This is a genomic window from Streptomyces sp. IBSBF 3136, from assembly GCF_036815105.1.
In the GTDB taxonomy this organism is placed as follows: domain Bacteria; phylum Actinomycetota; class Actinomycetes; order Streptomycetales; family Streptomycetaceae; genus Streptomyces.
Genome location: NZ_JAJSZC010000014.1, coordinates 1 through 54643, shown reverse-complemented (window position 1 = coordinate 54643; position 54643 = coordinate 1). Strand labels below are relative to the sequence as shown.

Annotated in this window: 59 protein-coding genes and 1 rRNA gene (1 of these 60 cut by a window edge); 30 read left to right on the top strand and 30 right to left on the bottom strand. The window is 71.6% G+C overall.

Annotation, left to right across the window (positions count from 1 at the left end):
• On the bottom strand, positions 1–547 hold the 5' portion of the coding sequence (locus V7E45_RS05285) for a GntR family transcriptional regulator (RefSeq protein ID WP_333772891.1). Its footprint begins 332 nt before the window's first position; the window shows 547 of its 879 coding nt (coding positions 1–547); it begins with the start codon at positions 545–547; its stop codon lies off the left edge, out of view.
• Between the two features lie 130 nt (positions 548–677).
• Here V7E45_RS05285 and V7E45_RS05280 point away from each other — a divergent pair, with 130 nt between their 5' ends.
• On the top strand, positions 678–866 hold the full coding sequence (locus V7E45_RS05280; protein WP_333772890.1) for a hypothetical protein: 189 nt from the start codon (positions 678–680) through the stop codon (positions 864–866).
• 5 nt (positions 867–871) lie between these two features.
• Here the strand turns inward: V7E45_RS05280 and V7E45_RS05275 are convergent, their stop codons facing one another.
• From V7E45_RS05275 to V7E45_RS05265, 3 genes are all read right to left on the bottom strand, one after another.
• Positions 872–1780 (bottom strand): winged helix-turn-helix domain-containing protein, encoded by a 909-nt coding sequence (locus V7E45_RS05275; protein ID WP_333772889.1) that lies wholly within the window; start codon positions 1778–1780, stop codon positions 872–874.
• A gap of 324 nt (positions 1781–2104) precedes the next feature.
• On the bottom strand, positions 2105–3346 hold the full coding sequence (locus V7E45_RS05270; RefSeq protein WP_333772888.1) for a GNAT family N-acetyltransferase: 1242 nt from the start codon (positions 3344–3346) through the stop codon (positions 2105–2107).
• Between the two features lie 83 nt (positions 3347–3429).
• Positions 3430–4023 (bottom strand): RsiG family protein, encoded by a 594-nt coding sequence (locus V7E45_RS05265; RefSeq protein ID WP_333772887.1) that lies wholly within the window; start codon positions 4021–4023, stop codon positions 3430–3432.
• Between the two features lie 159 nt (positions 4024–4182).
• Here V7E45_RS05265 and dtd point away from each other — a divergent pair, with 159 nt between their 5' ends.
• Positions 4183–4608, top strand: coding sequence for a D-aminoacyl-tRNA deacylase (gene dtd / locus V7E45_RS05260; RefSeq protein ID WP_333772886.1), 426 nt, complete (start codon positions 4183–4185; stop codon positions 4606–4608).
• A 46-nt stretch (positions 4609–4654) separates the two neighbouring features.
• On the opposite strand, the gene ygfZ is transcribed toward dtd, so the two are convergent.
• The 6 genes from ygfZ to V7E45_RS05230 form a co-directional block, all read right to left on the bottom strand.
• Entirely contained in the window at positions 4655–5620 is a 966-nt protein-coding gene (gene ygfZ, locus V7E45_RS05255; RefSeq protein WP_333772885.1) for a CAF17-like 4Fe-4S cluster assembly/insertion protein YgfZ, read from the bottom strand.
• 10 nt (positions 5621–5630) lie between these two features.
• Positions 5631–6068, bottom strand: a complete 438-nt coding sequence (locus V7E45_RS05250) for a Fur family transcriptional regulator (protein ID WP_333772884.1) — start codon at positions 6066–6068, stop codon at positions 5631–5633.
• A gap of 32 nt (positions 6069–6100) precedes the next feature.
• Positions 6101–6676 carry an FABP family protein gene (locus tag V7E45_RS05245; RefSeq protein WP_333772883.1) on the bottom strand — a complete coding sequence of 192 codons (576 nt, stop codon included), beginning with the start codon at positions 6674–6676 and terminating at the stop codon, positions 6101–6103.
• A gap of 239 nt (positions 6677–6915) precedes the next feature.
• Positions 6916–7755, bottom strand: coding sequence for a hypothetical protein (locus V7E45_RS05240; RefSeq protein WP_333772882.1), 840 nt, complete (start codon positions 7753–7755; stop codon positions 6916–6918).
• On the bottom strand, positions 7752–8621 hold the full coding sequence (locus tag V7E45_RS05235) for a hypothetical protein (RefSeq protein WP_333772881.1): 870 nt from the start codon (positions 8619–8621) through the stop codon (positions 7752–7754). Before V7E45_RS05235 ends, V7E45_RS05240 begins: the two co-directional genes overlap by 4 nt.
• Complete coding sequence (locus V7E45_RS05230) at positions 8618–9421, bottom strand: hypothetical protein (protein WP_333772880.1); 804 nt, start codon at positions 9419–9421, stop codon at positions 8618–8620. Before V7E45_RS05230 ends, V7E45_RS05235 begins: the two co-directional genes overlap by 4 nt.
• Before the next feature lie 104 nt (positions 9422–9525).
• On the opposite strand from V7E45_RS05230, the gene V7E45_RS05225 reads away from it, so the two are divergent.
• Positions 9526–9888, top strand: a complete 363-nt coding sequence (locus V7E45_RS05225) for a DsrE family protein (RefSeq protein ID WP_333772879.1) — start codon at positions 9526–9528, stop codon at positions 9886–9888.
• A gap of 25 nt (positions 9889–9913) precedes the next feature.
• On the opposite strand, the gene V7E45_RS05220 is transcribed toward V7E45_RS05225, so the two are convergent.
• The 8 genes from V7E45_RS05220 to V7E45_RS05190 all read right to left on the bottom strand — a co-directional run bounded on the left by V7E45_RS05220 (position 9914) and on the right by V7E45_RS05190 (position 15373).
• Positions 9914–10177, bottom strand: a complete 264-nt coding sequence (locus tag V7E45_RS05220) for a DUF3099 domain-containing protein (protein ID WP_333772878.1) — start codon at positions 10175–10177, stop codon at positions 9914–9916.
• Positions 10178–10296: 119 nt separating this feature from the next.
• On the bottom strand, positions 10297–10584 hold the full coding sequence (locus tag V7E45_RS05215) for a DUF1416 domain-containing protein (protein WP_020940877.1): 288 nt from the start codon (positions 10582–10584) through the stop codon (positions 10297–10299).
• 43 nt (positions 10585–10627) lie between these two features.
• Entirely contained in the window at positions 10628–11473 is an 846-nt protein-coding gene (locus tag V7E45_RS05210; protein WP_333772877.1) for a sulfurtransferase, read from the bottom strand.
• A 138-nt stretch (positions 11474–11611) separates the two neighbouring features.
• A complete protein-coding gene (locus tag V7E45_RS40540; RefSeq protein ID WP_350751515.1) occupies positions 11612–11692 on the bottom strand; it encodes an Ms5788A family Cys-rich leader peptide in 81 nt (26 codons plus the stop codon).
• A 243-nt stretch (positions 11693–11935) separates the two neighbouring features.
• Positions 11936–12673 (bottom strand): LmeA family phospholipid-binding protein, encoded by a 738-nt coding sequence (locus V7E45_RS05205; RefSeq protein ID WP_333772876.1) that lies wholly within the window; start codon positions 12671–12673, stop codon positions 11936–11938.
• A gap of 225 nt (positions 12674–12898) precedes the next feature.
• A complete protein-coding gene (locus V7E45_RS05200) occupies positions 12899–14161 on the bottom strand; it encodes a hypothetical protein (protein WP_333772875.1) in 1263 nt (420 codons plus the stop codon).
• A 4-nt stretch (positions 14162–14165) separates the two neighbouring features.
• Positions 14166–14420, bottom strand: coding sequence for a MoaD/ThiS family protein (locus V7E45_RS05195; RefSeq protein ID WP_020940881.1), 255 nt, complete (start codon positions 14418–14420; stop codon positions 14166–14168).
• A 74-nt stretch (positions 14421–14494) separates the two neighbouring features.
• Complete coding sequence (locus tag V7E45_RS05190) at positions 14495–15373, bottom strand: alpha/beta hydrolase (RefSeq protein WP_333772874.1); 879 nt, start codon at positions 15371–15373, stop codon at positions 14495–14497.
• A gap of 173 nt (positions 15374–15546) precedes the next feature.
• Between V7E45_RS05190 and V7E45_RS05185 the strand changes: the two genes are divergently transcribed.
• The 7 genes from V7E45_RS05185 to V7E45_RS05155 all read left to right on the top strand — a co-directional run bounded on the left by V7E45_RS05185 (position 15547) and on the right by V7E45_RS05155 (position 21953).
• Positions 15547–16326, top strand: a complete 780-nt coding sequence (locus V7E45_RS05185; protein WP_333772873.1) for a winged helix-turn-helix transcriptional regulator — start codon at positions 15547–15549, stop codon at positions 16324–16326.
• 85 nt (positions 16327–16411) lie between these two features.
• Positions 16412–17437 (top strand): LacI family DNA-binding transcriptional regulator, encoded by a 1026-nt coding sequence (locus V7E45_RS05180; protein ID WP_333772872.1) that lies wholly within the window; start codon positions 16412–16414, stop codon positions 17435–17437.
• A 97-nt stretch (positions 17438–17534) separates the two neighbouring features.
• Positions 17535–18602, top strand: a complete 1068-nt coding sequence (locus V7E45_RS05175; RefSeq protein ID WP_333772871.1) for a S1C family serine protease — start codon at positions 17535–17537, stop codon at positions 18600–18602.
• A gap of 29 nt (positions 18603–18631) precedes the next feature.
• Entirely contained in the window at positions 18632–18862 is a 231-nt protein-coding gene (locus V7E45_RS05170; RefSeq protein WP_333772870.1) for a hypothetical protein, read from the top strand.
• Positions 18863–18951: 89 nt separating this feature from the next.
• Positions 18952–19686 carry a response regulator transcription factor gene (locus V7E45_RS05165; RefSeq protein ID WP_333772869.1) on the top strand — a complete coding sequence of 245 codons (735 nt, stop codon included), beginning with the start codon at positions 18952–18954 and terminating at the stop codon, positions 19684–19686.
• Between the two features lie 50 nt (positions 19687–19736).
• On the top strand, positions 19737–21146 hold the full coding sequence (locus tag V7E45_RS05160) for a HAMP domain-containing sensor histidine kinase (RefSeq protein ID WP_333772902.1): 1410 nt from the start codon (positions 19737–19739) through the stop codon (positions 21144–21146).
• 93 nt (positions 21147–21239) lie between these two features.
• A complete protein-coding gene (locus V7E45_RS05155; protein ID WP_333772868.1) occupies positions 21240–21953 on the top strand; it encodes a PH domain-containing protein in 714 nt (237 codons plus the stop codon).
• A gap of 93 nt (positions 21954–22046) precedes the next feature.
• Here V7E45_RS05155 and V7E45_RS05150 read toward each other — a convergent pair whose 3' ends face one another.
• Positions 22047–23840: a bifunctional metallophosphatase/5'-nucleotidase gene (locus V7E45_RS05150; protein WP_333772867.1), complete on the bottom strand. Its 1794-nt coding sequence runs from the start codon at positions 23838–23840 to the stop codon at positions 22047–22049.
• A gap of 182 nt (positions 23841–24022) precedes the next feature.
• On the opposite strand from V7E45_RS05150, the gene mshD reads away from it, so the two are divergent.
• From mshD to V7E45_RS05110, 8 genes are all read left to right on the top strand, one after another.
• The gene (gene mshD, locus V7E45_RS05145) at positions 24023–24949 is read left to right on the top strand and encodes a mycothiol synthase (protein WP_333772866.1); all 927 of its coding nucleotides are present in this window, start codon (positions 24023–24025) and stop codon (positions 24947–24949) included.
• Between the two features lie 169 nt (positions 24950–25118).
• The gene (locus V7E45_RS05140; protein ID WP_333772865.1) at positions 25119–25505 is read left to right on the top strand and encodes a GntR family transcriptional regulator; all 387 of its coding nucleotides are present in this window, start codon (positions 25119–25121) and stop codon (positions 25503–25505) included.
• Entirely contained in the window at positions 25502–26398 is an 897-nt protein-coding gene (locus V7E45_RS05135) for an ABC transporter ATP-binding protein (protein WP_333772864.1), read from the top strand. Before V7E45_RS05140 ends, V7E45_RS05135 begins: the two co-directional genes overlap by 4 nt.
• On the top strand, positions 26395–27396 hold the full coding sequence (locus V7E45_RS05130; protein WP_333772863.1) for an ABC transporter permease: 1002 nt from the start codon (positions 26395–26397) through the stop codon (positions 27394–27396). Before V7E45_RS05135 ends, V7E45_RS05130 begins: the two co-directional genes overlap by 4 nt.
• Positions 27393–28142 carry a hypothetical protein gene (locus V7E45_RS05125; protein ID WP_333772862.1) on the top strand — a complete coding sequence of 250 codons (750 nt, stop codon included), beginning with the start codon at positions 27393–27395 and terminating at the stop codon, positions 28140–28142. The genes V7E45_RS05130 and V7E45_RS05125 overlap by 4 nt, the downstream gene beginning before the upstream one ends.
• A 123-nt stretch (positions 28143–28265) precedes the next feature.
• Positions 28266–30629 (top strand): RNA degradosome polyphosphate kinase, encoded by a 2364-nt coding sequence (locus tag V7E45_RS05120; protein WP_443055941.1) that lies wholly within the window; start codon positions 28266–28268, stop codon positions 30627–30629.
• Positions 30610–31797, top strand: coding sequence for a CHAD domain-containing protein (locus tag V7E45_RS05115; protein WP_333772860.1), 1188 nt, complete (start codon positions 30610–30612; stop codon positions 31795–31797). The genes V7E45_RS05120 and V7E45_RS05115 overlap by 20 nt, the downstream gene beginning before the upstream one ends.
• 22 nt (positions 31798–31819) lie before the next feature.
• Positions 31820–32233 carry an NUDIX hydrolase gene (locus V7E45_RS05110; RefSeq protein WP_333772859.1) on the top strand — a complete coding sequence of 138 codons (414 nt, stop codon included), beginning with the start codon at positions 31820–31822 and terminating at the stop codon, positions 32231–32233.
• A 27-nt stretch (positions 32234–32260) separates the two neighbouring features.
• Here V7E45_RS05110 and V7E45_RS05105 read toward each other — a convergent pair whose 3' ends face one another.
• Positions 32261–32434 carry a hypothetical protein gene (locus tag V7E45_RS05105; protein WP_333772858.1) on the bottom strand — a complete coding sequence of 58 codons (174 nt, stop codon included), beginning with the start codon at positions 32432–32434 and terminating at the stop codon, positions 32261–32263.
• A gap of 144 nt (positions 32435–32578) precedes the next feature.
• On the opposite strand from V7E45_RS05105, the gene V7E45_RS05100 reads away from it, so the two are divergent.
• On the top strand, positions 32579–33457 hold the full coding sequence (locus tag V7E45_RS05100) for a hypothetical protein (RefSeq protein ID WP_333772857.1): 879 nt from the start codon (positions 32579–32581) through the stop codon (positions 33455–33457).
• Between the two features lie 101 nt (positions 33458–33558).
• Positions 33559–33726: a hypothetical protein gene (locus V7E45_RS05095; protein ID WP_333772903.1), complete on the top strand. Its 168-nt coding sequence runs from the start codon at positions 33559–33561 to the stop codon at positions 33724–33726.
• A 19-nt stretch (positions 33727–33745) separates the two neighbouring features.
• Here V7E45_RS05095 and V7E45_RS05090 read toward each other — a convergent pair whose 3' ends face one another.
• Positions 33746–34051 carry a metal-sensitive transcriptional regulator gene (locus V7E45_RS05090; protein ID WP_317444165.1) on the bottom strand — a complete coding sequence of 102 codons (306 nt, stop codon included), beginning with the start codon at positions 34049–34051 and terminating at the stop codon, positions 33746–33748.
• A 206-nt stretch (positions 34052–34257) separates the two neighbouring features.
• Between V7E45_RS05090 and V7E45_RS05085 the strand changes: the two genes are divergently transcribed.
• Together V7E45_RS05085 and V7E45_RS05080 are read left to right on the top strand one after the other, a co-directional pair.
• Entirely contained in the window at positions 34258–34878 is a 621-nt protein-coding gene (locus tag V7E45_RS05085; RefSeq protein ID WP_015493282.1) for a DUF47 domain-containing protein, read from the top strand.
• Positions 34879–34885: 7 nt separating this feature from the next.
• Positions 34886–35884: an inorganic phosphate transporter gene (locus tag V7E45_RS05080; RefSeq protein WP_333772856.1), complete on the top strand. Its 999-nt coding sequence runs from the start codon at positions 34886–34888 to the stop codon at positions 35882–35884.
• Positions 35885–36014: 130 nt separating this feature from the next.
• Here V7E45_RS05080 and pstB read toward each other — a convergent pair whose 3' ends face one another.
• The 4 genes from pstB to pstS form a co-directional block, all read right to left on the bottom strand.
• A complete protein-coding gene (gene pstB / locus V7E45_RS05075) occupies positions 36015–36791 on the bottom strand; it encodes a phosphate ABC transporter ATP-binding protein PstB (protein WP_333772855.1) in 777 nt (258 codons plus the stop codon).
• 74 nt (positions 36792–36865) lie between these two features.
• Complete coding sequence (pstA, locus tag V7E45_RS05070) at positions 36866–37927, bottom strand: phosphate ABC transporter permease PstA (protein ID WP_333772854.1); 1062 nt, start codon at positions 37925–37927, stop codon at positions 36866–36868.
• Positions 37924–38931, bottom strand: coding sequence for a phosphate ABC transporter permease subunit PstC (gene pstC, locus V7E45_RS05065; protein ID WP_333772853.1), 1008 nt, complete (start codon positions 38929–38931; stop codon positions 37924–37926). The genes pstA and pstC overlap by 4 nt, the downstream gene beginning before the upstream one ends.
• A 125-nt stretch (positions 38932–39056) precedes the next feature.
• Complete coding sequence (pstS, locus tag V7E45_RS05060; protein WP_333772852.1) at positions 39057–40187, bottom strand: phosphate ABC transporter substrate-binding protein PstS; 1131 nt, start codon at positions 40185–40187, stop codon at positions 39057–39059.
• Between the two features lie 321 nt (positions 40188–40508).
• On the opposite strand from pstS, the gene V7E45_RS05055 reads away from it, so the two are divergent.
• Positions 40509–42077, top strand: a complete 1569-nt coding sequence (locus tag V7E45_RS05055; RefSeq protein ID WP_333772851.1) for an FAD-binding oxidoreductase — start codon at positions 40509–40511, stop codon at positions 42075–42077.
• 283 nt (positions 42078–42360) lie between these two features.
• Here V7E45_RS05055 and V7E45_RS05050 read toward each other — a convergent pair whose 3' ends face one another.
• The 3 genes from V7E45_RS05050 to V7E45_RS05040 all read right to left on the bottom strand — a co-directional run bounded on the left by V7E45_RS05050 (position 42361) and on the right by V7E45_RS05040 (position 45246).
• On the bottom strand, positions 42361–43062 hold the full coding sequence (locus V7E45_RS05050; RefSeq protein WP_333772850.1) for a phosphatase PAP2 family protein: 702 nt from the start codon (positions 43060–43062) through the stop codon (positions 42361–42363).
• 231 nt (positions 43063–43293) lie between these two features.
• Entirely contained in the window at positions 43294–44301 is a 1008-nt protein-coding gene (locus tag V7E45_RS05045) for a C40 family peptidase (protein ID WP_443055940.1), read from the bottom strand.
• A gap of 174 nt (positions 44302–44475) precedes the next feature.
• Entirely contained in the window at positions 44476–45246 is a 771-nt protein-coding gene (locus tag V7E45_RS05040; RefSeq protein WP_333772848.1) for a trypsin-like serine peptidase, read from the bottom strand.
• A gap of 490 nt (positions 45247–45736) precedes the next feature.
• Here V7E45_RS05040 and V7E45_RS05035 point away from each other — a divergent pair, with 490 nt between their 5' ends.
• From V7E45_RS05035 to V7E45_RS05010, 6 genes are all read left to right on the top strand, one after another.
• Positions 45737–46045: a hypothetical protein gene (locus tag V7E45_RS05035; protein WP_014673544.1), complete on the top strand. Its 309-nt coding sequence runs from the start codon at positions 45737–45739 to the stop codon at positions 46043–46045.
• Between the two features lie 168 nt (positions 46046–46213).
• On the top strand, positions 46214–47032 hold the full coding sequence (locus V7E45_RS05030; RefSeq protein ID WP_333772847.1) for a hypothetical protein: 819 nt from the start codon (positions 46214–46216) through the stop codon (positions 47030–47032).
• Positions 47022–48350, top strand: a complete 1329-nt coding sequence (locus V7E45_RS05025; protein ID WP_333772846.1) for a hypothetical protein — start codon at positions 47022–47024, stop codon at positions 48348–48350. The genes V7E45_RS05030 and V7E45_RS05025 overlap by 11 nt, the downstream gene beginning before the upstream one ends.
• The gene (locus V7E45_RS05020) at positions 48347–49906 is read left to right on the top strand and encodes an SCO6880 family protein (protein WP_333772845.1); all 1560 of its coding nucleotides are present in this window, start codon (positions 48347–48349) and stop codon (positions 49904–49906) included. The genes V7E45_RS05025 and V7E45_RS05020 overlap by 4 nt, the downstream gene beginning before the upstream one ends.
• Before the next feature lie 14 nt (positions 49907–49920).
• Positions 49921–51333, top strand: coding sequence for an ATP-binding protein (locus V7E45_RS05015; RefSeq protein WP_333772844.1), 1413 nt, complete (start codon positions 49921–49923; stop codon positions 51331–51333).
• Positions 51334–51346: 13 nt separating this feature from the next.
• The gene (locus V7E45_RS05010) at positions 51347–52957 is read left to right on the top strand and encodes a type IV secretory system conjugative DNA transfer family protein (protein ID WP_333772843.1); all 1611 of its coding nucleotides are present in this window, start codon (positions 51347–51349) and stop codon (positions 52955–52957) included.
• A gap of 85 nt (positions 52958–53042) precedes the next feature.
• Here the strand turns inward: V7E45_RS05010 and V7E45_RS05005 are convergent, their stop codons facing one another.
• Positions 53043–53609: a GNAT family N-acetyltransferase gene (locus tag V7E45_RS05005; protein WP_333772842.1), complete on the bottom strand. Its 567-nt coding sequence runs from the start codon at positions 53607–53609 to the stop codon at positions 53043–53045.
• Positions 53610–53699: 90 nt separating this feature from the next.
• Here V7E45_RS05005 and V7E45_RS05000 point away from each other — a divergent pair, with 90 nt between their 5' ends.
• Entirely contained in the window at positions 53700–54248 is a 549-nt protein-coding gene (locus V7E45_RS05000; protein ID WP_333772841.1) for a cysteine hydrolase family protein, read from the top strand.
• Between the two features lie 108 nt (positions 54249–54356).
• On the opposite strand, the gene rrf is transcribed toward V7E45_RS05000, so the two are convergent.
• Positions 54357–54473 (bottom strand): 5S ribosomal RNA (gene rrf, locus V7E45_RS04995).
• Positions 54474–54643 lie beyond the last annotated feature (170 nt).

Genomic DNA, 54643 nt, shown 5'->3' with positions numbered 1-54643 from the left:
GGGCGTTGCGCATAGCCAGCCAGCGCTGGTGCACGGTGTCGTCGTCGCCGTGGGCGTCCACGGAGACCGGGAAGGCGAGGTTGATGTCCCGGGAGGGCAGCAGGATGCGCACGTCGACGCGGTCCGGGCGGATGCGGCCCTCGTGGATCAGGCGCAGCGGCTCGCCGAGGGCGGGGATCAAGGACTGAGCGGTCAGGCAGGCCGCGTCGATCCGCACGTGCGGCGCGGAGAACGCCTCGGTCAGCCGGGGCGCGAGGCCCACCATCGTCGGCTGGGGTTCGTCACGGGCGGGGGCGGGACCGGCGACCCGCGGCGGGCTGCCCTTGCTGACGTCGCTGAGCAGGCCGTCGTCCGCGAGTGCCCGCAGGGCCTGGCGCACGGCGCCGCGCTCCACCCCGAACTCCTCGGCGAGCTCGGCCTGGGTGGGCAGGCGCTCGCCCGCCTTCAGCTCCCCGGTGCGGATGCGTGCGCGCAGGGTGTCGGCGATCTCCTGGGGCGTGAGCCTTCTGCTGCCGTTCACTGCCACGTTCTCCTGGGTCACGACCAAACGCTACAACCCTGATCCATCTCATGGGAGTTGTTGCAAAGTTGTTTGTGAGTATGGGCCAAGTGGGGACAACTTAAACAGAGTTGGTTGCCAACTTGGTCGAGTTGGCATACCGAAAGGGGGAACCACCATGCCAGCCCTCGCACTCCTGTGCGCCCTCTTCGTCGTCGACTTCGAACGGCTCGTCGAATGGAGGTACGGCGCCGCCGGCATCGTCGGCCTGCTCCTGCTGTCCGTGGGCATCAAGGCCAAGAGCCCGGCGATCAGCTCCGCCGGGGCCGTCCTGCTCGCGGTACTCCTCGCGGGTCCGGCCCTCTGACCGGCCTACGAGGTCAGCACCAGCTCCGAACTGATCGTCTCCCACAGCGCGTCGAACCACAGGTGGGATTGCTCCACGAACACCGTGTCGCGCAGGTCCGCGCCCTGCCCGAAGGCGAACAGCATCGACCGCGTGCCCTCGGCGTCGTAGAGCTGCAGGTGCTCGTGGTCGATCTGCCGCTCACGACGGGTGAGCGTGTAGTAAGCGAACAGTGCCTCCACGCCGTTGAGCAGGTACAGCTTGACCGGCGGGGTGAAGGGCAGCGCGCGGAACGAGACGCGCACGTCGATGCCGTGCGTGGTGCGCAGCGCCAGCAGGTTGTGCCGCAGCACCTGGCCCTGGGCGTTGCGCTGGGCCAGCCAGCGCCGGTGCAGCAGACCGCCGTCGGAGGCGTCCACCGGCGCCGGAAAGGCGAGGTCGATGTCCCGGCTGGGCAGCAGCAGCCGCACCTCGATCTTGGCCGGTTTCAGTCGTCCGGCATGGATCTGCCGCAGCGGCTCGCCGATCGCCAGCGTGAGCGAGACCGCGGTCAGGCAGAGAGCGTCTATCTCCACGTGCGGGGCGGCGAACGCCTCGGCGATACGCGGGGCGAGCCCCACCATGGTGGGCTGCGGCGGCGCCCCGGAGCCGGCGGCCGGACGGGCGTGGTCCAAGGGCGCGGCCACCGTGGCGGGGCTGCCCTTGGACACGTTGGTGAGCAGGTGCTCGGACTGCAGGATCCGCAGGGCCTCCCGCACCGCGCCGCGCTCGACGCCGAACTCGTCGGCCAGCTTCGCCTGGGTGGGCATGCGCTGCCCCGGCCGCAGCACCCCGGACCTGATCCGGGCGCGCAGTTCGTCGGCCACCTCGCGATGTGATGTGCGTGACCGCTGTGGCCTCTTCCGCCCACTGGCGGAGGCGAGTTCCGGGTCCACGAAGAAACACTACAACTTCCCGCCATCTTGCGGCAGTTCACGGAAAGGTGGTTATGAGACGCGTCCAAGCGGAGATAAGTAAAGTGAAGTTGGTAGCCAACTTGAACAACATGGTCGAGCTTCCCAGTGGTTGGCCGACCGGGCTCCCTTCCGGAGGGGAGCCGGGAGCCCGGTGAGGGGACGGCCACCGGAAACGCACAGTCACAACTGAACATGAGGCACAGCCACAACTGAACACGGTCAGCGCGCAGCCACAACTGAACACGTGGGACAACCGAACAAGCAGCTACGGATGAACGGTCAGCGCGGTCGGGAGGAAGGAGGCTAGAAGACGTCCGGGCACCAGGGCCGCACGGACGCACGGAACAGGGCGTCGGCCTTACGGGCGGCGCCCTCGCTCTCTTCCCGGACCCGCCCCAGCGCCAGGAGCCGCACCGGCGACTCGTCCCCGAGCCAGATCCGGCTCAGCTCCTCCACCGGCAGCGTGAGGTCCGCGCCCGCGCCGCCGGCGGGCACACACGACGCGCCGTCGGGTGAGGCGTCCAGCCGGAACCTGCCCCCGGCGAGCCCGTCCCGGTCCACGACCTCCAGCACCAGCGAGCCCGTGCCCTCGTACGTACGCGCCTCGAGGGCCCGTACGACGTCCAGCATCCGCACCCACAGCCAGTCCGCCTGCGCGGTCACCCGGACCGCGCGCGGGTTGGGCAGATAGAACGGCAGCAGGTCGTCCGGGCCGCGCCGGCCGGTCCTGATCTCCGTGACCCAGTCGATCGAGCACAGATGGCGCCACAGCGCGGCCTCGGCCGCCGGCGTCGTCGCGATCAGCGCCTTGACGTCGGCCGTCAGCCGCGGCTGCTTGTCCACCCAGGTGCCGTCGGACACGTACGCCGCCAGGCCCTCGACCTCGCCGGAGGCCGAGCGGTAGACGGCGTAGAACGGCTCGGTCCAACTCCGGTCGAACGGCAGCAGCCCGGTGCTCACCTGCCACCACAGCTCGCTGCGGCTCACCGCGCCGGGCTGGACACGGCAGAGCCGCTGGTGCAGCTCGGGACCGAGTTTGCGGACGTCCTCGCCGTCCACCAGATCGATCCGGCCGCCGTCCTCGGGACCAGCCCAGCGCGGGTCGAGCCCGGCCCGGGTGACGTCCACGCTCCACTCGGTCATCCAGGTCGCGGGGCCGAAGCCGTAGCGGCCGTAGATCGGGTACTCGGCGGCGATCAGGGTGGCGACGACGTCGCCGCGCTCCCGCGCCGCCGCCAGGTCGCGGCTCATCATGCGGGTCAGCAGGCCGCGGCGGCGGTGCGTGGAGGTGACGCTGACGTTGGTGATGGCGTCCGCGGGCACGGCGGCACCGCCCACCGCGGTGACCTCCTGGGCGAAGGAACGGAAGGTCGCCACACAGCGGTCCCCGTCGAAGGCGCCCAGCAGCCGGCCCGGCACGAACTGCCTGCGGCGGGTCTCCAACTGCTCGGGCGTCAGCACCGGCTCCCGCAGGAAGCCGGTGTTCAGCGCGCGCTGCCAGTCCTCGAACTCGGCCTCGGTGACGGTGCGGACTTCGGTGCTCATGGCATCAAGGTAGGGGGGCCGTCCCGGCCGTGTCGCCCGAATTCCCCCGCGGCCGGCCGCCCGTCGGTCAGCAGGTCGTCGCGTCAGGTCAGCAGGTCGTCGACCTGCGCCTCGCCGACCCGGTAGCGGCGGGCGATCTCCCCGCTGCAGTCGTCGGTGATGCGCTGCAGACGCTGGCGGCGCCGGGAGACCTCCTGCTCGTAGCGGATCAGCCGGCCCATGGCGGTGGTGAGTTCCAGGTCGGTCCGGGCCTGGAGGTCCGACAGTTCGACCTCGCCGAGCATGTCCGCGGCCAGCCGCCGGTACTCCTCGTTGTGCGGGGGGCCGAGCGTGACGTGGCGGGCCGAGGAGCGCTGGCGGGCCGGGGCGTCGGTGAGGATCTCCGGGAGCCGCTCCACCACGGAGGCGTCCGCGGGCGCGGGCACCGCGGCCCGGCCGCGCCGGGCGAGTTCCGCGCGCAGGATGTCGATGCGGCCCTGCAGCAGCCGCCGTACATAGCTGAGGTCCGCCTCGTCGCGCTGGGCGTCACGGCGCAGCGTGCGCAGCTCGGGCAGGCTCAGCCCGGACAGGTCGGGCTCCGGCGGGTCCGCGGGCAGCGAAGGGCCGGACGGTTCGTCGTCGCGCTGCGCGGGCGGCCGGTGCGTGTCCAGCCGCTCGCTGGTACCCCGTGTGCTCATGTGCGTGTGACCGTCCCCTCGACCGGCGTGTGACAGCATCGTGCCACCCCAAGTGGCCACTATGTGACCGAGTGCCCCCGAACGGCCCACATGCGGGGTTTAAGGCTCCATAATGAGCCGCCGCCGGCCCGCGCCGGGCCACCGGGCATGATGGTCCGCATGCGTGCGGTGGTGCAGAGGGTGGACGGCGCCAGTGTCGTCGTCGACGGCGAGACGGTGGGCGCGATCGAGGGCGAGGGCCTGTGCGTCCTGGTGGGGGTGACCCACGAGGACACCAAGGAGAAGGCGGCCCAACTGGCCCGCAAACTCTGGTCGATCCGGATGCTGCACGACGAGCGGTCGTGCAGCGACGTCGACGCGCCGTTGCTGGTCATCAGCCAGTTCACCCTCTACGGGGACGCCCGCAAGGGCCGCCGCCCCACCTGGAACGCGGCCGCGCCCGGCGAGGTCGCCGAGCCACTGGTCGACGAGGTGGTCGCGCAGCTGCGCGCGCTGGGCGCGACGGTGGCGACGGGCCGCTTCGGGGCGGCGATGCGGGTGTCCCTGACGAACGACGGCCCGTTCACCGTGCTGCTGGAGATGTAGCCCTGGAGCCCTGGGAGGCGCCCAGGGCCTGCGAGGGCGGGCGGCCCTACGGCTCGACGACGGTCTCCTGGGCGGCGGCCGTGTCCCCGGCCATCAGATGGGCGTCGGTCGGCACGTTGCGCTTGACCAGGGCGAGAGCCACCGGGCCCAGCTCGTGGTGGCGCGCCGACGTGGTGACGAAGCCGATCTTGCGCCCGTCGGGGCCCTCGTCCGCGAGGCGGATCTCGGTGCCGTGGACCGGCAGGTGGACATCGCTGCCGTCCAGGTGCAGGAAGACCAGGCGGCGGGGCGGCTTGCCCAGGTTCTGCACCCGGGCCACCGTCTCCTGGCCGCGGTAGCAGCCCTTCTGGAGGTGGACCGCGGTGCCGATCCAGCCCACCTCGTGCGGGATCGTGCGGTGGTCGGTCTCGAAGCCGAGCCGGGGGCGGTGCTGCTCGACCCGCAGCGCCTCGTGGGCGAGCAGGCCGGCGGCGGGCCCCGCACCGGCGGCGAAGGACTCCAGGTCGGCGCGGGGCAGGAAGAGATCACGGCCGTACGCCGTCTCGCGTACGACCGCGCCCTCGGGGACCTCGGTGATCGAGCCGGCCGGCAGGTGGACGACCGCGATGTCGGCGGTGCGGTCGGCGACCTCGACCCGGTAGAAGAACTTCATCGACTCCAGGTAGGCGATCAGCGCCTCCTCGGTGCCCGGCTCGACGTGCGCCCAGGTCGTCGCGCCGTCGTCGACCAGGTACAGGGCGTGCTCGATGTGGCCGTGCGCGGACAGGATCAGCGCCTCGGTGGCCTGGCCCGCGGGCAGGTCGCTGACGTGCTGGGTGAGCAGCAGGTGCAGCCAGCCGAGGCGGTCCTCGCCGGAGACGGTGACCACGCCGCGGTGCGAGAGGTCGACGAAACCGTCGCCCTCGGCGAGGGCGCGCTGCTCGCGGAACAGGTCGCCGTAGTGGGCGGCGACGCCTTCGTCCACGCCCTCGGCGGGGACGGCGCCGGGCAGGGTCAGCAGGGGGCTCTTCATACGGGCAAGCCTACGACGTGGTAGTTGAACTCTTCAGAGAGCAGTCCTCGCAGCGGCCGAAGATCGCGAAGTGCTTCATGTCGGTGTCGAAACCGAACCGCTCGCGCAGCTTGGCCGTGAAGTCGGCGGCCACCTCCACGTCCGCCTCGATGACGTTCTCGCAGTCACGGCAGACCAGGTGCAGATGGTGGTGGCGGTCGGCGAGGTGGTAGGTGGGGGCCCCGTGGCCGAGGTGGGCGTGGCTGACCAGGCCCAGCTCCTCCAGCAGCTCCAGCGTGCGGTAGACGGTGGAGATGTTGACCCCCGACGCGGTCTTGCGCACCTCGCCGAGGATGGCGTCGGGGGTCGCGTGCTCCAGGGTGTCCACTGCTTCGAGCACGAGTTGCCGCTGCGGCGTCAGCCGGTAGCCGCGCTGCCTGAGGTCGCTCTTCCAGTCGGTGCTCACCACACCGGAAAGTCTAGGGCCACCCGGCGCGGGGCCTACTTGAAGAACGCGATGCCGTCGTCCGGCAGGTCGTCGGGCAGGGCCTTCGCCCAGCGCTCGACGTCCTCGGGGGTGACGACCTTCTTCAGGTGGGCCGACATGTAGGGGCGCAGCTCGACCTCGGGGGTCTGCTTCTCGCCGACCCACATCAGGTCGCTCTTGACGTAGCCGTACAGCCGCTTGCCGCCGGTGTAGGGCTGCGACGCCGCCGTGCGCGCCACCGCGTCCGTGACCAGGTCGATCTGCGGCTTCTTGGCGGCCATCTCGCCGTACCAGATCTCGATGACGCCGTCGTCGCGGGTCATCGTCACCTCGACCTTGCGGTCGGCGTCGATCCGCCAGAAGCCGGACTCCGACTCCAGGGGCCGGACCTTGTTGCCCTCGTTGTCCAGGACCCAGGTGTGGGAGCGGTACTCGAGGAAGTCCCGGCCGTCGTGGGTGAAGGTGACTTCCTGCCCGAAGTTGCACTTCTCGGAGCCGGGGAAGTCATGGACGCCCGCACCGGCCCAGTCGCCGAGCAGGAAGGCCAGCGGGACGAGGTCCTTGTGCAGGTCGGACGGGATCTCGATCATGAGGAAAAGTTCCTGGTCGGTTCTTCGGGGATGCTCAGCGCTGGCCCTGGTACAGCTTCTTCACGGTCAGTCCGGCGAAGGCGAGAACGCCGACGCAGACCAGGACCAGCAGGGTTTCGAAGAAGATCTCCACGGGTGCTCCTTGAGCGAGGGTGGGCGTACGACAGAGCCGGGGCCCAGCTTACGCGGCCCGGGCCCCGGGCTCCTTCCGAGGTAGGCCCTCGGAGGTCCGCCGCCGGTCAGCCGAGCAGCTGGCTCTGCAGGGTGACCGTCTGCTGGAAGGGGATCGCGGGCGCGGTGCCCCGGCGGGACTGCACGATCACCGCGAAGACGTCCCCGGCGGCGACGTAGGCCTGGCGGACCTGTTCGGCGCCGTACGGCTTCGTCTCGACGTAGGCGGTGCGCTCGGTCCGGGAGACCGTGGCGGCGTCGGGGAAGTGCTCGTCGAAGACGGAGGCGCCGGCGCCGCGCACCTGGTAGCCGGGGCTGCTGTACGCGACGTTGTCGCTCGCGAACTCGTTCTCCACGACGTTCGCCGTGCCGAACTGGAGCAGGTAGACCCGGGTCCGGGTGCCGTCCGGCATGGTCCAGCCGCGGGCCGCGATGTGCCGCAGACCGGTGTCGACGAGCTTCTGCCGCAGCTTGTCCCGGTCCTCCTTGAGCGCGTACTCGGCCAGGTACTCGCCGGTGGCCAGCCAGCCGTCCCGGCCCCGCAGCGCCGGGTCCGCCTTCGCGCCCTTCGGCGCGGGCAGCACCAGGGCGCGCAGGTCGGCGTAGTGGGCGCCGGCCGCGTTGGAGTCGGCGAAGGGGCCGGGGCTGCCGGAGGGCAGCGGGGGCCTGGTCAGCTCCGGGTAGTCCCAGCGGCCGTCCGGGGCGGTGGCGAGTCCGGGTACGTCCGTCCGCTCCACGCGGGTGATCCCGTACGCCGTTCCCGCGCCGACCGCCGCGAACGCCACGACGGCGGCGGTCCAGCGCAGCACGGCCCGCAGGAGGCGGCGCTCCACGGCGGGGGCGGGGGCGGGCCTCGGCGGCGCCGTGGGCCGCGGCACGGTCGGCTCTGTCGTCGGCTGCTCGCTCATACGGCCGCTCCCGGCTCGGCGATCCGGTCGAGCTGGGTGCGCAGGAGCCGGGCGACTCCGGCGCCGTCGAACGACCCGGGGCCGGACGCGGTGGCGGTGACCAGGACGTCGCCCGCGTACGCCGAGCAGAACACCTCGCTGACGTCGTTGACGTCCTCGTCGGTGGCCTTGGGCGAGCGGAAGCACTTGGCGTCCTCGTACCCCTTCACCTTCGGTCCCGCGCGTAGGGCGCCGAGGTCCTGGAGCAGTCCGCTCGTCGACGTGCTGATCCTGCGGGCCGCGCCCGCGTCCCCCATCCGGGACAGTGTGATCTCCACCGAGAAGACCTCCTCGTTCCACAGGTAGGCCTCGGTCTTGTCGCTGAAGTAACTGCGCATCGCCATGCCTGTGATGTGCTGCCGGTCGATCTGCTGTTCAAGCCGCTTGCGCAGGGAGCGGGGCAGACCGCTGACCGACGCCTTGCGCAGCGCGGTGGCCTGGGCGCCGTCGAGCTGCGCGTCCGAGCCGAACTCCTTGATGTCGGGGCCGCGGACCCAGGTGCCCGTCCCGTACGGCACCAGCATCCCGGCGAGCCCGTGCCGCGGCGCCGCCTCGTCCTTGTCGGCCGCCGCACGGGGGAACTTCCAGTAGGGCGCCCCCGCGTCGCGGTCGGCACCCTGCACGGTCACGACCGTGTATCCCACGCCGGCGACGAGGGCCCCGGCGAGCAGCACGGAGCCGGCGACGGCGGCGACGCGATTCCGGCGACGGACCGGCTCGGTCGGCACGGCGGGCACGGCCGGCTCGATCGCCTCGGCCGGCACGGCCGGCTCCGTCGGCTCGATCGCCTCGGCCGGCACGGCCGGCTCGGTCGGGGTTTCGTTCACAGCCGCTCCATCTGCCGCTCGGCCAGGTCCCTGATCGTCTTCTCGGCGATCGGCCGGCTGCTGTAGATCCATATCTCCATCGCTATGTCACCGCGCCAGGCGTACGCCTCCGCCCCGTACAGCGACTTCGCCCCGAAGTCGGCGACCGGCCGCCGGTGGACGTACGCCATGCCGTCCCCGGTCCCGGAGACGCTCGAGCTGCGGGCAGCGGGGTCGGACTCCGCGTCGTTCTCCAGGTTGTGGGTGGCGTCGGCCGCCGCCATGGAGTCCTCCTGCCGGTACTGGACCAGCCGGATGTCGACGGTGGAGACGGCGCCCGACTTCCAGCCGGTGACGGCCGCGCGGCGGAACCGGTCCGTCGCGAGCGAGCTGAACTTCTCCCCGGGGTTCTTGAAGTAGCCGGCATAGGCGCCCAGTTGCAGCCAGCCGTCGCCGGGCAGCCAGGTCGCCTCACGGGTGCCGCGCGGCCTGTCGAGCAGGAGCTTGCGCAGGTCGCCGTCGGTCTTCACCTCGCGGTCCTGCGCGGCGGAGAGCGGCTCGGCCGTGCCCTTGGCCTGCTTGATCACCGGCTGCGAGAGCGGGGGCGGTTTCGTGGGCTCCCGGTCGGCCTGGACCAGGTACCCGGCGCAGGTGCCGGCGACCAGGCCCAACAGGGCACCGGCACCGACCAGCCGGACCGTACGGCCACGCGGGCGGCCCCAGGACGTGACGGGCGCTGCGGGCGCGGCCGGCGCTACGGGCGCGACGGGCGCCTCGGGCACCTCCGCCGCACCGGGTCTTTCTTCGGACTCTTCTTCCAAGACGTCCCCCCAACAGAACGTGAGGCGTGGATTCCGCATCCACGTCCCACAGGTGACTCATGGCCGGGGGCCCGAGTTGTGACGGCGTTGATTACGATTCGAGCATGGCGAAGAAGCTCGTGATCAAGGTGACGGCGGGGGCCGACGCCCCCGAGCGCTGCTCGCAGGCGTTCACGGTGGCGGCGGTGGCCGTCGCCAGCGGGGTCGAGGTCTCCCTGTGGCTGACCGGGGAGTCCTCGTGGTTCGCGCTGCCGGGGCGGGCCGCCGAGTTCGAGCTGCCGCACGCGGCGCCGCTGCCGGACCTGCTCGACTCGATCCTCGCGGCCGGCCGCGTCACGCTGTGCACGCAGTGCGCGGCCCGGCGGGAGATCACGGAGAAGGACGTCCTGGACGGCGTGCGGATCGCGGGCGCACAGGTGTTCGTGCAGGAGGCCCTGGGCGACGAGACGCAGGCGCTGGTCTACTGAGCCGCGGCCGCCGGGCCGGCGGCCGCTACGAGCGGGGGCCTTTCTTGCCGTCCAGCTCGTCCCACCACTCGTCGGACTCCGGGTCGCCCGAGGGGTCGTCCCACCAGCGGTCCTCGGGGCCGCGCCGGTTGGCCACCATCGCGGCCACGGGCGGGATGAGCATGGCGGCCACGCACATGCCGACGGCCGCCGGCACCGACCAGATGCGCACGACCGCCCAGGCCAGGACGAAGAGGCCGATGCAGATCCCCATCATGGCGAAGTAGAGGTGCCGCCGCCGGGCGTACATGAGTCCAGGGTAGGTCGGCCCGGGCGGAAGGGCCTCACCACGGACGGGGACAGGCCGAAGGGCCGTACCACGAGGTGTCCAACCCGGTGGGTACGGCCCTTCGGACGCGCTGAGCCTGCTCAGACCGCGATCGCGACCTCCGCGAGGCCACCCTGCTGGGCGACGACCGTGCGGTCGGCGGTGGCGCCGGGGACGAGGGCGCGCAGCGTCCAGGTGCCCTCGGCCGCGTAGAAGCGGAACTGTCCCGTGGCGGAGGTGGGGACCTCCGCGGTGAACTCGCCCGTCGAGTCGAGCAGCCGGACGTAGCCCGTCACCGGCTCGCCGTCGCGGGTCACCTGGCCCTGGATGGTCGTCTCACCGGGCTTGATCGTCGAGGCGTCCGGGCCGCCGGCCTTCGCTCCGCACATATGTCTCTCCTGAGGGGTCTGACCGGAAGGTCGGTCGGGTGGGTTACTTGCCGGCGCCGAGCTCGATCGGCACGCCGACGAGGGAGCCGTACTCGGTCCAGGAGCCGTCGTAGTTCTTGACGTTCTCCACGCCGAGCAGCTCGTGCAGGACGAACCAGGTCAGGGCCGAGCGCTCACCGATGCGGCAGTAGGCGATCGTGTCCTTGGCGAGGTCCACGTCCTCAGCGGCGTAGAGGGCCTTGAGCTCCTCGTCCGACTTGAAGGTGCCGTCGTCGTTGGCGTTCTTCGACCACGGGATGTTGCGGGCCGTGGGCACGTGGCCCGGGCGCTGCGACTGCTCCTGCGGCAGGTGGGCCGGGGCGAGCAGCTTGCCGGAGAACTCGTCGGGCGAGCGGACGTCGACGAGGTTCTGCGCGCCGATCGCGGCGACGACCTCGTCGCGGAAGGCACGGATCGAGGTGTCCTGCGCCTTGGCCTTGTAGTCGGTCGTGGCGCGCTCGGGGACCTCGCTGCCGTCGACCAGCTCGCGGGCGTCCAGCTCCCACTTCTTGCGGCCGCCGTCGAGGAGCTTGACGTTGTCGTGGCCGTACAGCTTGAAGTACCAGTAGGCGTAGGACGCGAACCAGTTGTTGTTGCCGCCGTAGAGGACCACCAGCGTGTCGTTGGCGATGCCCTTCTTCGACAGGAGCTTCTCGAAGCCGTCCTGGTCGACGAAGTCACGGCGGACCGGGTCCTGGAGGTCCTTGGTCCAGTCGATGCGGATCGCGTTCTTGATGTGGTTCTTCTCGTAGGCGGACGTGTCCTCGTCCACCTCGACGATGGCGACGCTCGGGTCGTCCAGGTGCTCCTGGACCCAGTCGGCGTCGACGAGGACGTCGCTGCGGCTCATGTTCTTTCTCCTCCGGGGCAGTTACGGCGGGGCGTGCAGATAGCGAGGGTGCGCGCTCGGAAGACGAGCGGTCGCACGGGTGCCCTTGGTGCAGGGCGGCTGGGAGAGACGCGGAGGCGCGTCGGCGTCCGCGAGGAGTCAGAAGGGGCGACAGAGCATGGCGGCAACGCGGCAGAGGTCTACTGCCCGCCGCTTCGTGAGGTCCGCCTGTCGCTTCATGGCCCCGATCGTAGGGACGTCCGGGCGGGCGTGTCACCGGCATGTCGCATCGTGAGATGGGATCGTCCGGATATTGGGATACGAAAGCGCCCGGGGCGTCGTTCGACGGCCACCGGGCGCCTGTCTCGGCCAGGGCTTCTGCGGTGCGGACGCGAGCGTCTCGCCTGTCGGACGGCCGCCGTTCACGGCGGTCGTTTCCGTCCTCCGGCCGGTCCGCGCCGGCCCCGTGGCTGCCCCGCCCGACTACCCCGCGAGCTTGACGTCCGAACCCTTCACGCTGATCTCCACGCCGTCCGGGGCGGCCTGCACCTTGTCCAGCTTGATGCCGCCGGGGAGCTGGTCGATGGCCTGCTGGAAGTCGGTGATCTGACGGACGCGACCCTCGGCGATGGGGGCGCCCCCCAGCTTGGGCAGGGCGTCGGCCTGCACCTTGACCTTGTCGTTCTCCACGGTGACCGAGCTGAGGACGTAGACCGGCTTGGGCAGCTTGGTGCCGAGCACGGTGGCGTCGACGGCGACCTTGATCTTGCCGTTGCCGCCGTCGGAGAGGCCGACGACCTGGGCCGTGACGCCCGGCGCCACCTGGGTCGGCTGGGACTTGGCGGTCTTCAGCAGTTCGTCGTAGGCGATCGTCGCGGTGCCGGTGGCGGTGGAGGCGGTCGCGGAACTGTAGTCGCCGGAGAAGTCGACGCCCTTCATGTCGGCGGTGAGGTCGTCGATCCGGATGGTCTTGCCGCCGGTTCCGGTGGCGGCCTCGTAGTCCTTGATGCCGACCTGGACGTCGTCCAGGGAGCCGCTCGCGACCTGGGTGAGGAAGGGGAAGCCCTTGATGTCGACGTCCGGGGTGGACGCGAGGTTCTCCGTGTTCCGCAGCTTGTCCGCGGCCTCGTTCTCGGCGAAGTGCACGGCCACACGGTCCGCGATCACGAAGAGGCCGCCCAGGATCACGACGAGGATCAGGAGTATTCGCAGGGCGCGCATGAGGTGTTCCCCCGGGTCGACGGTGGTGTACGGCTACGCCACGGTAACCCTGCGGGGACCGGCCGGGAGGTTTTGTGGATCACTTGTGACAGGGCGGCCGCGGCAGGCCGGGAGCGGGCCGGCCCGGGAAGGCCGGCCCCAGGGCCGGTTGCGAAAGTGGTCCTCTGCCGTGCGACGCCCGGCTGGCCGCCCTCCGGGCGACGAGGCCACTTTGGCAACAGGCCCTTAGCCCAGGGCGCGCCCCAGGACCCACACCACCGGCGCCGCCGCCGACAGCGGCAGCGCCACGCCCGCCGTGAAGTGGACGAAGCGGGAGGGGTAGTCGTAGGCGGCCACCCGGTGGCCGACCAGCGCACAGATCGCCGCCGCCGCGCCCAGGGCGGCGCCCTTGGTGCCGAAGCCGGTCATGCCGCCCACCGCGATGCCCGCCCCGGCGGCGGCGACCACCGAGACCACCAGCGAGGCCGGGGTGGGCAGCGGGAGGGCACGGGCCAGGACCGCCACGGCGACCGCGGCCGCGCCGACCGACACCGCGTGCGGGGCGGCCGCCAGGTAGCCCGTCGCGAGGACCGCGAGGGACGAGGAGGCGACGGTCGCCATGAGGCCGTACATGCGCTCGTCGGGCGAGGCGTGCGAACGCAGCTGGAGGACCAGCGACAGCAGGACCCAGATGCCGAGCGGGCCGAGGATCGCGACCGGCGCGTGCCCGCGGCCCGCGGCCAGCACCGCCACGTCGGCGGTGAGCGCGCCGAGGAAGGCCAGCGCGATGCCCTGGCGGGCGGGCCACATGCCGTTCAGCCGGAACCAGCCCGCGGCGGTCACGGCCTGGAGCAGCACCAGCGGCACGACGAGTGCGTACGAGCCGAGGGGTGCCGTCACGGCGAGCAGCAGGCCGAGCCCGGCGGTGAGCAGCGCGGGCTGCATGCCGGGGTCGATGATCGGGGAGCGGCCCTCCAGGCGGGCCCGCTGGGCGTCGGTGATCCGGGAGTTCCCGGCGAGGGTGGCGGGCCCGTACCCGGGTCCGGCCTCGGCCTCGGGTCCGGCCTCGGGCGCGTGGTGCGGCTGGGCTTCTGGGCCGGCCTCCGGCGCGTGGTGCGGCTGGGGCTCGGGGGCCGCCGCGGGCGGGGTGTACGGCTCCTGCGGCGGCAGGTACGCCGTCTCGGCGGCCCGTACCTGCGCCTGCGCCTGCGTCTCCCAGGTCCGGCCCTGCCACTGCTGGGTCTGCTGCGGGTCGTAGCCGGCCTGCGGGTACGGCTCGGCGTACGGCTGCGGCTGCCCGTACTGGTCGTACCCGTACTGGTCGTACCCCGCCTGTGCCTCACCGGGCCACGGCTGCGCGGCCTGCTGCCGGTGGGGCTGAGCCTCGGACCCGCGCTGGTGCTGCTGGTGCTGCTGAGCCTGGTGGTCCCGGTAGGGGTCGTACGGCTGGTGGCCCTGGTGCCCGTCGTACCCCTCGTACGGCCCGCCCTGATACGGCTGGTCGCTCATCCCCTCATCCTCCTGCGAACGGCGGGAGCACCTCGACCGTGCCGCCCTCGGCCAGCCGTACCGTCTCATGCGCGCGGGTCCCCACGGGGTCACCGTCGACGAGGAAGGAGCATCGCCGCAGGACGCGCGTGAGTTCACCGGGGTGTCGCTCGCGCACGGCGGCGAGCGCGTCGGCGAGGGTGGCCGCGTCGTACGGCTCCTCGGCGACCTGGGCCGCGGCCTTGGCAGCGGCCCAGTAGCGGACCGTGACCTTGGGCATCTGGTTCCTCACTCGACGGCGGACGGACAGGGGGACGGACGCTGTCAGGCTAAGCCACCGGGCCCGTGGGCCGGTCATGCCGCCCGGCCGCCCCGCTGCGACCGGGCGGCCCAGTCGCCGATCCGGGCGAGCAGCGCCTCGTCCGCCGCGTTCTCGGCGTGCCCCATACCGTGCTCCACCCACAGCTCGCCGTGCTCACCGGCGGCCTCGGCCAGCATCCGGGGATGGTCGAGCGGGAAGTAGCCGTCCCGGTCGCCGTGCACGACCAGCAACGGGACCGGCGCGATCATCGGGACCGCCTGCACCGGGGAGAGCGGCACCGGGTCCCACTCCCGGTGGTGGATGCGGGTGCGCAGGCCGTAGCGGCTCACCAGGCGCCCCCCGGGGCGGGTCACCAGCCAGTGCAGACGGCGCATGGGGGCCGTACCCCGGTAGTACCAGCGGGCGGGGGCGCTGACCGAGACCACCGCGTCGACCGTGCCCGGGTACAGGGCCGCGTGCCGCAGCACGACCGAGCCGCCCATGGAGAAGCCGACGGTCACCACGCGCGTGTGCCCGAACCCGCGCGCCCACTCCACCGCGGCGGCCAGGTCCAGCACCTCCTTGTCGCCGACCGTGGACCGGCCGCCCGAGGCTCCGTGCCCCCGGAAGGAGAAGGTGACGACGGCGCCGTACCGGGCGAACACGTCCGCCACCCTTCGCACGTGCGGCCGGTTCACGTCCCCGGTGAAGCCGTGGGCGACCACGAAGACGGTGTCGTCCACCGGGGCGTCGGACGGCGCCGGGGAGCCGTCCGGTGATGCTTCGTATACGACCGACCCCGGGTCGTATACGGAATCGACCGGAACGCCGTCGGTTGTGCGCAGGAACGTCCTGATAGGGACCCGTCCGCCGGTCTCGTCATTCGGACGAACGGTGGAACGCGTCTCTCGACCTGCCGGACGGGTGCTCATGTGGGCTATTCTGCTGGGCAGAGGACTCGGGCAGCGCAGCCCCCGGGTCCTTTTGTGCTTTCGGAAGCGTTGTATACGACGCGGGCGACCCGACGCGGGCGACCGCGCCTGTACGGGGCCTTCGGGATCGCAGAGCAGTCACGTACCGCAGGGACCGAGGAGGAACCAGACGTATGAGTTCTCTGCTGCTCCTGACCAACGCCCTCCAGCCGTCGACCGAGGTGCTCCCCGCCCTGGGCCTGCTCCTGCACAACGTGCGGGTCGCACCGGCGGAGGGACCCGCCCTCGTCGACACCCCCGGCGCCGACGTCATCCTGATCGACGGCCGCCGCGACCTGCCGCAGGTGCGCAGCCTGTGCCAGCTGCTGCGTTCCACCGGCCCCGGCTGCCCGCTCCTGCTCGTCGTCACCGAGGGCGGCCTGGCCGCCGTCACCGCCGACTGGGGCATCGACGACGTGCTGCTGGACACCGCGGGGCCGGCCGAGGTCGAGGCCCGGCTGCGGCTGGCCACGGGCCGCCAGCAGCTCGTCAACGACGACTCCCCGATGGAGATCCGCAACGGCGACCTCTCCGTGGACGAGGCGACGTACTCCGCCAAGCTCAAGGGCCGGGTCCTGGACCTGACCTTCAAGGAGTTCGAGCTGCTCAAGTACCTCGCCCAGCACCCGGGCCGGGTCTTCACCCGCGCCCAGCTGCTGCAGGAGGTGTGGGGCTACGACTACTTCGGCGGCACCCGGACCGTGGACGTGCACGTACGGCGGCTGCGCGCCAAGCTCGGCCCCGAGCACGAGTCGCTGATCGGAACCGTCCGGAACGTCGGTTATCGATTCGTTACGCCTGAGAAGGGCGACCGGTCCGGCGAGGAGTCCAAGGCCAAGACGGAACAGGCAAAGACGGATGATGCGGACACATCCGCCGTGCTGGACGGAGTGGAGCTCCACGCGGACGCGTAGCGGTCTCACGGGCAAGGCATTGCTACCGCACAGTCAGCTTCGATTTGCCCTGCCCAGCGCGGGTCCATCCGCGTAGACTCCGCGCGTGGCCAAGGTGACTCGGGATGATGTGGCACGGCTGGCTGGGACCTCCACCGCCGTCGTCAGTTACGTCATCAACAACGGACCCCGGCCGGTCGCCCCGGCCACGCGCGAGCGTGTCCTCGCCGCGATCAAGGAACTGGGGTACCGGCCGGACCGGGTCGCCCAGGCGATGGCGTCCCGGCGCACCGACCTCATAGGGCTGATCATTCCCGACGCCCGCCAGCCCTTCTTCGGGGAGATGGCGCACGCGGTCGAGCAGGCAGCCTCCGAGCGCGGGAAGATGGTGCTCGTCGGCAACACCGATTACATCGGCGAACGCGAGGTCCACTACCTGCGTGCCTTCCTCGGCATGCGGGTCTCCGGCCTCATCCTGGTCAGCCACGCCCTGAACGACCTCGCCGCGGCGGAGATCGACGCCTGGGACGCCCGGGTGGTGCTGATGCACGAGCGCCCGGAGGCCATCGACGACGTGGCCGTGGTCACGGACGACCTGGGCGGCGCCCAGCTCGCCGTGCGCCACCTGCTGGAGCACGGCTACGAGTACGTGGCCTGCATGGGCGGCACGGCCGACACGCCGGCCGTCGGCGACCCGGTCTCCGACCACGTCGAGGGCTGGAAGCGGGCCATGGCCGAGGCGGGCATCCCCACCGAGGGCCGGCTGTTCGAGGCGCCGTACAACCGCTACGACGCCTACCGCGTGGCCCTGGACCTGCTCGCGGGCCCGGACCGGCCGCCCGCGGTCTTCTGCTCCACCGACGACCAGGCGATCGGCGTGCTGCGGGCCGCGCGCGAGCTGCGCATCGACGTCCCCGGGGAACTCGCGGTGGCGGGGTTCGACGACATCAAGGAGGCGGCGCTCGCCGACCCGCCGCTGACCACGATCGCCTCGGACCGCTCGGCCATGGCCCGGGCGGCGGTCGACCTCGTCCTGGACGACGGGCTGCGGGTCGCGGGCTCCCGGCGCGAGCGCCTGAAGACCTTCCCCTCCCGGCTCGTGGTCCGCACCAGCTGCGGCTGCGGGGTCTGACCCTCTCCCCCGGTCCTCACGATGGACGAACGAGGTTCTGCCGGGCTTCTCAGGGAGCACTCAGGCAGCTCTCATGGTGGCGGGACATGCTCAAGTCATGACCGAGAGCATGCGCCGCAGCGACGGGTACGAGTACGGCAGTCCCACCGGCCACGGCCGCCCGCAGGACCCGTACGCTCAGCAGCCCAGCCACTCCGCTCCCGTGCACCCCGAGTGGCCGCCGCCGCCCTCCTACGAGCCGCCGACGGCCCCGGCCGGCACCCCGCAGCCGGGCCCCGCCCCGCACCGCAAGCACGGCCGCGGCCCGGTGGCGCTGCTCGCGGCGGTGGCGATCGTCGCGGCCGCCGTCGGCGGCGGCACCGCCTACGCCTTCCAGGAGCTCACCGGCAAGGACACCGTCGCCTCCGGCGGCACGACCACCGCCGTGGTGCCGACCAGCAAGCGGGGCGACGTCGCCGCGATCGCCGCCGCGGTCAGCCCGAGCGTGGTCGAGGTCCAGGCGACCCTCAACAACGGCTCGTCCACCGGCTCGGGCGTGATCATCACGTCCGGCGGCGAGATCGTCACCAACAACCACGTCGTCTCCGGCGCCTCCTCGATCAAGGTGCGCACCAGCGAGGGCAGGACCTACCCGGCCGAGGTCGTCGGCACCGACAGCTCCAAGGACCTCGCGCTGGTCAGGCTCAAGGGCGCCTCCGGTCTGAAGACCGCCTCGCTCGGCGACTCCTCCGGGGTCCAGGTCGGCGACACGGTCGTGGCCATCGGCTCCCCCGAGGGCCTGACCGGCACCGTCACCAGCGGCATCGTCTCCGCGCTCGACCGGGACGTGACCGTCTCCACCGACGAGAACCAGGGACAGGGCCAGGACGGCGGCGACGGGCAGTGGCCCTTCCAGTTCGGCGGCCGCCAGTTCAACGGCGACACCGGCTCGTCCACCACGACCTACAAGGCGATCCAGACGGACGCCTCGCTCAACCCCGGCAACTCCGGCGGTGCGCTGATCGACGCGAGCGGCCATGTCATCGGCATCAACTCGGCCATGTACTCGTCGAGTTCGCAGTCCTCGTCGTCCTCCGACGCGGGCAGCATCGGACTCGGCTTCGCGATCCCGGTCAACACCGTCAAGTCCGACCTGGCCAAGCTGCGGGCCGGCTCCACCGGCTGAGCCCCCGCGCCGGCGATAGGGAGTACGTCATGATCCAGCAGGTCTCGCACGACGCCAGCACCGGCACCGGTCCGGCCGCCCTCGTCCTGGCCCTCGCGGTCGCCCACGAACTGCACGCCCCGGCCCCGGCCCCGCGCGCCGGTGAGGTGGCGGTCCCCGAGCTGATGGGCCTGCGCACCTCCGCCGACCGCCCGCACCGCCGCAAGGTCCCGCTGTGCCGCCTCACCGCGGTCGGCGGTCTGGCGGCACTCGGGGTCTGAGCCGTCGCTCGTGCCCGCCGGCCGGGAAACATGCGACGCTGAGAGACGCCCCGCCCCCCGTCCCACCGCACCCCGAGGAACCGCGAGCGATGAGCCCCGCCGAAGGCGACCGTGAGACCCAGCGCATCCTGATCGTCGACGACGAGCCCGCCGTACGCGAGGCGCTCCAGCGCAGCCTCGCCTTCGAGGGATACGACACGCAGGTCGCCGTCGACGGCGCGGACGCGCTGGACAAGGCCGCCGCCTACCGGCCCGACCTGGTCGTCCTGGACATCCAGATGCCGCGGATGGACGGCCTGACCGCCGCCCGCCGCATCCGGGGCACCGGCGACACCACCCCGATCCTGATGCTCACCGCCCGCGACACGGTCGGCGACCGGGTGACGGGACTGGACGCCGGCGCCGACGACTACCTGGTCAAGCCCTTCGAGCTGGACGAGCTGTTCGCCCGCATCCGCGCCCTGCTCCGCCGCAGCTCCTACGCGGCCGCCGTCTCGCCCCAGGCCCAGGAGGACGAGGCGCTGGCCTTCGGCGACCTGCGCATGGACCTCGCCACCCGGGAGGTCACCCGGGCCGGCCGCCAGGTCGAGCTGACCCGCACGGAGTTCACCCTCCTGGAGATGTTCATGGCCCACCCGCGCCAGGTGCTGACCCGCGAGCAGATCCTGAAGGCGGTCTGGGGCTTCGACTTCGAGCCCTCCTCCAACTCCCTCGACGTCTACGTCATGTACCTGCGCCGCAAGACGGAGGCCGGCGGCGAGCCACGGCTCGTGCACACGGTCCGGGGCGTGGGTTACGTGCTGCGGCAGGGCGGCGCGGAGTGAAGAGCCCGACCCGCCGCTACCGGGCACTGCCGATCCGGACCCGCCTCGCCATGCTGGTGGCGGCCGCGGTGGCGTTCGCCGTGGCCGCGGTCTCGGTGACCTGCTGGTTCATCGTGCAGGAGAAGCTGTACGACCAGCTCAACGCCGAACTGCGCAAGGCCTGGGTGCCGCAGCGGCTCAACGACGTGGCGGGCGCGCTCGACTCGTGCCCGCAGAAGCCGAGCGAGTCCGGGCTCGGCGGCTTCCGCACCCACGGCAACTACTACTACGTCGAGCTGGTCAAGACGGACGGCACCGCCTGCGTCTCCTCCAGCTCCGCGGGCCGGGTGCGCACCACCTCGGCGGACACCGCCGTCATCAGCGACCCGAGCGGCGAGGGCGTGCTGCGCAACGGCACCGACTCCGACGGCAACGCCGTACGCGTCATGACCGCGCCCCTCACCGTCACCACCGGCCCGGTCACCCCGCCGCAGTCGTATCCGGACACCGCCCTGCTGGTCGCCATCCCGTTGAAGACCACCCAGAACACGCTCAACGACCTCGCCCTGATCCTCCTCCTGGTGTCCGGCATCGGCGTGATCGGCGCCGGGGCGGCCGGGCTCGCGGTGGCCCGCGCGGGACTGCGCCCGGTCGACAAGCTCACCGAGGCCGTCGAACACGTCGCGCGGACCGAGGACCTCAGCGTCCGCATCCCCGTCGAGGACGACAGCGAGGACGAGGTGGCCCGGCTCTCCCGGTCCTTCAACTCGATGACCTCCTCCCTGGCCGGCTCCCGCGACCTCCAGCAGCAGCTGATCGCCGACGCGGGACACGAACTGCGCACCCCGCTGACGTCGCTGCGCACCAACATCGAACTGCTCACCCGCAGCGAGGAGACGGGCCGCCCGCTGCCGCCCGAGGACCGCAAGGCGCTGCTCGCCTCGGTGAAGGCGCAGATGACGGAGCTGGCCTCGCTCATCGGCGACCTCCAGGAGCTGTCCCGCTCGGAGGGCCAGCGCGGCGAACGCGTCCAGGTGGTCTCCGTCCAGGACACCGTGGAATCGGCCCTGCGCCGGGCCCGGCTGCGCGGCCCGGAGCTGACCATCACCGCGGACCTGGAGCCCTGGTTCGCCCGGGCGGAGCCCTCCGCCCTGGAGCGGGCCGTCGTCAACATCCTCGACAACGCGGTGAAGTTCAGCCCCGAGGGCGGCACGGTCGAGGTGCGGCTGAGCGAGGGCGTGCTGACGGTACGGGACCACGGCCCCGGTATCCCCGAGGACGAACTCCCTTACGTCTTCGACCGGTTCTGGCGCTCGCCGAGCGCGCGCGCCCTGCCCGGCTCGGGCCTCGGCCTGTCCATCGTCGCCCGTACGGTCCAGCAGGCGGGCGGCGAGGTCGCCCTGGCGCGTGCGGAGGGTGGCGGGACCGTGGCGACGGTACGGCTGCCCGGCGCCCCCACGGCCCCGCCGGAGACCCCGTAGCCGACCGCGCGACACCCTTCGGCGGCGGGCGCCCGGCGGGCTACGATCCTGCGCACCGGTGTCCGGGGAGACCCGGGGAGAGAGCGGTGGGGGGTGGACGTGCAGGGGGCCGGAATCGAGCGCGAGTACCACAGCCGGAGGAGGTCACCGCGCGCGGTGTTCCTCGCGCCGGCGCTGCTGGGACTGGAGAGCGTCTACCGGATGGCGCACGGCCACCTGATGCCGCGCTGGGCCTGGGCGCCGTTCCTCGCGCTCTGGGTCCTGGTGCTCGCGCGCACGGTGCTGTACTCGTGGCGCGGCCGCACCCTGGTCGGGGTTCGCGGGATCACCGTGCGGCGGGCGGTCACCGAGCGCAGCCTGACCTGGCGGGACGTCTACGACATCCGGACCGAGCCGGTGCCGAGGGCCAAGCCGCCGGCCCGCACCTGCCTCACGTACATGTACGACACCGGCGGACGCCGGTTCGTGCTGCCGCACCTGGACGACTGGCAGCTGACCGACCCGCCCGCCGAGGTCGCCGCGCTGCGGGAGGCCGCCGCCCGGCACCGGGGCATGGCGTTCGAACGGCGGCCGGAGACCGAGGCGCTGATCCGGCGCGCGTCCGGGCACCGCAAGGCGTGGGAACGGGCTGTCACGGGCGGGCTCGTCGCCTTCGGCGGCGGGTTCCTGCTGTGGGTGGCGCTGCTGTTCACCACGGACCACCCGCCGACACTGCTGGTGTTCCTGTGGATACCCCTGGGCACCTTCGCCGCCCTCGCCGCCCTGCTGAACTGGCGCTGGGAGTCCCAGGTCCCCGCGGCCCCGTAGCCCGACGACAGACGCCGAACGACCCCGAGAAACGTTTCTCGGGGTCATTCCGGAGCCGCGGAGGGCAGTCACCCGGGAGTCAGCACACCGGCGTCACTGCGTGATGGTGATCCGGTTCGCGGCGGGCGGCGCGAGCGGCGAGGACGCCGTCGAGTGCGCCGTCAGGTACTTCTCCAGCGCGGTCAGGTCGTCCGCGCCCACCAGGTCGCCGGTGCCGGCGCCGAGGGTCGGGAAGCCGTCGCCGCCGCCCGCCAGGAAGCTGTTGGTGGCGACGCGGTAGGTGGCCGCCGGGTCCACCGGAGCGCCGTTCAGGCGGATCGAGTCGGTGACGACACGGTCCGCGCCGGACCTCGTCATGTCCAGCGTGTACGTCAGGTTCGCCGACGGCTGGAGGATCTTCGGCGCGGCCGCGTTCACCCCGCTCACCTGCTCCTTGAGCACCTGGATCAGCTGGGCGCCGGTGAAGTCCTGGAGGTTCACGGTGTTGGCGAAGGGCTGGACCGTGAAGCCCTCGGCGTAGGTGACCACTCCGTCGCCCTCGGCGCCCTTGGCCGCGTAGGTCAGCCCGGCCCGCACACCGCCCGGGTTCATCAGCGCCAGGCTGGTCCGCGGGTCCAGCTCCTTGCCGTAGGCGAGCTGGGCGTCGGCGATCAGGTCGCCCATCGGGGACTCGGTGCCGGTGTTGCCGATGTCGGCGGAGATGTAGCCGATGGCACGGTTGCCGATCGGGGCGGCCAGGGTGTTCCACCGGGCGATCAGGTCCGTCATGTCCTGCGCCTTGGGCACGTCACGGCTGACCACGCGGTTGGCCGACTTCACGGCCGTGCGCGCGATGTCGCCGGTGCGGCGGTCGTAGGTCAGCGTGGTGTCGGTGTAGAGCCGGCCGAAGGAGGCCGCCGAGGTGACCATGCGGGGGCGGCCGGACGGGTCAGGGATGTCGCAGACGTAGGCGTTGTGGGTGTGGCCGGTGACGAGGGCGTCGACGGCCGGGGTGACGTTCTTGGCGATGTCCACGATCGGGCCGGAGATGCCGGTGCCCGCCCCGCCCGCGTCGCAGTCGTAGTTGTAGGAGCCGGAGGCCGGGAAGCCGCCCTCGTGGATCAGGGCCACGATCGACCGGACGCCCTGGCGCTGGAGCACCTTGGCGTACTTGTTGATCGTCTCGACCTCGTCCTTGAACTTCAGGCCCTTGACGCCGTCGGCGGAGACGATGCCCGGGGTGCCTTCGAGCGTGACCCCGATGAAGCCGATCCTGACGTCCTTCTTCTTCCAGACCCAGTACGGCTTCAGGATCGGCTTGCCGCTCTTGTCGTCCAGGACGTTGGCCGCCAGGTAGGGGAAGTCGGCGCCCTTGAACTTCCTGTCCGTGTAGCAGCCGTCCTTCGGGTGGCAGCCGCCGTTCTGCAGGCGCGCCAGTTCCTTCGCGCCCTCGTCGAACTCGTGGTTGCCGACCGAGGTGACGTCCAGCTTGAGCTTGTTGAGCGCCTCGATGGTCGGCTCGTCGTGGAAGAGGCCGGACAGCAGCGGCGACGCGCCGACCATGTCGCCGCCGGCCGCGGTGACCGAGTACGGGTGGCCCTGGCGGGCCTGCCGGAGGTGCGTGGCGAGGTACTCGACGCCCCCCGCGTCGATCGTCCTCGTCGTGCCGTCCGGCTGCGCTTCGGTGACCCGGCCGGAGGAACCGGACGGCGGTTCGAGGTTGCCGTGCAGGTCGTTGAAGGACAGCAGCTGGACGTCCTGGTAGCGGCCCGGGTGCGCGTGGCCGCCGTGACCGGTGTGTGCCTGCGCGGGCAGCGCGGCGGTCAGGGCGGCGGCTGTCGCGAGAGCGGCGGTCGTCCCGAGGAGCGCGTACGTACGGCGTCTGGTGCGCCGGGATGCGGCTGGCATGGACCCCCCTGTGGGTCGGCTGTGGCGAGTGGGCCGTCAGCCGCGAAGCCTAAGGTCAACGCGCGTAGCGCGACAGGGGGTTAGCGGTTGCATCCTGGTTTGCCTTTGCCGGTTCCTTTGCCGGTTCCTTTACCCGCTGCGCTGACGGCACTTCGCCCCGGCGGCCCCGTACCCTCGTACGCATGAGCAGCGACGACACCGTACGGCCCTTCCCCTCCCGCTCCATCGAGACCCGTTCCGCACTCGACCCGGACCAGGCCGAGGCCGTGCTCGGACTGCTCGCCGAGGCCGCCCACGTCGACGGGCAGCAGCCGGTGTCCGAGCAGGGACGGCTGCAACTGCGCGGGGGATCCCGCGAGGGCGTCTCCCACCTGGTGCTGACCGTCGGGGACGAACTCGTCGGCTACGCGCAGTTGGAGGACACCGACCCGGTGGAGGCGCCGGCCGCCGAACTGGTCGTCCACCCCGCGCACCGCGGGCACGGCCACGGACGGGCGCTCGGCTCGGCCCTGCTCGCCGCCTCGGGCAAGCGGCTGCGGGTGTGGGCGCACGGCGGGCACTCCGCCGCCCGGCACCTCGCCCAGGTACTCGGCCTGACGCTCTTCCGCGAACTGCGGCAGATGCGCCGTTCGTTGACCGACCTGGAGCTGCCCGAGCCGCGGCTTCCCGAGGGAGTGACCGTACGCCCCTTCGTGCCGGGCAAGGACGACGCGGCCTGGCTCGCCGTCAACGCGGCCGCCTTCGCGCACCACCCCGAGCAGGGCGGGCTGACCCAGCGCGACCTGGACGACCGCAAGGCCGAGCCGTGGTTCGACCCGGCCGGGTTCTTCCTCGCCGAGCGGCGCGGGGAACTGGTCGGCTTCCACTGGACCAAGGTGCACGCCGAGGAGGGGCTCGGCGAGGTGTACGTGCTCGGGGTCAGGCCGGGAGAGCAGGGCGGCGGGCTCGGCAAGGCCCTCACCACCGTCGGCCTGCGCCACCTGGCGGCGCAGGGGATGCCCACGGCCATGCTGTACGTCGACGCGGACAACGCGGCCGCCGTGTCGGTGTACGAGCGGCTGGGGTTCCGGACGCACGAGACCGACCTCATGTACCGCACCGAGACCTGACCCGGCCGGGCCCACGCCGGGCCCGCACCCGGCCCGCACCGGCCCCACGCAGCGTCCGCGCCCGGGTCCGCAGCCGGGCAGACGCCCGTTCAGGGGCGGCCGACTTGACGGCCGCCCCTCTCTTACACCACCCTTTCACTACTCAATTAGTGAAAGGGTGGTTCAACGCGTGGTCGAATACCGCATCGACCGGCACAGCGGGGTCGCCACCTACGTCCAGATCGTCCAGCAGACCAAGCAGGCCCTCCGCCTGGGCCTGCTGCGGCCCGGCGACAAGCTGCCGACGGCCCGTGAGGTCGTCGAGGCCACCGCCATCAACCCGAACACCGTCCTCAAGGCCTACCGCGAACTCGAACGCGAGGGCCTGGTCGAGGCGCGGCGCGGGCTCGGCACCTTCGTCCGGCGCGCGCTGGGCGCCGCCCCCGCCGACTCGCCGCTGCGCGCGGAGCTGGAGGCGTGGACCGCGCGGGCCGTGGAGTCCGGGCTCGACCGGGACGACGTGGCGGCCCTGTTCACCGCCGTACTCGACAAGCACTTCCAGGGAGAACGTTCATGAGCGACACGGCTCTCGAGGCCGACGGCCTCGGCAAGCGCTTCGGCCGGCGGGGAGGCTGGGCCCTGCGCGGCTGCGCCTTCCGCCTGCCCACCGGGCGGGTGTGCGCCGTCGTCGGCCCGAACGGCGCCGGCAAGTCGACCCTGCTCGCCCTCGCGGCCGGGCTGCTGCCGCCCACCGAGGGCCGCCTGACGGTGCTCGGCCGCACGCCGGCCGGCGCCCGCGCCCGGGTGGGCTTCGTCGCCCAGGACAAGCCGCTGTACCCGCAGCTCACCATCGCCGAGACGCTCCGGATGGGCGCCGACCTCAACCCCGAGCGCTGGGACGCGGCCACCGCCGAGCGGATCGTGGCCGCCGGCGACCTCGACCCCAAGGCACGCATACGCTCCCTGTCCGGCGGACAGCGCACCCGCGTCGCGCTCGCCCTGGCCCTCGGCAAGCGGCCCGAACTGCTGCTCCTGGACGAGCCGATGGCCGACCTCGACCCCCTCGCCCGGCACGAGCTGATGGGCACGCTGATGGCCGAGGCCGCCCAGTACGGAACCACCATCGTGATGTCCTCGCACGTCGTCGCCGAGCTGCAGGACTCCTGCGACCACCTGCTGCTGGTGGGCGACGGCCGGATCCGGCTGGCCGGCGAGCTCGACGACCTGCTCGCCGCCCACCTGCGCGTCAGCGGCCCCGCCGACTCCACCGCCCTCGACCCGCACACCGTGGTCGAGTCCCGGATCACCGGCCGCCAGCTCTCCGCGCTCATCCGGCCCGCCGGACCGCTCCCCGGCGACCTGCGCGCCTCGGCCCCCTCCCTGGAGGAACTCGTCCTCGCCCACCTGCGCAACCCGCAGGCCCCCGCCCTCGCCCCCGCCGGGGCCGCACGTGCGGAGAACGACGCGTGAGCGCCACCACCGCCCCGGCCGCCGTCCGGGCCGACGCGCCGCGGCCCCGGCTGATCCGCTGGCTGCTGCGCCTGCACCGGCCGGCGCTCCTCGCCTGGACCGGCCTGGTGGTCCTCGTCTCCGCTCTGCTGCTGTCGCTCGCCGGACCGCTCGGCGACGCGGCGGCGGAGGGCTGGCGGCAGTACAACGCCTGCCACCACCCCATGAAGTGCGTGTACGACCAGGACGCGATCCTGCGCTACAAGGACTGGTACAACTACGCCACCACCGGCCTGGACGCGCTGCCGCTCGTGGTGGCCGCCTGGGCGGGCGCCGCCCTGACCGGCAGGGAACTGGAGTCGGGCACCGCCCGGCTGGCCTGGGCCCAGAGCACCTCACCGGCCCGCTGGCTGGCGGTCCGGCTGGCCGTCCCGGCCGCCGCCGTCACCGCCGGGAGCAGCCTGCTGTTCTGGCTGCACCACCTCGCCTGGACCGCGGGCCGGGGCCGCATCGACACCGCCAAGAGCTGGGCCGACTTCGGCACCTTCTACGCCAACGGCCCCACCGTCGCCGGCCTGGCCCTCGCCGGGCTCGCGGCCGGAGTCCTGGCGGGCCTGCTGCTGCGCCGCACGCTGCCCGCGCTCGTCACCGGCGCCCTGGCCACCGCGGGCGCCTGGGGCCTGGCCGCCGCGCTGATGCCCCACCTGTGGCCGGCCGTCACCACGGTCGGCGGCCTCGACCGCGGGGCGCCGGGCAACGGCATCGTCGTCGAGGAGGGCCTGGTGACCCGGACCGGCGCGCATCTGCCGCTGCCCCACTGCGTCTCCGACGCCGACTGCGCGACGGCCTACGCGCACGCCGTCGGCCAGTTCAAGACCTACCACCCCTACGCCCACTACTGGCCGCTCCAGCTGGTCACGACCGCGCTGCTGCTGGCCGTGGCGGGCCTGCTGGCACTCGGCTCGTTCCTGGTGCTGCGGCGCCTGGCCGGGCCACGGACCGAGGAGACCCCCGCATGACCGGCACCGCCTTCCAGGGCCTGCCCCGCACCGCGCTGCGGCTGCACCGGTCCGCGCTGCTGCTGTGGACCGCCTTCGTACTCCTCGTGCTCGGCGAACTGCTGTGGGTGCACTTCTCCGGCGCTCCCCGGGACCGGATCTGCTTCCACCGTCCGGGCGCCGTGTGCACCTACACCGCCTTCACCGACGTCAACAACATCATGAACCTCCTCGGCGAGGCCCTCACCTACGCGCCCTGCGCGGTGGCCGCCTGGGCGGGGGCCGCGCTGATCGGCCGCGAGCTGGAGTCCGGCACCGCCCGGCTGGCCTGGTCCCAGACCGCCTCCCCGGCCCGCTGGCTCGCGGCCCAGCTCACCACGGCCGCCGTGCCCCTGCTCGCCGGCAGCGGCGTGCTCGCCCTGGCCTTCGGCCGGGTGTGGACCGCCGACGGGGACGACCTGGTCACCCACTGGACCTGGGACCGCGTCTTCGTACCGCGCGGCCCGCTGCTCCCCGCGCTCGTGCTGTGCGCCCTGGTCACCGGCGTGCTCGCCGGACTGGCCCTGCGCCGCACCTTCCCCGCGCTGGTCACGGCCTTCGCGGTGACGCTCGTGCTCCGGCTCGGCCTGCGCGAGGCGTGGCAGCCCCTGCGCGGCCCGCTGTCCGGTTTCTGGCCCCTGCACCTGGCGGCGACCGGCATGGTCCTCGCCCTGACCGCGCTGGCCACCGCGGCCGCCTGCCGGGTGCTGCGCCGCCTGGCGGGCTGACCGTAGGACCGGGGCCGCGCCCCTGCCACGGGCGAGGGCGCACCCCCGGGGGGCCGCTCCCCGATATCCCGGACGTCATGTCTCCGTAACCATCGATTCAGACGGGCTTGCGACGCTCGGCCAATGAAGCCCGCCGTGCCAGAGCCTTCGCCGCCCCCCGAGGGGCCCGCGGGGAACGGGGCCGTCAAGCTCCCGCCCGCACGTTCCGACGCGCCTGTCTCGCCCCTGGCGCGGAAGAATGGGTTCATGAGTCAGCAAGACACCCAGGCAGAGGTCCAGCAGGTCCAGCACGTCCAGCCCTCCGTGGGCTCCATAGCCGCGCACCGCCAGCATGCCGTGTCCGCGGCGGTGTCCGATCTCGAACCCGACCTCGACGCCGACCTCGACGTCTACGAGGAGGCGGAGGGCCAGGGGGCACCACTGCCGCAGGGCCGGTTCCTCGACCGGGAGCGCAGCTGGCTCGCCTTCAACGAGCGCGTCCTGGAACTGGCCGAGGATCCGAACACGCCCCTGCTGGAGCGCGCCAACTTCCTGGCCATCTTCGCCAGCAACCTGGACGAGTTCTTCATGGTCCGGGTGGCCGGTCTGAAGCGCCGGATCGCCACGGGCGTCGCCACCCGCTCCGCCTCCGGCCTCCAGCCGCGCGAGGTGCTGGAGATGATCTGGGCCCGCTCGCGCGAGCTGATGGCCCGGCACGCCGCCTGCTACCACGAGGACGTCGCCCCCGCGCTCGCGGAGGAGGGCATCCACCTGGTCCGCTGGAACGAGCTGACCGAGAAGGAACAGGCCCGCCTGTTCACCCTGTTCCGGCACCAGATCTTCCCCGTGCTGACCCCACTGGCCGTGGACCCAGCGCACCCGTTCCCGTACATCTCCGGCCTGTCGCTGAACCTGGCCGTCGTCGTGCGCAACCCGGTCAGCGGCCACAAGCACTTCGCCCGTGTGAAGGTGCCGCCGCTGCTCTCCCGCTTCCTGGAGGCCGCGCCCGGCCGGTACGTCCCGCTGGAGGACGTCATCGCGGCGCACCTGGAGGAGCTGTTCCCGGGCATGGAGGTGCTGGAGCACCACGCGTTCCGGCTCACCCGCAACGAGGACCTGGAGGTCGAGGAGGACGACGCGGAGAACCTCCTCCAGGCCCTGGAGAAGGAACTCATGCGGCGCCGCTTCGGGCCGCCGGTGCGCCTGGAGGTCGAGGAGTCCATCGACCGCGAGGTGCTCGACCTCCTCGTGCGCGAGCTGAAGATCTCCGAGGCCGAGGTGTACCCGCTCCCCGGCCCCCTGGACCTCACCGGCCTCTTCCGCATCCACAGCCTCGACCGCCCCGAGCTGAAGTACCCGAAGTTCATCGCGGGCACCCACCGTGACCTGGCCGAGGTCGAGTCGGCGTCCGCGCCGGACATCTTCGGGGCCCTGCGCGCCCGGGACGTGCTGCTGCACCACCCGTACGACTCCTTCTCCACCTCCGTCCAGGCCTTCCTGGAGCAGGCGGCGGCCGACCCCGACGTGCTCGCCATCAAGCAGACGCTGTACCGCACCTCCGGCGACTCCCCCATAGTCGACGCGCTCATCGACGCGGCCGAGTCCGGCAAGCAGGTCCTGGTCCTGGTCGAGATCAAGGCACGCTTCGACGAGCACGCCAACATCAAGTGGGCGCGCAAGCTGGAGGAGGCCGGCTGCCATGTCGTGTACGGCCTCGTCGGCCTGAAGACGCACTGCAAGCTGTCCCTGGTGGTCCGCCAGGAAGGCGAGACGCTCCGCCGCTACAGCCACGTCGGCACGGGCAACTACCACCCCAAGACCGCCCGGCTGTACGAGGACCTGGGCCTGCTCACCGCCGACCCGCAGGTGGGCGCCGACCTCTCCGACCTCTTCAACCGCCTCTCCGGCTACTCGCGCCGCGAGACCTACCGGCGCCTGCTGGTCGCCCCCAAGTCCCTCAGGGACGGTCTGGTCGCCCGTATCAACAAGGAGATCCAGCACCACCGCGCGGGCCGCCCCGCCTTCGTCCGCATCAAGGTCAACTCGATGGTCGACGAGGCGGTCATCGACGCGCTCTACCGCGCCTCCCAGGCGGGCGTGCCGGTCGACGTCTGGGTACGGGGCATCTGCGCCGTCCGGCCGGGTGTCGCGGGCCTGTCGGAGAACATCCGGGTCCGCTCCATCCTCGGCCGGTTCCTGGAGCACTCCCGGGTGTTCGCCTTCGGCAACGGCGGCGAGCCCGAGGTCTGGATCGGCAGCGCCGACATGATGCACCGCAACCTCGACCGCCGGATCGAGGCCCTGGTCCGGGTCATCGACCCCGGCCACCGGGCGGCCCTGAACCGGCTGCTCGACACCGGCATGTCCGACACCACCGCCTCCTGGCACCTCGGCGCCGACGGCGAGTGGACCCGGCACGCGACCGACGCGGACGGACAGCCGCTGCGCAACGTCCAGGAGATGCTCATAGACGCCCGGAGGCGCCGGCGTGGCACAGCAACACCTTGACCCGACGGACCCCGGGGCCCCGGAGGTGACGGGGGACGCGCTCGCGGTCTACCTGCGCGCCCAGGCCACGGAGTTCCTGCGCGCGCTGCGCCTGCACCGTGAGACGGGCGGCGGCACGGCCAGCGGCGCGCAGGAGACCGTCGACGCGGCCCGGGCGCTGCGCCGCTCGGCCCGCCGCATCAGCGGCAGCCTGCACACCTTCCGCCCGCTGCTGGACGCCGACTGGTCCGAGGAGATCAGGCCCGAACTGGCCTGGCTCTCCGGCACCTTGGGTCTGGAGCACGCCTACGCCTCCCGCCTCGAACGGCTGTTGCTCGCGCTGCACCGGCTGTCCGGCGCGGCCGGCTTCCCGGAGCAGAGCGTCGTGGCCGCGGGCACGACGGCACCACAGGGCGGCTCCGTGGCCGCCCTGGCCGGGGGCGCCCGGACCGCGGGAACGGCACGGGCCGGCGCCGCGAGCACCCTCGGGCGGGCGCAGGCGGGCCTGGCGGAGGCACCGCAGGACACCGTGGGCCCCGCCCGCCCGGCGCCCACGCCGGACCGCGGCAACCTGACGGTCGGCGCGGCCAAGGCGGGCGCGCTGCTGGAGCGTCAGCTGACCCTGGCCAGGACCAGGGCCCACTCCACGGCGCTTCAGGCCCTCGGCTCCTCCCGCTTCCACGCGGTCGCCGACAAGGTCGCCTTACTCGCCAGCGAGGTGCCCCTGACGCCCGCCGCCCTCACCACCGGCCTGCGTCCCCTCGCCGCCGCGGCCGAGGAACGCCTGACGGACTCCGTGGCCGCCCTGCCCCTGCTCACCGCCGGCCACCCCTACAACGCCGCGGCCCTGGTGCACGGCCTGTCACCGGACCCGGCCCCGCACCCGCAGGACGCCCCCTGGCACCAGGTGCGTCTGCTGCTGCGCCTGCACCGCTACGCCCGGGAGGTGCTGTCCGGCGGCAAGGCCGACGTGGCCGCGGGGCTGCCGGCCGCGGGCCTGGCCCTGAACCGGCACCGGGACGCCTCGGAGGCGGCGAGCGCGGCCGCGCAGGCGGCCCGTACGCCCCGCATCACGCCGGCGACGGCGTACGCCCTGGGCGTGCTCCACGCCGACCAGCGGCACGAGGTGGAGGCGGCCAGGTTCGCCTTCCAGCAGGCGTGGCAGAAGCAGGCGGTCGGCGCGTCCTGATCCTCACCCCGAAGGAGGCGGTGTGAACGACACCACGGTCCAGGCGGCGGGCTGCGTCCTGTGGCGCCGCTCGCCGGTGGACGGCGATCTGCAGATCTGCCTGGTCCACCGGCCCAAGTACGACGACTGGTCCCACCCGAAGGGCAAGCTGAAGCGGGGCGAGGACTCGCTCGCCGGAGCGCTGCGCGAGGTCGCCGAGGAGACCGGGTACACGGCCGTGCCCGGGAACGAGCTGCCGACCATGCGCTACCTGGCCAACGGCCGCCCCAAGCAGGTGCGTTACTGGGCGGCCGAGGCCGTCGCCGGCCGCTTCGCGCCGAACGACGAGGTCGACCGCGTCCTGTGGCTCTCCCCCGCCGCGGCCCGCGGCCGGCTGACCCAGCCCCGCGACCGCGACCTCGTGGACGCCCTCGTCCAGCCGTCCGGGCACCTGTAGCCCCGCGGGACCGGCCCGCCGGGCGGCTCAGAGGCCGGCCGTGTGGGCCTCCGCGTCCGTTCTGGCCTGGCTGCGCGCCCGGCGGGCCGGTCCGCGCCAGCCGCAGGCACAGCGGGCCACGCAGAAGCGGCCCTGTTCGGTCGTAGTCGTGAGATGGTCCTGCCCCCGCGGAGCCCGCTCCGCCCCCTCCTGCTGCGCCACGGTGACAACGTTACCGACACCCCGGTCAAAGGTTTGTATGCCCTTTCCCCGACCTGGTGCAGTGCGTGACGGCACCCCCTACCGGTCGTTAACCGGAACGACGGGGGGCCCGTGACGGACGTACCGGCTGGGGGTAGGCAGGCGATGGATCGGCGGCAGCACAGGCGGTCGGGCAGAACGGTCGTCGCGGTGGAGATCCTGGCGATCACGGCCGGGCTCGCGGCGGGCGCCACGGGGTGCTCCGGCAGGGGAGCGGCGGCCGAGGGGGTGAACGGCGCGGGCGGCGACCCGGTGGCCGTCCTCGCGCAGGCCGCCGGCGCCCTGCGGGAGGCGGGCAGCTCGAAGGCGAGCACCTCCATGGAGATGGCGACCGGCGGCACCCGCGTCACCATCCGCGGCAAGGGTCACTACGACTACCGGCGCCGGCTCGGGCAGCTGACCGTCGTGCTGCCGGAGGATCCCGCCGGCACCTCCGAGCACCGCCCCATCACCGAGCTGCTGGCACCGGGAGCACTCTTCATGAAGAACCGGGGCGCGGGCGTGCCCGCCGACAAGTGGGTCCGGGTGGAGGCCGCCTCCCTGTCCGACGGCAATCTGGTCACCGGCGGTGTGACGGACCCGTACGCGGCGGCGGAGGTGCTGCGCGGGACGCGTACGGCGACGTACCTGGGGCGCGAGGAGGTCGGCGGGATCGAGGTGCGGCACTACCGCGGCACGGCCGACCTGTCCCGCGCGGCCGCGGCCGCCTCGGCGGACGACCGGGAGCCCTTGCGGGCGGCGGCGAAAGGGTTCGCCACACCCGCGGTCCCGTTCGACGCCTATCTGGACGACCAGGGGCGCGTCCGCAAGCTGCGGCAGCACTTCAGCTTCGTGAACGGCCGCGAGAAGACGGCGGTCGCGGTCGCCTCGACGACCCTGCTGTACGACTTCGGTACCCCGGTGGACGTGCGTCTGCCCAGCCCACGGGACATCTACGCGGGCCGGATCGCGGAGAGCGCCACCGGGAACCGGCCGGGGCACTAGTCCGGGACGCCTCCCGGGGACTAGCCCGTCCGTGCCATGCGCGGTGTGTAGAGCCCTGCCTACCCTAGGAAGTCGGTGTCGGCAGAGAAGAGGTGACGCACGTGGCTCCGCTCGGCGGTACGGCAGTCCAGGACCACGTGGCCCTCGCCGAGATCGAGCTGTGCGGCGAGCTGATCATCGCCGCCTCGGCCGCCGAGGACCGGCTGAGCATGGAGAGCATCGACGAGGTGCTGCGGGTGGCCGAGGAGCGGGAATCCGCCGAGGTGTGAAAATCCCGGGTCCGGCCGCTCAGGTGCGCAGCAGCCGGCCGATGGCCTTCGTGGCCTCGTCCACCTTCGCGTCGATCTCGTCCCCGCCCCTGAGGGCCGCGTCCGCCACGCAGTGCCGCAGGTGCTCCTCCAGCAGTTGCAGGGCGAAGGACTGCAGGGCCTTGGTGGAGGCGGACACCTGGGTGAGTATGTCGATGCAGTAGGTGTCCTCGTCGACCATGCGTTGCAGGCCGCGGATCTGGCCCTCGATCCGGCGCAGTCGCTTGAGGTGCTCGTCCTTCTGCTTGTGGTAACCGTGCGTGGCGCCGGCCTCGGTCGTCGTCATCGCGGGCCTCCGTTTCGGGACGAACTTCGGATACATACCCCTGGTGGGTATATGGTACCGAATTTGGCGGGGTAGAGGGGCCTTGGTACGCCCCGGTGATGATCGGCGTGCCCGATGGGCGACACTGGAGGGCGGCCCGATAGCCGTGGCCGGATGATGCGCCTAGCATCACCCTGACCGAAACCGAAGCACCCCGAGGACCCCACGTGCGCTTTCGTCTGACCCCCAGGGAGACGAGCTTCTACGACATGTTCGCCGCTTCCGCGGACAACATCGTCACCGGCTCGAAACTCCTGATGGAACTGCTCGGGGCGGACTCCTCCGCCCGGGCCGAGATCGCAGAGCGTATGCGGGCAGCGGAACACGCCGGTGACGACGCCACGCACGCGATCTTCCACCAGCTGAACTCCTCCTTCATCACGCCCTTCGACCGCGAGGACATCTACGCCCTCGCCGGCTCGCTCGACGACATCATGGACTTCATGGAGGAGGCCGTCGACCTCGTCGTCCTCTACAACGTCGAGGAGCTCCCCAAGGGCGTCGAGCAGCAGATCGAGGTGCTGGCCCGGGCCGCGGAGCTGACGGCGGAGGCCATGCCGAACCTCCGCACGATGGACAACCTGACCGAGTACTGGATCGAGGTGAACCGTCTGGAGAACCAGGCGGACCAGATCCACCGCAAGCTGCTGGCCCACCTCTTCAACGGCAAGTACGACGCGATCGAGGTGCTGAAGCTCAAGCAGATCGTGGACGTGCTGGAAGAGGCGGCGGACGCGTTCGAGCACGTGGCGAACACGGTGGAGACCATCGCCGTCAAGGAGTCCTGAGGCGTCGATGGACACCTTCGCCCTGATCGTGACCATCGCGGTCGCGCTCTTCTTCACGTACACGAACGGCTTCCACGACTCCGCCAACGCCATCGCCACCTCGGTGTCGACGCGGGCGCTGACCCCCCGGGCGGCGCTCGCCATGGCCGCGGTGATGAACCTCGCGGGCGCCTTCCTGGGCTCCGGGGTCGCCAAGACCGTCAGCGAGGGCCTGATCGAGACGCCCAAGGGCTCTACGGGGCTGGGAATCCTCTTCGCGGCCCTGGTCGGCGCCATCGTCTGGAACCTGGTCACCTGGTACTTCGGGCTGCCCTCCTCGTCCTCGCACGCCCTGTTCGGCGGCCTGGTCGGCGCCGCGCTGGCGGGCGGCACCGAGGTCCTGTGGAACGGCGTCGTCGACAAGGTCATCATCCCGATGTTCCTGTCGCCGGTGGTCGGACTGATCATCGGCTACATCGTCATGACGGCGATCCTCTGGCTGTTCCGCAGGTCCAACCCGCACAAGGCCAAGCGCGGCTTCCGCATCGCGCAGACCGTCTCGGCGGCCGGCATGGCGCTCGGCCACGGCCTCCAGGACGCCCAGAAGACGATGGGTGTCGTGGTGATGGCACTGGTGATTTCCGGCCACGAGACGTACGGCGACCCGATCCCGGTGTGGGTGAAGATCGTCTGCGCCGCGATGCTGTCGCTGGGCACCTACGCGGGCGGCTGGCGCATCATGCGCACGCTGGGCCGCAAGATCATCGAGCTGGACCCGCCGCAGGGCTTCGCCGCCGAGACCACCGGCGCGTCGATCATGTTCACGACGGCCTACCTCTTCAAGGCGCCGATCTCGACCACCCATGTGATCACCTCGGCGATCATGGGCGTGGGCGCGACGAAGCGGGTGAACGCCGTCCGCTGGGGCGTCGCCAAGAACATCGTCCTCGGCTGGTTCATCACCATGCCGGCGGCCGCCCTGGTCGCCGCCGCGGCCTTCGGGATCATCAACCTGACGGTTCTGTAGTCACCGCAGGGGGCCCCGCCCCCGACGCCGGTCCCGAGCAACGCGCTGGGGCCCCCCCCCGGCGCCCGGGGGGGGGCCCTCTGGGTGCAAGCGGTGGCACCCCCCAGCAGCACCGCGAGGGGTCTGGGGATCAGCCGAAACGGCCGGAGATGTAGTCCTCCGTGGCCTGCACCGACGGGTTGGAGAAGATCCGCTCGGTGTCATCGATCTCGATCAGCCGGCCCGGCTGGCCCACGGCGGCCAGGTTGAAGAACGCCGTACGGTCCGAGACGCGCGCCGCCTGCTGCATGTTGTGCGTCACGATGACGATCGTGAACCGTTCCTTCAGCTCACCGATCAGGTCCTCGATGGCGAGCGTGGAGATCGGGTCGAGGGCCGAGCAGGGCTCGTCCATGAGCAGGACGTCCGGCTCGACGGCGATCGCCCGCGCGATGCACAGACGCTGCTGCTGGCCGCCCGACAGACCGGAGCCCGGCCTGTTCAGGCGGTCCTTCACCTCGTTCCAGAGGTTCGCGCCCTTGAGCGACTTCTCGACGACGTCGTTCAGCTCGCTCTTCTTGTAGTTGCCGTTCAGGCGCAGCCCCGCCGCCACGTTGTCGAAGATCGACATGGTCGGGAAGGGGTTCGGGCGCTGGAAGACCATGCCGACCTCGCGGCGCACCGACACCGGGTCGATGCCCGAGCCGTACAGGTCCTCGTCGTCGAGGAGCACCTTGCCCTCGACCCGGCCACCGGGGGTGACCTCGTGCATGCGGTTCAGGGTGCGCAGGAACGTCGACTTGCCGCAGCCGGACGGGCCGATGAACGCCGTCACCGAGCGCGGCTCGACGGACATCGAGATGTCCTCGATCGCCTTGTGGGATCCGTAGTAGGCGGTGAGCCCGCTTACGTCGATTCGCTTGGCCATGTCTACTTCACTTCCAGAAATTCAAGCTCGGTCGCTGGGTGGCCGCCATCCGGCCGGTAGCCGCTGGTCGATGCTCAGCGACCGGTCGTCGGGGCCTTCCAGCGGGCGATCCCGCGGGCCACCAGGTTGAGGATCATCACGAAGGCGATCAGCGCGAGCGAGGCCGCCCACGCCCGGTCGTACGCCGCACCGCTACCCGCGCTGTTCGCGAACTGCTGGTAGATGTACAGCGGCAGCGACGCCTGAGCACCCTCGAAGGGGTTGTTGTTGATGAACGGGTTGCCGAACACCAGCAGCAGCACCGGCGCGGTCTCACCGGCGATACGGGCGACCGCCAGCATGATGCCGGTGGTGATGCCGCCGATCGAGGTCGGCAGGACCACCTTCAGGATCGTGCGCCACTTCGGCACACCGAGGGCCAGGGACGCCTCGCGCAGCTCGTTCGGGACGAGCTTGAGCATCTCCTCGGTGGAGCGGACCACGACCGGCATCATCAGGATGGCCAGGGCCAGCGAACCGGCGAAGCCGAACGGCTGCATCTTGAAGATGAGCATCAGGCTGAGGATGAACAGACCCGCGACGATCGACGGGATGCCGGTCATGACGTCGACGAAGAACGTGACCGCCTTGGCGAGCTTGCCCCGCCCGTACTCCACCAGGTAGATCGCGGTGAGCACACCGATCGGGGCGCCGATCAGGGTGGCGAGGCCGACCTGCTCCAGGCTGCCGATGATGGCGTGGTAGATGCCACCGCCGGGCTCGGTGTCGGCGACGACACCCATCGAGTGGGTCAGGAAGTAGAGGTTCAGGACCTTCACACCGCGTGCGACGGTCACCCAGATCAGGGAGACCAGCGGCACCACGGCGACCACGAAGGCGACCCAGACCAGGCTGGTCATGACGCGGTCCTTGGCCTGCCTGCGGCCCTCGACGCGCGCGGCGATCACGTACGTGCCCAGGACGAACAGGAGCCCGGCGATCAGACCCCACTGGACGCTGCTGTGCAGTCCGGCGGCGAACGAGATGCCGATGCCGAGGGCGACGGAGCCGGCGGCGATCGCCCAGGGCGACCACTTGGGCAGGCTGGCGCCGCGCAGGGTGCTGTGGCGCTTGTGGCTGACGGCTGCGGTGCTCATGCGTTGGCCCCCGAGTACTCCGCGCGGCGGGCGATGATCAGCCGGGCCGCGCCGTTGACCAGCAGGGTGATGACGAACAGGACCAGACCGGACGCGATGAGCGCGTCCCGGCCGAACTCCGTCGCCTCGCTGAACTTGCTGGCGATGTTCTGCGCGAAGGTGCCGCCGCCCGGGTTGAGCAGGCTGGCCTGGATGTCGAAGGACGGGGAGAGCACCGTGGCCACGGCCATCGTCTCGCCCAGCGCGCGGCCGAGGCCGAGCATCGAGGCGGAGATCACGCCGGAGCGGCCGAAGGGCAGCACGGACATGCGGATGACCTCCCAGCGCGTGGCGCCGAGGGCCAGGGCCGCCTCCTCGTGCATGCGCGGGACCTGGCGGAAGACCTCGCGGCTCACGTTGGTGATGATCGGCAGGATCATGATCGCGAGCAGGATGCCCACGGTGAGCATCGAGCGCGGGGCGCCCTCGTCCCAGGAGAAGAGGCCGGTCCAGCCGAAGAAGTCGTTGAGCCAGCCGAAGAGGCCGTTCATGTGCGGGACGAGCACCAGCGCGCCCCACAGGCCGTACACGATGGACGGTACGGCGGCGAGCAGGTCGATCACGTAGGCGACCGGACCGGCGAGCCGGCGCGGCGCGTAGTGCGTGATGAACAGCGCGATGGCGACCGCGACCGGGACCGCGAGCACCATGGCGACGACGGAGGAGACGATCGTGCCGAACGCCAGGACCGCGATGCCGAACGTCGGCGGCAGGAGGTTGGTGTTCCACTCGAAGGTGGTCAGGAAGTTGCCGTGGTCCTTGCTGATGGCGAGGGAGGCACGGTAGGTGAGGAAGACCGCGATCGCGGCCATGATCACCAGGAGCAGGATGCCCGAGCCGCGGGTCAGGCCGAGGAAGATCCGGTCACCGGGCCGGGTGGCGCCGCGGGCGGCGCGCTTGACCTCGGTCTCGGTGGGACGCGGGGCGGGGGGAGGTGCGTCGGTTGTTTTCGTCGATATGTCCATCGGGTTCTCCGGTCTGCTGAGCCGTGCGCCCGCAGGGGGTGTGCGGCTCTTGGCGGCGGTGCACCGGACGGTGCGGCCCGGTCCCCGGGAAATCCGTGTGGACCGGGCCGCACTCTCGGATCAGGTCAGCTCAGGCCCTCGATGGTGGTGCGGACCTTGCCGATGATCGCGTCGGGGACGGGCGCGTAGTCGATGCCCGACAGGACCTTCTGGCCGTCCTCGCTGGCGATGTAGCGGAGGAACGCCTTGGTGGCGGGCAGGGTGTCCGCCTTGTTGCCCTTGTCGCAGACGATCTCGTACGTGACCAGGGTGATCGGGTAGGCGCCCTCGGCCTTGGTCTTGTAGTCGAGCTTCAGCGTCAGGTCCTTGCCGGTGCCGACGACCTTGGCGGCCGCGATGTCGGCGGTGGCGCTGTCGGTGCTCGGGGCGACGGGCTTGCTGGCGCCGGTGTCGATGGAGACGGCCTTGATGCCGTCCTTGACGTAGGACAGCTCGAAGTAGCCGATGGCGCCGGAGGTCTGCTTGACCTGCTGGGCCACACCCGCGGACTGCGGAGCGGACTGGCCGCCCTTGGCCTGCCATGCCTTGCCGCCGGAGTACTTCCAGTTGTCCGGGGTGGTGGCGATCAGGTACTTGGTGAAGTTGTCCGTGGTGCCGGACTCGTCCGAGCGGTGGAACGCCTGGATCTTGAGGTCGGGCAGCTTGACGCCCTTGTTCAGCTTGGCGATCGCCGGGTCGTTCCACTTGGTGATCTTGCTGTCGAAGATCTTCGCAAGGGTCGGGGCGTCCAGGACCAGGTTGTCGACACCCGGGACGTTGTAACCGAGGGCGATCGGGCCGCCGACCATCGGGAGGTCGATGCCCTGGCCGCCGTTGCAGACCTTCTTGGAGGCGGCGACCTCTTCCGGCTTCAGCGCGGAGTCGGAACCGGCGAAGGCGACCTGGCCCTGCGTGAACGCGGTCACGCCGGCGCCGGAGCCACCGCCCTTGTAGTTGATCTGCACGCCGCAGGCCTGGGAGAAGGTCTTGACCCAGGCGTCGATCGCGTTCTTCTGCGCGGAGGAGCCGTCGGCGAGCAGCTGGCCCTTGGCGTTGTCGCACTTGACCGAGCTGGCGTTGGCCGAGGCCGTCGACTTGCCGCCCGAGGTGCTGCTGCCGTTGTCGTCCGAGCCGCACGCCGTCAGGGCCAGGGCGCCGGAGACCGCGATCGCACCGAGGGAAAGGGCGCGCAGCCGGTTCTTGCGCTGAAGCTTCACTTTCGGGAGTTCCTTCCAGGAGCCGCCGCGGTGGGCGGCGTGCGAGGGAGTAGTGCGCGAGCGCTCGTAGGGCCGCACTCCGCACCGTGCACGGCCGAAATTAGGCAGAACAGGTGAAGCCGCCGATGGCCAGAAGTGAACGGCGGGTGAACCCCTGCCGTCGCCTCGGTGAGGTCACGGAATGCTTACGGGGAGGGCACGCGAAGGTCCCGACGGCGAGGGTGACGCGGACACCCCTTCGACGTTCGCCACCCTGTCCGAGGGAACCCTTGTGCGTATGGCGTCGTCTCGTTCCAGGAGAGCCGAGGAAGGGCGACAGACATGGAACGGCGTACGTTCATATCGGGCGGCGCGGCCGCGCTGGCGGCGACCGCGCTGACCGGTTGCAGTACTGGCCCGGGCACGTCCGCCGGGCGCCCGGCGCACATGTCCGCGTCGTCTACATCGTCGGTCACGGCCATGAAGACCACCACTCAGGCCGCCGCCGCCAACTGGACCGCCCTGGCCCGGGACCTCGACGGCCCGCTCATACGCCCCGGTGACGCGTCCTGGAAGACCGCCCACCAGCTCTACAACACCCGCTTCGACGGCCTGAAGCCGGCCGCGGTCGCCTACGTCGCCCACGCCGACGACATCCGCACCACCCTGGCCTACGCCCACTCCCACGGGATACAGGTGGCGATACGCAACGGCGGCCACTCCTACGCCGGCTACTCCTCGGGCGACAACCGCCTGATCCTCGACGTGTCCAGGCTGAACCGGGTCCGGGTCAGCGGCGGGCAGGCGGTGGTGGGCGCCGGCTCCAAGCTCATCGACGTCTACCGGGCGCTGGGCGCGAAGGGTGTGACCATACCGGCGGGCTCCTGCCCCACGGTCGGCGTCTCCGGCCTGGTACTCGGCGGCGGCCACGGCGTCGCCTCCCGCGCCTACGGCCTGACCTGCGACAGCCTCACCCAGGCCACCGTGATCACCGCGGACGGCACCCAGGTCACCGCGAACGCCACCTCCCACTCCGACCTCTTCTGGGCGCTGCGCGGCGCCGGCAACGGCAACTTCGGCGTCGTCACCGAGCTGCAGTTCCGCACCCACCCGGCGCCGCAGGCGGTCACCGCGTACCTGACCTGGTCCTGGTCGAAGGCGGCGGCGGTGTTCAAGGCCTGGCAGGAATGGGGACCGACCCAGCCCGACGAGATCTGGTCCTCGCTGCACCTGTCGAACACGCCGGGCGGCACACCGAGCATCTCCGTGGCCTGCTTCTCCCTGGGCACCTACGGCGAACTGCAGAACGCGGTGGACCGGCTGGCCCACAAGGCGGGCGCCGACGCCCGGTCCGTGACCCTGCGGCGGCGCGGCTACGAGGAGGCGATGGAGATCTACGCCGGCTGCTCCTCCTTCTCCACGGACGCCCAGTGCCATCTGCCGGGCTCCACCCCGGGCCGCTCCCCCCAGGGCGCCCTGGGCCGGGAGACCTACGCGGCCCGCTCCGACTTCTTCGACCGCTCCCTGTCCTCGGCGGGCGTGCAGACCCTGCTCCGGCAGATCGGCGCGGTCCGGGGCGGCGGGGGCAGCATCGCGTTCACCGCCCTGGGCGGCGCGGTCAACCGCGTCTCCCCCACGGCCACGGCGTTCGTCCACCGCCGCTCCCGGATGCTGGCGCAGTACATCGCCTCCTGGGGCGCGGGCGCCTCCGGCGGCACGGCACAGTCCTGGCTGACCTCGGCCCACACCGCGATGAAGCCGTACGCCTCCGGCGCGGCCTACCAGAACTACACGGACCCGACGCTGACCGACTGGCGCAAGGCGTACTACGGCGACGCGGCCACCCGCCTGACCAAGGTGAAGAAGCAGTACGACCCCCAGCGGTTCTTCTCGTACAAGCAGGGGGTGTAGGGCGCCCGAGGAGGGCCCGGCACCGCAGGGCCCTGCGCAGCGGGCTCGGCGGAGACGCGGGGCCCCTCTGAAGGCGCAGAGCCCGCGGAGCGCGCCTGCCGAGCGGGGTTCGTGGAGGCCCAGGGTTGCCGAGCCGGCGGAGGCGCGGCGCAGGGCCTCGTGGAACGCTCGCCGGGCCGGCCTACGGAGCACGCCCGCCGTCCGGAGGGCACGGGTCCGCTGAGCCGGCGCGGGGCCCGCCGGGCGGGGTTCGGCCCGGCCGGGGTGGAAGCTGCGCCGGACGCTACGCGGCCAGGTCCTTTTCCGAGTCCGCCGGCCTGCGTGCGCCGGGGAGCAGGGTGTTGTCCCGATCGCCGGGCGCCGTCCGGGCGCGCACCAGCCACCCTGCCCGCGGCGACCGTTCCACGGCCTTCATCAGCGGGGTCAGCAGGGCCATGGCCGGCGGGGACAGCAGCAGCGCGACGGCCGTGCCGAGGGCGAACCCGCCGACGACGTCGGTCGGGTAGTGCACGCCCATGTAGACCCGGCAGAAGCCCTCCAGCAGCGCCAGCCCGATACCCGCGAGCCCGAAGCGGCGGTTGGCGACGAAGAGGCCCACACCGAGCGCCATGGTGATGGTGGCGTGATCGCTGACGAAGGAGAAGTCGGTCTTGCCGGAGACGAGGACGTCCAGGCCCCGGTGGTCGACGAAGGGGCGGGGGCGTTCGACGAAGCCGCGGATCGGGACGTTCACCAGCACCGCGAGCCCGGCCGCGAGCGGCGCCCACACCAGGGCGGCCACGGAGGAAGCGGCGTCCTCACCACCCCGGCGGCGCACCGACCACCAGCACGACAGCACCAGCAGCACCATCGCGACCAGCAGTCCGTACTCGCCCACGAACTCCATGACCCGGTCGAACCAGTGCGGTGCGTCCTTGGCCAGGCCGTTGATGTCGTAGAGCAGGCCGACGTCGGGGTTCGATCCGGATTCGGCGAGTACAGCCATGGTGCTGCGGCCCCTTCGTCGTCTTCCCGGACGCACCTCGTGTGCGCCGCTCCTGGCCCCCCGTGGGTCGTAGATCCGCTTCCGCTGCACTGGCGCACTGACGTCCGCTCGGCTACGTCAACAGGAACGCACAGGTCCCCTTGATACGTTCCACTCTCCACCGAATGATCACGCAGACGTTATCGAAGAGAGACTCATCACCCCAGCTCAGGGGGTGGGTTCACACTCGGTTCACACGGCCGTCGGGAGTGCTTTCGCGCCATCTTCGGTGACCCGGGTGGCCCCGAAGTAGTCGGGGGTGTCGACCGGGTCGAAGCGGATCACGGCACCCGAGCGCGGTGCGTCGATCATGTATCCGCCCCCCACGTAGATCCCCACGTGCCGGATGGCCCGCGAGTCGGTGAGATCGTCGGAGAAGAACACCAGGTCACCGGGGAGCAGTTGGTCTCGCGTGGGGTGTGCGCCCGCGTTGTACTGGTCGTTGGCGACCCGGGGCAGACCGATGCCCACCTTGTCGTACGCGGCCTTGGTCAGCCCCGAGCAGTCGAAGCGTCCGCCCTGGTCGGCGGTGCCGTTGCCGCCCCACAGATAGGGCGTGCCGAGCTTGCTCTGGGCGAAGGCGATGGCGCCCGCCGCCTGCCGGGTGGGGTCGAGCCGGCGGACCGGCGCGGCGAAGGACTTCTCCAGACTGCGGATCCGCTTGACGTAGTTCTGCGTCTCGCTGATGCCGGGCACCCCACCGGACCTGATGACCCGGTAGGCGCCCGCGTTGTAGGCGGCGAGCATGTTGTCCGAGACGTTTCCCGGAACGTCCTTGACGTACTTGGCCAGTTCGCAGTCGTACGAAGCGGCCGACGGGATCGCGTCGGCGGGGTCCCAGATGTCGCGCTTGCCGTCTCCGTTGCCGTCGATGCCGTGGGTCGCCCAGGTACCGGGGATGAACTGGGCGATCCCGCGCGCGTCGGCGGGGCTGACGACGGTCGGGTTCCAGCCGCTCTCCTGGTACAACTGCGCGGCGAGCAGGGCCGGGCTGAGCGCCGGGCACAGGTTGCCCCACTGCTGCACGAGGGGCTTGTAGGCGGCCGGCACCGCCCCCTTGGCGAGCCCGCGGCTGCCCGTGGTGACGCTGTTGACCAGGTTTCCGGCGACGATGTACACGCCCACGACGAGCAGCATCACGAACGCGAGCGCACCGCCGACGCCGGCGGCAACCGCGATCCACGCCTTACGCACCGTCAACCGCCCCTCGCCGCCCGGGAGTACGCCGGAGCCAGTCTACGGCCGCCGGTCCCGGAGCCGGCCGTATCCGGCGCTGGTCGGAATCTGTCCCGTCGGGGTACCGGCCATTCACCCGTCCGGAGCAGTGGGCGTCCTTCGGCCAGGGCCGGACCCCGACCCGGCGGGGGGCCTGGTTCAGGAGCGGGCCGTGGCGTCCCTGTACAGCTCGGCGGCCTCCCTGCCCAGCACCACGCTGTACGAGGTGTCCGGGGTGGAGCCGCCCTGCTCGTGCCCGCCGAGCACGCCGACGACCTGCCGGTCGCCGTTCACCCAGGGGCTGCCGCTGGTGCCGCCGGTGAACTCGGGACAGTCGATGCGCTGCTGGGTGCCGCTGTGCGGGACCGGCTTGTTGGTGCAGCTGATGGGCACCTCACGGGCGTCCGGGTAGCCGGTGACGGTCACGGCGGTCGCTCCGGTGGCCGTGCCGGGGGCGAACCGGTTCCCGCCGACCACGTCCTCGACCCGCCGCCCGTCCAGCTCCCCGACGGTCGCGAAGGCGATGTCGCTGTCCTCGTCCTGCCCCTTGGCCCACCCGTCGGGCAGGAACCGCTTGCCCACCTTCCACACCCCGTAGGGCGCCTGCCCGTCCCGGTACCCCGGCGCGAACACCAGATCGCCGTCGTCGCCGTCGACGCAGTGCGCGGCGGTGACGATCAGGTCGCGACCGGGGCTGTGCACGACGGAGGCGGTGCAGAAGTGCCCACCGGACAGCCGGTCGGCCCGGTCCGCGCCGAACAGCGCGCCGACCCGGACGGTGTGCCGCGTCACGGCCGTCTCGGCGGTGACCCCGAAGGGCCCGGGCCCGTCATCGGCCGATGCCACGGACGCGGAGGTCAGGGCGAGCGTGATGACCGCGCAGCCCAGGGCGGGCCGCGAGGGGGGCCAGATGCGTGCGAAGCGCTTCATCAGGCGTCACTCTTCCCCACGAAGGTGAGAATCCCGTCCCGACTTCACTGAGATTTTCCTGAGAACCATCCCTACGGCCGCCGGGCCCGCGCAACACCGGTCCGGCCGTCGGCGGCTTCCTCGGCCCCGTACGGCTCCGGCGCCCGGCGCGCCCGTCCCCCACCGCACGAGGAGCGCTCCACGGACGCCTCCCCGGCCGTGAGAACATCGTCTCGACACCTCACCCGACCGGCCGTCAGAACCCGTCCCAGGACGTGGAGAAGGCCGAAGAAGGTCAACGACGGAACCACACGACAGGTTCCGCACCGACCTCGTTGCCCGGCGTGACCTGCCGTGATACACAGAGTGACCGTACGGGTCATTCGTACGAAACCCGCCAGTCAATGACGTCAAGTCGACATACGACAGCCGCGTTGTCGGCGAGAATGAGGCCTGACCTCTGCACACCGCAGGGGCCACGCGGAACTACCCACCAGGGGCGGTGACTTACATGCTCTTTGCGGCCGACAAGGGAGACATCAACACCATCATCGGCGGGATCGCTCCGGACTGGGGCCCGTTCGGCAGCCTGGGCAACGAGGCCAAGGTGATGATCGAGGTGGTGATGGCCGTCGCCATCCTGCTCTGCCTCGGCATCGCGGTCTGGGGCGCGGCCAAACAGCGGATCGGCGCCACGGCCCTGCGGGACACCTTCAGCGCTGAACAGGGCAAGGGCCTGATCATCGCCGGCCTCACCGGGGTCTTCATCATCGGATCACTGGGCACCCTGTTCACGATCGTGTACGGCATGGCGGTCTGACACCCCCTTCCGCCCCGGGCACGCCCGGCCGTACCCCTCCACCCACCCACCCGTCGTGCCCACCGGCTGAGGTTGCGTTTCCCTGATGTCGAGTCACCACACCGCGCCCGCGCGGGAACCAGCACGGCTACCGTCGTATGTCTACGACGTGGAGGGGGCGTACTCGGCATGAGTCCCACAGACGAGCAGGGGTACACCGAGACGGGCCAGACCCGGACCCGCCTGCCCGACGGCGACCCCTACGGCGGCGCACCCCGCAGAACCGGCCGCTCCTCCTCCCGGGGCCTGGTCACGGTGGTCGGCGTGGTCGTCCTCCTCATCGCCGCGATCGCCTTCGCGAACAGGGGGGACGGCTCCTCGTCGAGCGACTCCCCCGCGAAGAAGGACCAGCCGAAGGCCGCGGCGACGGGAGCCAGCGGGACCCGCCCGGTCCAGACGAAGACGGGCACGATCCCCTCGGGCTTCGCCCACACGGAACAGGGCGCGCAGAGCGCTGCCGCGAACTATGCGGTGGCGCTGGGGTCCGCCGAGATGTTCAACAAGGCCAGCCGGGACTTCGTCCTGCAGGCCGTCATGTCACCCTCGCACGTCACGAGTTCGGTCGCGGCGATGGACAAGGCGTACACGCCGGCCTTCAACCAGAGCCTCGGCCTGAGCAAGGACGGCGCGGCTCCCCGGGGCTACACGTTCGTCTCACGCACGAGCCCGATCGGCACCAAGGTCACCGAGGCGACCGCTGACACCGCGACGGTCGAGGTCTGGTGCAGCGGGCTCCTCGGGCTCGCGGGCGACAAGTCCACCAACCCGGTCACGAACAGCTGGTTCACCATCACGATGAAACTCGAGTGGACCGCGAACGACTGGAAGATCATCACGCACTCCCAGAACGAAGGCCCGGCGCCTGTCCCCGGCGACGACAAGGCCTCCAGCTCGGACGAGATGTCAAAGGCCGTCGAAGAGTACGGAGGGTTCACCTATGCCCGCTAACCGGCGCGTACTCACCCTGGCAGCCGCCGTCACGGCCGTCCAGACGGCAGCGGTCCTCACGGCCACACGGGCCCTCGCCGCCCCCACACCCTCGCCGTCGAAGAGCAACGACCCCTGCGACCTGATCCACGGCGCCGCACGCCAGTTCTGCGAGAAGGACAACGGATCGAAAAGCGGCGGACCCTCCAGCCTCACGCCCGACAACCCCCTCGGCTCCACGCTCGACCCCCTCGCCTCCCTGGCCAAGGGCTGTGCCGACGCCGCCTCCTGGACCATCGGCAAGCTCAGTCACGCCGTGAAGGAGACCGCGAACGTCGACTTCACGAACACCAAGTTCCTCCAGCAGTACGCCGTCGTGTTCGCCGCGTCCACCATCCTCACGCTCCTGCTGTGGCTGCTCGCCGTGGCGAAGCGAGCCGTCCGCGGGGTCCCCCTCACCACCGCCATCTCCGAGGCCGTCGGCTTCCTCTGGCTGACCGTCCTCGCCTCCGCCTTCACCCCGCTGATCCTCTACACCGTCGTCTCGGCGACGGACGGCGTCACGGATGTCCTCGCGAAGGCGACCGGCGACCAGACGAACACGTTCTTCGGCACCTTCTCCGGCGCCCTCGGCAAGGGCAACGACATCGGCGGCGGACCGATCATGCTGATCGTCGTCTCCCTGGTCAGCATCCTCGCCGCCGGCGTCCTCTGGCTCGAACTGGTCATCCGCGCCGCCCTGCTCTACGTCGGCGCCCTCCTCGGCACCGTCGTCTACGCCGGCCTGGTGGACAAGAACCTGTGGGGCCACGTCCGCCGCTGGGCCGGCATCATGATCGCCGTGATCCTGGTCAAACCGGTGATCGTCATCGTGCTCGGCCTCGCCGGCGCGCTCTCCGGCGACAGCGGCCCGGACGCCTTCTCCGCCGTCGTCTCCGGCCTCGCCATCATCCTGCTCGCGATCTTCGCCAGCGCGATGATCTACCGCTTCGTGCCCGGCTTCGGCGACGAGATCGCCGGCTCCCGCAACAACCGCATGATGCAGGGCGCCGAGAGCAAGGCCGCCGCCGTCATCAGCTCACCGGCCACCCTGGTCGCCCAGGGCATCAAGACCCACAGCTCCCGCGCCGACAACAACGGAGGGGGCGGCGGCTCCAGCGCCGCCCGCCCCGCCAACCCCGCCTCCGGCGGCGTCGCCGCCCACAGCAGCCGCGGCTCCCAGGGCGGCGGCGGAGCCGTCCCCTCCGCCGCACCCGCGCCGCGCGCGCCCAGCCCGGCCAACACCCCGCACGCCAGCAACACCCGCAACAGCAACCGCTCGGGAGGTGAAGGGCGTTGACGACCGAGTCCCACCTGTCCCATCCGGTCACGCCCCGCCGTACGTATCTGATCGGCCGCGCGCGGCCGAACGCGATCATCGGCAGGAACCGCGAGTCCGGAGAGATCGCGCTGATCGTCGCCGGCGCGTTCCTCGGCATGATGTGCGGCCTCCTCGTCCCGGTCCTGTCCCTGCGCATCGTGCTGCTGACGGGCTTCCCGCTGCTCGCGCTCGCCGCGGTCTACGTGCCGTACAAGCGCCGCACCTTCTACAAGTGGTTCGAGGTCAACCGCTCCTACAAGCGCACCGTCAAGCGCGGCGCCGCCTACCGCTCCACCGCCATGGAGGCCGGCACCCGGCTCGACGGGCGGGAGGTCGAGATCGGCCCGCCGCCCGGCATCGGCCGGATCAACTGGCTCGCCGCGCCCTTCGGACCCGACGAGATCGCCGTACTGCTGCACGCCGACCGCAGGACGGTCACCGCCTGCATCGAGATCGAGGGCCCCGGCGTCGGCCTGCGCGACTCCGAGGACCAGGAAGCCCTCGTCGACCGCTTCGGCACCCTGCTCAAGCACGTCGCCAACGGGGACGGGTTCGTCACCCGGCTGCAGATGCTCGCCCGCACCCTGCCCGCCGACCCCGACGCACACGCCAAGGACGTCGCCGTCCGCGGCGACGACAAGGCCCCGGACTGGCTGTCCCACTCCTACGACCAGCTCCAGTCCATGGTCTCCACCAGCAGCGAGCAGCACCGCGCCTACCTCGTCGCCTGCATGCACTACACCCGCGAACTGGCCGCCGAGGCCCAGGCCATGGCGCGGGCCGCCCGTCCGCAGTCCGGCCGCAAGCTGGACCGGGACGCCGGTCTCGCCGTCGTCATGGCCCGCGAGCTGACCGACATCTGCTCGCGCCTCCAGGAGGCCGACATCCGCGTCCGCCAGCCCCTCGGGCAGGGCAGACTGGCCTCCCTCATCCACTCCATGTACGACCCCGACCACCCCATCGACCACATCCAGGCGATGAGCAAGCGCAACGCCTGGCCGGCCGAGCTGGACGCCATGGAGCCCACCTACCTCCAGGCCAAGACCCGCGAGTCCGCCACCCGCGCCCCCTGGTGCCACGCCACCGCCTGGGTGAAGGAGTGGCCGATGACTCCCGTCGGCGTCAACTTCCTCGCACCGCTGCTCGTCCACACCCCGGACGTCATCCGAACGGTCGCCGTCACGATGGATCTCGAGCCCACCGAGGTAGCCATCGAACGCATGCTGACCGAGAAGACCAACGACGAGGCCGAGGCCTCCCGCGCCGCCAAGATGAACCGCACCGTCGACCCGCGCGACATCGCCGCCAACCACCGGCTCGACCAGCGCGGCGAGGACCTCGCCAGCGGCGCGGCCGGCGTCAACCTGGTCGGCTACATCACCGTCTCCTCCCGCTCCCCGGAGTCCCTCAACCGCGACAAGCGGACGATAAGGGCGTCCGCCGGAAAGTCGTACCTGAAGCTGGAGTGGTGCGACCGAGAGCACCACCGGGCGTTCGTGAACACACTTCCCTTCGCCACCGGCATTCGACGGTAGGGGCTGATGCGCTGATGCGGGACCCGCTGTCCGTCCTCACGGACGCCTTCACGTCCTTCCTGTTCGGGAAGGTCGAGACGACCCGGCTGCCGGTGCGCACCTCCACCGGCCAGGCCCAGGCGGTCTACCTGCCCACCGCCGCGCCCGGCCTCGGCGACTCCGGCGTCATCATCGGCCGCGAGGTCTACTCCGGGAAGGGGTACATCTACGACCCCTTCCAGCTCTACGGCCAGCAGCTCCCGGCCCCGCACTGGCTGGTCCTCGGCGAGTCCGGCAACGGCAAGTCGGCGCTGGAGAAGACCTACGTCCTGCGGCAGCTGCGCTTCAAGGACCGCCAGGTCGTCGTCCTGGACGCCCAGGGCGAGGACGGCGTGGGCGAGTGGAACCTGATCGCGCAGGAGCTGGGGATAACTCCCATCCGCCTCGACCCGACGGCCGCCCTGAACCACGGCATCCGCCTGAACCCGCTGGACCCGTCGATCACCACCACCGGCCAGCTCGCCCTGCTGCGCACCATCATCGAGGTCGCGATGGGCCACGGTCTGGACGAGCGCGCCGGCTTCGCCCTCAAGGTCGCCCACTCCTACGTCAACGAGTCCATCCTCGACCGCCAGCCGGTGCTCACCGACATCGTGGAGCAGCTGCGCCACCCCGAGCCGGAGTCGGCGGAGGCGATGAACGTCGCCATAGACGACGTACGGGCCTGGGGACTCGACGTCGCCCTGGTCCTGGACCGGCTGGTCGACGGTGACCTGCGGGGCATGTTCGACGGTCCCACCACGGTCGGCATCGATCTCGACGCCCCCCTCATCGTCTTCGACCTCTCCCACATCGACCGCAACTCCATCGCCATGCCGATCCTGATGGCGATCGTCGGCGTGTGGCTGGAGCACACCTGGATCCGCCCCGACCGCAAGAAGCGCATCTTCCTGGTCGAGGAAGCCTGGCACATCATCAACAGCCCCTTCGTGGCCCAGCTGTTCCAGCGGCTGCTGAAGTTCGGCCGGCGCCTCGGCCTGTCCTTCGTCGCCGTCGTCCACCACCTCTCGGACGTGGTGGACGGAGCGGCCGCGAAGGAGGCGGCGGCGATCCTCAAGATGGCCTCGACGAGAACGATCTACGCCCAGAAGGCGGACGAGGCCAGAGCGACCGGCCGGGTCCTGGGCCTCCCCCGCTGGGCGATGGAGATCATTCCCACCCTCACTCCCGGCATCGCCGTCTGGGACGTCAACGGCAACGTCCAGGTGGTCAAACACCTGGTCACGGAGACGGAACGGCCGCTGGTCTTCACCGACCGCGCCATGACCGAGTCCTCCAGCGACCTGACGGCCGACGACGCCCTGCGCGCGGCCGAGCTGGAGGCCGAGCAGCGGGCGGCGGCCTTCGTGGAACAGCACCTGGGCGACTCCGAATCGACGGTGGCGTAGAGGGAGAACGAGAGTGAGACCGGACGACCGCCGTGACGACCGTGGCGACCCCCGCCGGGGCGGGCAGGGCGGCATCCCCGACGGCCTGCTGATCGGCATACTCGCCTTCCTCGTCGGCATGACGGTGCTGGTGTGGACGGCGACGGGCCTGTCGGGCCTGTTCTCCCGGGGGACCTGGCCCGACGGCGTCACCTTCACCCGCACCCCGCTGGCCATGCGCCACCTCATCGGCCGGCCGCACGACCTCACCGGCGCCTGGCCGGGCACCCCCGCCTCCCAGCTCTCCGGCTGGGGCCTGTTCTGGGGCCTGCTCATCGGCCAGCTGATGATCCTCCTCGTCCTCGCCCTGTTCGTGATGGGCACGCTGGCGAGGTGGCGGGCGGGCCGGGTGCGCCGGGCGTTCGACCGTGGCGCGGCACAGGGACGCGCGCAGGCCGCGGCACCGGCCGCACAGCCGCGCGAACCGTACGAGGTCCCCGAACCGCGCACCGAACCGAGGCCCGGGCCACAGCAGGAGCCGCCGCCGGAGCCGAGGCCGGGACCGGCGGCGGAGCAGGCGGAGACGGCGGAGCAGGCGGAGACGGCACAGCCGGTGGAGACCGCGCAGCCGGCGGTGCCGATGGAGCGGGTCCCCGTCGGCGGTGGCCGGCCGGGCGGCTGGGAGACCGACCGCCCCGAGGCATCGGTGCGCTACGGACCACCGGCGAGCCGCCACCCGGCCGCCGTGCAGGCCGTGCGCGACGCGGAGGGCCCGGCCCTCGTCGTCACCTCGAACCCGGCCCTCTGGCAGGACACCAAGGACGCCCGGGCCAAGCTCGGCCCCACCCTGCTCTACGATCCCGCCCACCGCTGCGACACCCCGGCCCGGCTGCACTGGTCCCCCACGGCCGGCTGCCAGGACAGGCAGACGGCCCTGGACCGGGCGAAGGCCCTGCTCGCCCCCGTACAGCCCACCGCCAGGATCGACCAGGCGGTCACCGACACCGCGACCACGCTGCTGCGCAGCTACCTGCACGCCGCCGCCCTGGAGTCCCGCACCGTCCGGCACGTCCACCGCTGGTCCCAGGGCACCCAGATCCAGGACGCCGTACGCACCCTGCGCACCCATCCCAAGGCCGCCCCGGGAGCCGCCGGGGAGCTGGAAGCGGCCCTCACCGCATACCCGGAACGCCGGGACATGGCCCAGGAGTTGACCAGCCGGGCGCTGGCCGCCCTCTCCACGGTCAACATCCGCGAGGCTTGCACACCAAACCGAACTGATGCCCTCGCCTTGGATTCCTTCGTCCACGAAGGGGGCACGCTTTATGTGGTCGGTGAATCCATCGAGGACCCCAGGACCAACCCGGGCGCGATGCCCTTCCTGACGGCCCTCGTCTCCAGCGTGGTCGAGCGCGGCCGGCACATGGCCGAACGGTCATCCTCCGGTCGGCTCGACCCACCACTGACCCTGGTCCTGGACGACGTCGCGGCCGTGGCACCCCTGCCCCAACTGCCCGACCTGCTCGCCACCGGAGCCGGCCAGGGCCTGCCCACGCTCGCCCTGCTCCGCTCCCGCGAACAGGCCCGGTCCCGCTGGCCCCACCAGGAGCTGCCGGTCCAGGCCCCGGCCGGACCCCGCGACTAGGGCCTGTTGCGGAAGTGGTCCTCTGCCGTGCGACGCCCGGCGCGCGGCCGCCCTCCGGGCGACGAGGCCACTTTCGCAACAGGCCCTAGGGACGCCGGTCCAGGACGAACTCGAGCTCGTTCTCGGCCTCGTCCTTCACGAAGGACACGGAGACGCCGCTCGGCACGAACCCGGCCTTGCGGTACGCCCCCTGGGCCCGCGCGTTGGCCTCGTGCACCAGCAGCCGCACCCGCTCGGCACCGCGCTCCCAGGCCCAGGTCACACCGGCGTCGAACAGCGCCTTGACCAGCCCGGTCCCGCGCTGCTGCGGCCGTACGTACACCCCGACCAGGTGCCCCTGGCGGCGCTCCACCGGGTACCCGGCCCAGTCCTCGGTGCCGGCCTCCTCGATGAGGACGGTGACGGACCCGGCCCAGGTGCCGTCCGGCGCCTCGGCGATGAACTGCCGGGCCCCGCTGGGCTCCTCCGCGGACCGCTGGGCGCGCTCCCGGTAGAACGAGTCCGGCCGGGCCACGGCGTCCTCGTAGGTCTCGAGGAACGCCATGGGCGCGGCCGGGTCCCGCAGCGCGTCCAGCCGGAGTTGCTTCACGGCGGCCCACTCGTCGGGGCGTATCGGACGGACGACGTGGCCTTCGCCGGTCTGAGTGCTCATGCAGTCACGGTAGCGGCGGCCCGGCGGCGGCTCATCCGATATAAGCCGCGGTAGCCCGCGGTTGTCAGTGGCGGCCCCTACGGTGGGCGCATGACCACGCTTCCCGATCGCCCGCACACCGCACTGCTCATCATCGACGTCCAGAACGGCGTCGTGGCGGACGCCCACGACCGCGACGGCGTCATCGCCAACATCGACGCCCTGGTCGGCAGGGCCCGCTCGGCGCACGTGCCGGTCGTCTGGGTCCAGCACTCCGACGCGTCACTGGCCCGGGGCACCGAGCCCTGGGAGTACGTGCCGGAACTCAAGCGCCAGGACGACGAGCCCCTGGTGCACAAGGCGTACCCGGACTCCTTCGAGGACACCGACCTGGAGGCCGTGCTGGCGGAGCGCAAGGTGGGCCGGCTCGTCGTCGCGGGCGCCCAGACGGACATCTGCATCCGCTCGACCCTGCACGGAGCCGTCGTCCGCGGCTATGACGCGACGCTGGTCGCCGACGCCCACACCACGGAGGACCTGACCGAGTACGGCGCTCCCGCCCCGGCCCAGGTGATCGCCCACACCAACCTGTACTGGGAGGGGCACCGGGCCCCCGGCCGGCAGGGCGGGATCGTGAACACGGCGGAGGTGGCGTTCTAGCAGCCGACCTCGGGCCGCCGACCGGCGGCCCGAGACAGCCGACACGGAAACGCGAAAAAGCCCCAACTCACGGGTTGTACCCGGAGTTGGGGCTTTTTCTCAAAAGGAGTTCGGCGGTGTCCTACTCTCCCACAGGGTCCCCCCTGCAGTACCATCGGCGCTGTGAGGCTTAGCTTCCGGGTTCGGAATGTAACCGGGCGTTTCCCTCACGCTATGACCACCGAAACACTATGAAACTGTTGAACTATGCCGCACCACGCTCTGTGGAACGTGGGGCTGTTCGTGGTTTCAGAACCAACACAGTGGACGCGAGCAACTGAGGACAAGCCCTCGGCCTATTAGTACCGGTCACCTCCACCAGTTACCTGGCTTCCAGATCCGGCCTATCAACCCAG

What these genes read in the sequence shown, in the direction of transcription:
- ygfZ (WP_333772885.1), bottom strand. Translation starts at nt 5,620, where the DNA reads ATGAAGAGCCCCCTGCTGACCCTGCCCGGCGCCGTCCCCGCCGAGGGC.
- V7E45_RS05240 (WP_333772882.1), bottom strand. Translation starts at nt 7,755, where the DNA reads ATGAGCGAGCAGCCGACGACAGAGCCGACCGTGCCGCGGCCCACGGCG.
- V7E45_RS05090 (WP_317444165.1), bottom strand. Translation starts at nt 34,051, where the DNA reads ATGACGACGACCGAGGCCGGCGCCACGCACGGTTACCACAAGCAGAAG.
- V7E45_RS05000 (WP_333772841.1), top strand. Translation starts at nt 53,700, where the DNA reads ATGACCACGCTTCCCGATCGCCCGCACACCGCACTGCTCATCATCGAC.
- V7E45_RS05225 (WP_333772879.1), top strand. Translation starts at nt 9,526, where the DNA reads ATGGCGAAGAAGCTCGTGATCAAGGTGACGGCGGGGGCCGACGCCCCC.
- dtd (WP_333772886.1), top strand. Translation starts at nt 4,183, where the DNA reads ATGCGTGCGGTGGTGCAGAGGGTGGACGGCGCCAGTGTCGTCGTCGAC.
- V7E45_RS05195 (WP_020940881.1), bottom strand. Translation starts at nt 14,420, where the DNA reads ATGCCCAAGGTCACGGTCCGCTACTGGGCCGCTGCCAAGGCCGCGGCC.
- V7E45_RS05245 (WP_333772883.1), bottom strand. Translation starts at nt 6,676, where the DNA reads ATGATCGAGATCCCGTCCGACCTGCACAAGGACCTCGTCCCGCTGGCC.
- V7E45_RS05100 (WP_333772857.1), top strand. Translation starts at nt 32,579, where the DNA reads ATGGATCGGCGGCAGCACAGGCGGTCGGGCAGAACGGTCGTCGCGGTG.
- V7E45_RS05030 (WP_333772847.1), top strand. Translation starts at nt 46,214, where the DNA reads ATGAGTCCCACAGACGAGCAGGGGTACACCGAGACGGGCCAGACCCGG.
- V7E45_RS05150 (WP_333772867.1), bottom strand. Translation starts at nt 23,840, where the DNA reads ATGCCAGCCGCATCCCGGCGCACCAGACGCCGTACGTACGCGCTCCTC.
- V7E45_RS40540 (WP_350751515.1), bottom strand. Translation starts at nt 11,692, where the DNA reads ATGAAGCGACAGGCGGACCTCACGAAGCGGCGGGCAGTAGACCTCTGC.
- V7E45_RS05135 (WP_333772864.1), top strand. Translation starts at nt 25,502, where the DNA reads ATGAGCGACACGGCTCTCGAGGCCGACGGCCTCGGCAAGCGCTTCGGC.
- V7E45_RS05280 (WP_333772890.1), top strand. Translation starts at nt 678, where the DNA reads ATGCCAGCCCTCGCACTCCTGTGCGCCCTCTTCGTCGTCGACTTCGAA.
- V7E45_RS05005 (WP_333772842.1), bottom strand. Translation starts at nt 53,609, where the DNA reads ATGAGCACTCAGACCGGCGAAGGCCACGTCGTCCGTCCGATACGCCCC.
- V7E45_RS05035 (WP_014673544.1), top strand. Translation starts at nt 45,737, where the DNA reads ATGCTCTTTGCGGCCGACAAGGGAGACATCAACACCATCATCGGCGGG.
- V7E45_RS05165 (WP_333772869.1), top strand. Translation starts at nt 18,952, where the DNA reads ATGAGCCCCGCCGAAGGCGACCGTGAGACCCAGCGCATCCTGATCGTC.
- V7E45_RS05040 (WP_333772848.1), bottom strand. Translation starts at nt 45,246, where the DNA reads ATGAAGCGCTTCGCACGCATCTGGCCCCCCTCGCGGCCCGCCCTGGGC.
- V7E45_RS05220 (WP_333772878.1), bottom strand. Translation starts at nt 10,177, where the DNA reads ATGTACGCCCGGCGGCGGCACCTCTACTTCGCCATGATGGGGATCTGC.
- mshD (WP_333772866.1), top strand. Translation starts at nt 24,023, where the DNA reads ATGAGCAGCGACGACACCGTACGGCCCTTCCCCTCCCGCTCCATCGAG.
- pstB (WP_333772855.1), bottom strand. Translation starts at nt 36,791, where the DNA reads ATGGCCAAGCGAATCGACGTAAGCGGGCTCACCGCCTACTACGGATCC.
- V7E45_RS05050 (WP_333772850.1), bottom strand. Translation starts at nt 43,062, where the DNA reads ATGGCTGTACTCGCCGAATCCGGATCGAACCCCGACGTCGGCCTGCTC.
- V7E45_RS05210 (WP_333772877.1), bottom strand. Translation starts at nt 11,473, where the DNA reads ATGAGCCGCAGCGACGTCCTCGTCGACGCCGACTGGGTCCAGGAGCAC.
- V7E45_RS05055 (WP_333772851.1), top strand. Translation starts at nt 40,509, where the DNA reads ATGGAACGGCGTACGTTCATATCGGGCGGCGCGGCCGCGCTGGCGGCG.
- V7E45_RS05125 (WP_333772862.1), top strand. Translation starts at nt 27,393, where the DNA reads ATGACCGGCACCGCCTTCCAGGGCCTGCCCCGCACCGCGCTGCGGCTG.
- V7E45_RS05120 (WP_443055941.1), top strand. Translation starts at nt 28,266, where the DNA reads ATGAAGCCCGCCGTGCCAGAGCCTTCGCCGCCCCCCGAGGGGCCCGCG.
- V7E45_RS05265 (WP_333772887.1), bottom strand. Translation starts at nt 4,023, where the DNA reads ATGAGCACACGGGGTACCAGCGAGCGGCTGGACACGCACCGGCCGCCC.
- V7E45_RS05270 (WP_333772888.1), bottom strand. Translation starts at nt 3,346, where the DNA reads ATGAGCACCGAAGTCCGCACCGTCACCGAGGCCGAGTTCGAGGACTGG.
- V7E45_RS05200 (WP_333772875.1), bottom strand. Translation starts at nt 14,161, where the DNA reads ATGAGCGACCAGCCGTATCAGGGCGGGCCGTACGAGGGGTACGACGGG.
- V7E45_RS05190 (WP_333772874.1), bottom strand. Translation starts at nt 15,373, where the DNA reads ATGAGCACCCGTCCGGCAGGTCGAGAGACGCGTTCCACCGTTCGTCCG.
- pstC (WP_333772853.1), bottom strand. Translation starts at nt 38,931, where the DNA reads ATGGACATATCGACGAAAACAACCGACGCACCTCCCCCCGCCCCGCGT.
- V7E45_RS05205 (WP_333772876.1), bottom strand. Translation starts at nt 12,673, where the DNA reads ATGCGCGCCCTGCGAATACTCCTGATCCTCGTCGTGATCCTGGGCGGC.
- V7E45_RS05080 (WP_333772856.1), top strand. Translation starts at nt 34,886, where the DNA reads ATGGACACCTTCGCCCTGATCGTGACCATCGCGGTCGCGCTCTTCTTC.
- V7E45_RS05215 (WP_020940877.1), bottom strand. Translation starts at nt 10,584, where the DNA reads ATGTGCGGAGCGAAGGCCGGCGGCCCGGACGCCTCGACGATCAAGCCC.
- V7E45_RS05160 (WP_333772902.1), top strand. Translation starts at nt 19,737, where the DNA reads ATGCTGGTGGCGGCCGCGGTGGCGTTCGCCGTGGCCGCGGTCTCGGTG.
- V7E45_RS05175 (WP_333772871.1), top strand. Translation starts at nt 17,535, where the DNA reads ATGACCGAGAGCATGCGCCGCAGCGACGGGTACGAGTACGGCAGTCCC.
- V7E45_RS05015 (WP_333772844.1), top strand. Translation starts at nt 49,921, where the DNA reads ATGCGGGACCCGCTGTCCGTCCTCACGGACGCCTTCACGTCCTTCCTG.
- V7E45_RS05170 (WP_333772870.1), top strand. Translation starts at nt 18,632, where the DNA reads ATGATCCAGCAGGTCTCGCACGACGCCAGCACCGGCACCGGTCCGGCC.
- pstA (WP_333772854.1), bottom strand. Translation starts at nt 37,927, where the DNA reads ATGAGCACCGCAGCCGTCAGCCACAAGCGCCACAGCACCCTGCGCGGC.
- V7E45_RS05025 (WP_333772846.1), top strand. Translation starts at nt 47,022, where the DNA reads ATGCCCGCTAACCGGCGCGTACTCACCCTGGCAGCCGCCGTCACGGCC.
- V7E45_RS05185 (WP_333772873.1), top strand. Translation starts at nt 15,547, where the DNA reads ATGAGTTCTCTGCTGCTCCTGACCAACGCCCTCCAGCCGTCGACCGAG.